The organism is Sulfurospirillum diekertiae, assembly GCF_002309535.1.
GTDB lineage: Bacteria > Campylobacterota > Campylobacteria > Campylobacterales > Sulfurospirillaceae > Sulfurospirillum > Sulfurospirillum diekertiae.
Window position 1 is genome coordinate 1 of the sequence record NZ_CP023275.1, and the last position, 56586, is coordinate 56586.

The window sequence follows — 56586 nt, forward strand, 5'->3', positions numbered from 1 at the left end:
TTTTTTGTCCTTTATTCACAGCTTTGTTCACAGGGTGAATAACTTTTTTCACATTATACCCATACCCGCTTTAACATATAACTAATAATAGTTTAGATAAAATAAATCAAACTTATTCACATGATATTCACAGGGTGAAGACTTTTTTAAGGAGCGTTTTTGTTAGCAGATACCGTCATAGAACTTTTAAAAGGAGAAATCGCTTCTTTAGAATATGATCGCTATATTAAACAACTAAAATTCCATGAAAAGGCCTCTAATTCGGATCAAATGGTCTTTCTTGCCCCTAATATTTTGATTGCTAATTGGGTTAGAACCAAATATGCCGATAAAATTGCCCATCTCTTTGAACTCAAAACAGGTAAAAAGTCTGAAATCAAAATTGTTCTTAAAGAACATCTTAAAACAACAAAAGTAAAAACAACCCCTATCGAAATAATCGATGCCATTAAAAATACTAAAAACACCATTTTAAATCCATCCTACACCTTTGATAGCTTTGTGGTAGGAAGTTCAAACCAATATGCCTATACAGCTGCTAAATCCATTGCGGAAAAACCAGGTGTGATGTACAATCCTGTTTTTATTTATGGACCTACAGGACTTGGTAAAACACACCTTATTCATGCTATTGGTAATTATGCTCAAGCAAAAGGTAAAATTGTCATTTACGCTACGATTGAACAGTTCATGAATGACTTTACCTACAATCTTCGAAACCAATCCATGGACAGATTTCGTGAAAAATACCGTAATTGCGATGTTTTACTCATTGATGATACCCAATTTTTATCCAATAAAATTCAAACACAAGAAGAGTTTTTTCACACCTTTAATGAACTTCACTCTGCGGGTAAACAAATTGTTTTAACATCCGATAAACCACCTAAAATGATTAATGGCTTAGAAGATCGTTTAAAAAGCCGTTTTGAATGGGGTTTGATTGCCGATATTGGTTTGCCAGAATTGGAAACCAAAATTGCCATTATCAAAAAGAAATGTGAACTAGATGGTATTAATCTTAACAGTGATATTGTTAATTACATTGCAGCCAACATGGGCGATAATATTCGTGAAATTGAAAGCGCTATTATTAACCTCAATGCTTATGCATCACTGATGCGTCAAGAAATTACCCTTGATTTTGCAAAAAATGTTATGCGCGAACAGATTAAAGAGCGTCGTGAAAATATTAGCCTTGAAGATATTATTCAAATTATTGCAAAAGATCTCAATATTAAGCCTAGCGAAATTAAATCAACCAAACGTAGTAAAAACATTGTAGAAGCTAGACGTATTGGTATCTATTTGGCACGGACACTCACACCAAACTCAATGCCATCTTTAGCAACCTATTTTGGAATGAAAGATCATACAGCGGTTTCACACAATATTAAAAAGATTAATGAACTGATTGAAACGAATGAGTCCTTCAAACTCAAAGTTGAAGATCTTAAAAATAAGATTTTAACAAAGCAGATATAAAAAGTTTTGATGGTAAACGTGACGAGATGTGAAAAACTCACACCAAATCTTTCACGCAAATAGTCCCTAGTTTGAGATATAATGTGGATGTTTTCACAAATTCATCCCAATCTACTACTTCAGCTATTTTAAATTAAATAATAAAAGGAGAGTCTATGAAAGTTTCGATCAAAAAAAGTATTTTAGAAAACATGCTACTTAACATACAACCCTATTTAGAAAAAAAAGATTTAAGTCAAATAACATCACATGTTTTACTTATGGCTGAAGAAACTCAATTTACACTAAAAGCAACTGATTATGAAATCGGTCTTAGTTACCATACTCCTGAAATAAAAATTAGTGTTGCAGGTAATGCAACCGCTAATGGTAAAAAACTTTTGGATATCATCAAAGGTTTAAAAGATGACGAAGTTATTTTAGAAACAATCAATGATTACCTCTACATCAAACAGAATAGCTCCAAATTTAAACTTCCAATGCTAAGCCCTAGTGATTTTCCTCCTTTCCCTGAAATTGATTCTAAACCTAAATTTGACATCAATAGCAATACGCTTGTTCGCTCTATCAAAAAGATAGCTCCTGCTATTGATAGTAACAATCCTAAATTTGAACTCAACGGATCATTAATTGATATTAAAGACAATAGCATCAGTTTAGTTGCAACCGATACGAAACGTCTTGCTATTATGAAAATCGAACAACCAACAGAACATGATTTTTCATTGATTATTCCTAAAAAAGCTATCAGTGAAATTCAAAAACTTTTTTTTGATAATATTGAAATTTTTTATGATGAAAATACACTCATTGCAAGTTCAGCCCATTTTACATTTTTTACAAAACTCATCAACGGAAAATTTCCTGATTATCAACGCATTATTCCAAAAAATAAAAACTATCGAATTTTACTTAACCGTGAATCTATGGTGGAATCTATTAAACAAATTTCTATTATTTCCCCTGAAATTAAAATCACTTTTAAACCTGATAAAATCGTCTTTGAAAGTTTAAATGATGATAACATTGAAGCAAAAACAGAAATTGATTTTAAAACAGGACTTGAGAGTGATATTTACCTTGCAGTTAACAGTCGTTATATTTTAGATTTTTTATCTAATATCGAAAATAGTAACTTTACCCTAGGTTTCAATGACAGTGGTCTTCCATTCACTTTAGAAAGTGATAATTTTACGACCATTGTTATGCCAATTATGATTTAAAAAATTAAGCACACAGTGCGTGAGCTTACGCTTTTGTAAACTCAGCGCTAGCGTAGCTTTTAGAGCTTTGCTTTAAAAGCGTATCAAAGAATTAAAAATAGGAAGTGGAGAAAATATGAGTACTTACGGTGCAGACAATATTAAAGTTTTAAAAGGCCTTGAAGCAGTACGAAAGCGTCCAGGTATGTATATTGGTGATACCAACATTAATGGTCTTCATCACCTTATTTATGAAGTGGTTGATAACTCTATTGATGAAGCAATGGCAGGCTATTGTGATCTGATTAAAGTGGAACTTACACGTGAAGGTTCATGTATCGTTATTGATAATGGTCGTGGTATTCCCGTTGGTTGGCATGAGGGTGAAAATATGTCAGCGGCGACGGTTGTTTTAACCGTACTTCATGCAGGTGGAAAGTTTGATAAAGATACCTATAAAGTGAGTGGTGGTTTACACGGTGTTGGTGTTTCGGTTGTAAATGCCCTCTCATCTAAACTTATTGCTACGATTAAACGTGAAGGAAATGAGCATCGTCAAGAATTTGCATGTGGTATTCCTCAAACACCATTAGGTGTGGTTAAAACAACCAATCGTACGGGTACAATGATTGAGTTTTGGCCTGATGGTACTATTTTTGAAACAACAGAATTTCAATTTGAAATTTTGGCAACACGTTTCCGAGAGCTTGCTTATCTTAACCCAAAAATTCGAATTGAACTTAAAGATCAAAGAGATGGACGTGCTGAAGTGTACCACTTTGAAGGTGGTATTAAACAGTTTGTAATGGATCTCAATAAAAAAGAAAAAGTAGCAGAAGCTGTTCATTATACTGCTAGCATTGATGATGTTGAAGTTGATGTTGCGATGATGTATAACTCAACCTACAGTGAAATTTTCTACTCTTTTGTTAATAACATTAAAACCATTGATGGTGGAACCCATGAGAGCGGTTTTAGAGCAGGACTGACACGTGCTATTACCAACTATATCTCTTTAAATGCAGGAGCACGTGAAAAAGATGCCAAAATAACGGGTGATGATGTTCGCGAGGGTTTGATTGCTATTGTCAGTGTTAAAGTACCTGAACCTCAATTTGAGGGTCAAACCAAAGGAAAATTGGGTAGTTCTTACGTTAAACCCATTGTTCAAAAATTGGTCTATGAACAACTGGTTAAATATTTTGAAGAAAACCCTATTGAAGCCAAAGCGATTATGAACAAAGCGCTTGCAGCAGCACGTGGTCGTGAAGCGGCTAAAAACGCACGTGATCTAACACGAAGAAAAGATGCCATGAGCATTGGTACACTTCCTGGAAAATTGGCAGATTGTCAAAGTAAAGATCCAAGTATTTGTGAACTTTACCTCGTAGAGGGCGATAGTGCGGGCGGTTCTGCAAAACAGGGACGTGACAGGGTTTTTCAAGCTATTTTGCCACTTAAAGGTAAAATTCTTAACGTTGAAAAAAGCCGTTTAGACAAAATTTTAAAATCCGATGAAATTAAAAATATGATTACTGCCTTAGGATGCGGTATTGGTGATGAATTTAACGAAGAAAAACTTCGTTACCACAAACTAATTATTATGACCGATGCGGACGTCGATGGTAGCCATATTCAAACCCTTCTTTTAACATTCCTTTTCCGCTTTTTGCGTCCTATTGTAGATAATGGTTATGTCTATTTAGCGCAGCCACCACTTTACCGTTATAAAAAAGGTAAAAAAGAGATTTATCTCAAAGATGATCATGAAATGAATGCTTTTTTAATTGAATCAGGTATGGATAGTATTGCGATTGAAGGTGTTGGAACTCCTGATTTAGTGGATTACTTTAAAATTATTTCTGCGTATAGAGGTATTTTAAAAGAGCTTGAAAAACGTTTTGCTATGATCGAAGTAATTCGTTATTTAATTGAAAATCCAGATTTGATTGTACTTCCTACGGAAGGATTATTTGTTGAAATTCAAAAATTTATTACAAACCTTGGTTACAATATTTTAAATCATTACATCAATGATGAAGGAATTCATCTCTTTATTCAAACCAAAGATGGTTTAGAAGAACTTCTTTTAGATGAAACGTTCTATACCAATCCTCTTTATGAAGAAGCACGTTACATTTATACAAAAATACAAGAACGTGACTTTGATGTGTTTGACGGCAAAGATCCTGTTGAAGTGTTAGATGAAATCGAAAAAAGTGCTAAAAAAGGTGCTTATATCCAACGCTACAAAGGTCTTGGTGAAATGAATCCAGAACAACTTTGGGAAACAACTATGAATCCTGAAAACAGACGCCTTTTACAAGTTAAGGTTGAAGATGCAGAAGCAGCCAGTGACACCTTTACCCTCTTTATGGGTGATGAAGTTGAACCTCGCCGACAGTACATTCAAGATCATGCCAAAGATGTAAAACACTTGGACGTTTAATGCTCTATTCTGAGATTAAGGAGAGAGAAAATCGATTTATTACAGCTCTTAAAATCGCTTTTCCTTTTCTTCTTCTCATCGGCATTTTTTTTCACGCATTTCAACTTTTTCCTTATACTTCAGTCAATTTTATTCTTCTTATTTTGTTAATTCCCATTTATGTTTATTATACGGTCTATTTGATTTATCATGGATTTCAAACAACGTTGATTGATCCTACGACTAAAACATTTACCAGAATGGAAATAATGACTAAAATCGAAAACATAAAAGATCGAGAAAACACGACAATTATCTTTTTACATGTAAATAATTTTAGTGATATTAATGAGCGTTATGGTATCCATAATGGAGATATTCTGCTCTTTCATTTTATACAAAAATTAGAGTTTTTTTTACGAGAACATCATTTTAAAAATGTTTCCATTGGGCGCTATAGCAATGATAGTTTTTTGTTTTACATTAAAAATCCAAGTAAAGAACTTCGTCATCTTTTAACTATTTTTACGAAGAGTGTTCAAAATGTAGGAATTTCGAATATCGAAATAAAAGTTGATTTTTCACTTTTAAGTGCTGCCTATGACAGTGATACAAAAAATATCATAGAACATCTTTTAATGCTCATAGAAGAACAAAAAAAGAGTGAAGAAATAATGCCAAATATCAAGCTCAATCAATTTCAAATGATTATAGATGAAGCAATTAAATACCATCAACTTTTTTTTAAATATCAACCCTCTTTAAGCCTTGAAACGGAAAAAATCGAAATAGTAGAAGTCTTAACCCGTATGGAATCTCAAACCTATGGACTGCTTTCCAAACAACAGATTCAGCGTATTGTTAACCACACAGGGTATGAAAAAATATTTGATGAAAAAGTTTTTGAACTTCTAGTGGAGGAAATTTTACCTTTACTGGAAAAAGAAGTTCTTTTGAGTATTGAAATTTCACCTGTAACACTACGAAATCTCAGTTTTAAGCACTATCTTATAACACTTTTTGAAAAAAAGAATATTGCACCAAATCGCTTTATTCTTGAATTTACAGAAAAAAAGAGTTATGAAAATATGCACCGGTTTAGAGAAATTATAGAGAGTTATCAAGAAGTCGGGTTTAAAATAGCCCTAGGTAATTTTGGGGGTAATAACTGTAGTTTTGAGTATCTTAAACATTTACCCATTGATTTAGTGAAGTTTGACATTGAATTTACTAAAAAAATAGATGATTCCAAATACCAACAACTTCTTTTACATTATGTAGAACTCATCCAAACACTTCATATACAAAGTATGGTAAAATTTGTCGATAAAGAGGCATATTTTCAAAAGATGAAAGAGATGAAACCTGATTATATACAAGGGTTTTGTATTTCAAAGCCTAAAAATTTAGAACAAATAGTAGGAGATATTTTATGAAATACGGTGAACAAATTATTAAAGAATTTGATGTTGAAAAAGACTTAGAAATTTGGCCTAATCAACATAAAAAAAATTATGTGATTAAGCTTACATTGCCAGAGTTTTGTTGTTTGTGCCCACGCAGTGGTTATCCCGATTTTGCAACCATTTACATTGACTATACTCCTGATGAACTTGTTGTTGAGCTCAAAGCAATCAAGCTTTACATTAACAGTTTTATGAACCGAAACATTAGCCATGAAAATAGTGCTAATGAAATTTATGATTTACTAGATCGTAAACTCAAGCCAAAATGGCTCAAAGTTGTTGCTGATTTTAATCCAAGAGGTAACGTTCATACGGTCATTGAAATCGATTCAAAACAAGTACGAAATGAGAGTTCATGTTAAGTCCAAAACTCATTGAGCAGTTTTTTGGGGCTGCATCGATTCAGCGTTGGAATGATTATCCACGCATGGTTGAACTCGTGGAACTTGATAAACAAGCGCATAAATTTATCATAGCTTATTTGATCGCAAAAATGGAACCCAAAGAGAGCATTAATATGCGCTCTTTAATTGAAGCGGGCATTTTTGAATTTTTGCGTCGCGTGGTTGTCACCGATATTCGCCCCGATGTTTTTCGCAAAGCACTTCAAAAAAAAGAGAAAGAGATCAATACTTGGGTTTTAGAACAGCTCTATGATTCACTCAGCGATATTGAAGAGGGTGCTTTTTACGAGCGTTTTAAAACCTATCTAAATGATAGTTCCATGTATAAAAAAGAGCGTTTTATCCTTAAAGCCGCTTCGTATATGGCAACGCGTTGGGAATTTTCCATTGTCTATCAAACCAGTCAATTTTTAAACAATATTGATCGCGTGAAAGAGGCGGTTGAAGAAGAAATTGAGGATTATTACGAACTCATAAGTGTTCGCAAAATGGCAATGAATAAAAAAATCTCTAAAATTGTTGATTTAAGCGGACGACTTCGTTTTCAAAAGCGTTGGGCACAAACGCCTCGTATTCCTGAAACTTCTGTATTGGGTCATATGCTGATTGTCGCCATTTTGGGCTATTTTTACTCTCTTTCAGCCAAAGCGTGTGACGGGCGTCTGGTCAATAACTTCTTTTGTGCTCTTTTTCATGATTTTCCTGAAGCCCTCACCCGTGACATCATCTCTCCCGTTAAATATTCTGTCAGTGGATTGGATGATATTATCAGTGAGTTTGAAATTAAGATGATTGAAGAAGAGATATTGCCCTACCTTCCAGAGGGGCTCACTAAAGAGTTTAAATACCTTCTTGGACTTTACGGGGACAATCAAAAAGATGAATTTATGAACCGAATCAATGAGCATGAAATCAAAATGGTTGAAGATGTTTCAGCCTACAATGAGGAAAAATACAATGCCATTGATGGAAAAGCACTTAAAAATTGCGATAATTTAGCTGCATTTATTGAAGCGACACTTTCTATTTCGCATGGTGTTAGATCCAAAGAACTAATACAAGGCAAAGAGCATATTCGCGGTAAATTGAAAGAAAAAGGAAAAATAGGAAATGTTGATTTTTATGAATTAGCATTGGAAATTGAAACGTATTTGGGAGTTTAGAAAAAAGGTATAAAAAAACCCTCTCCCAGATGACTGCGGCACACACCTAAAAAAAGCGCTCTGCTGTGTTCCCACCCTGAAGCGTTACTCTTAAAAGACATTGCACAGGTCTAGAAGAAGGCGAAGCGTATTTTACCCAAAAATTCTTAAAATATACAGAGGATAGTCATGGTAGACCCAAAAATTGAAGAGAGTTGGAAAAATGTTTTACGTGAAGAGTTTCAAAAGCCCTATTTTGAAGCTTTAAAAAGCTTTTTAGTGGAAGAAAAAACACACTATACTGTTTATCCTAGTGGTGCAAACATCTTTGCGGCATTTGATAACACACCCTTTGAGAGCGTTGAAGTGGTCATTTTAGGGCAAGATCCTTATCATGGAGCGAGCCAGGCACATGGGCTCTCTTTCTCTGTACAAGACGGCATCCAGCATCCGCCATCCCTTCAAAATATTTTTAAAGAGCTTAAAGATGATTTGGGTTGTACCATTCCTAAAAATGGTAATTTAACTGCGTGGGCAAAGCAAGGTGTCTTTTTACTCAACACCGTTTTAACCGTGCGTGCTAGCGAAGCTAATTCACACCGCGGACAAGGTTGGGAAAACTTTACAGATGCTGTGATTAAGACGTTAAGCACTGAAAAAGAGCATTTGGTATTTATTCTTTGGGGCAGTCCAGCAGGTGCAAAAGCGAGCCTCATTGATGGTAAAAAACACCTGATTTTACGTGCTCCTCACCCTTCTCCTCTTTCCTCATACCGTGGATTTTTTGGCTCGAAGCCCTTTTCAAAAAGCAATGAATATCTTACATGTAACGGCAAAAAACCGATTAATTGGTGCTTAGCTTGAATGTAAAAGAGGCGATTTACGCGTGGTATCAAAAAAATGGTCGTCATGATCTTCCCTGGCGCCAAACTACTGATGCCTACAAAATTTATCTCAGTGAAATTATGCTGCAACAAACCCAAGTCAAAACGGTTCTTGAGCGGTTTTACTTTCCCTTTTTAGAGCGCTTTCCAACGTTAAAAAGCGTGGCAGAGGCTCCGCTTGATGATGTTTTAAAAATGTGGGAAGGGCTTGGCTACTACACGCGTGCTCGTAATCTTCATCACACGGCCATTACATGTAAAGGGGTTTTACCCAAAAGACCCGAAGAATTAGGCGGGCTTAAAGGCATTGGAAAAAGTACGGCACATGCCATTTGCTCGTTTGCGTATCATCAAGCACTCCCAATCTTGGATGCCAATGTGAAGCGCGTTTTGTGTCGTTATTTTGCACTCAGCGTCAAAGATGAAAAAGTGCTTTGGAAAAAGGCGTGGGAACTGTTACATGTAAAGCAGCCCTATGAACATAACCAAGCAATGATGGACATTGGAGCACTCGTGTGTACGCCCAAAAATCCAAACTGTTTAGAGTGTCCACTAAACTTTACATGTAAAGGTAAAGATACGCCTGAAAACTATCCACAATCCCTTAAAAAAGCGAAAGTTCCTATCAAGCGACGTTTTGCCTTGGTTGCACTCAAAGAGGGCAAATTGGGGCTCATTCAACGTAAAGAAAGACTTCTTCATGGCCTTTGGGGATTTATTCAAGTGGATGAGTGCCCAGAAAATGCAGAAATTTTAGGAAAAGTAACGCACACCTACAGCCATTTTAAGCTGGAGTTAGAAGTCGTGAAATGCGATTTACATGTAAAAGTTGATGATTATTTTACGCCAGAGCAGATTGCAACACTGGCTCTATCAACGGTTGATAAAAAGATTTTATATCTACCCGCCATGATGGGGAATGTAACCCCTGCTACCCCAAAGTAAAAGTGTCGCACCACACAAACTGACCACCATCATAACGCCCATGATAGGCAAGAGTGTATCATCGTGTAAAGAGCTTGCAATAAAGCCCATGAGTGCTCCCACGCTGTACTGTAAAACACCAATAATGGCATTGGCTGATGCACTAATACTTGGGAAAAATTCCAATGTCAATGAGACAGAATTTCCGAAAACAAACCCTAAAATACCAACATAGAGTCCTACTAAGGGAAAAATAACAAAGAGGCCTGCGTCACGTAATACAAATAACATAATACCGACAATGGCTTGTACGATAACTCCAAAACGTAAGAGTTGTAAAGGGTCTTTTCGCTTCACAACCCAAACATTAAGCCTTCCAAAGATCATCATCATTAAAACATTAACACCGAAAAAAAGTGAAAATCGGCTTGCGCTGACATGAAAATGCTCCATGTAAACGAATGAGGAAGAGGTAATAAAGGTATACATACCAGAGGTACAAAGAATTTGTGAAACAATGAAAACCATTGCAAGTTTGTGGCTTAAAACGGTTTTATAGTTTTGAATGGGGGTAATTTTAGTGCGTATTTGCTTTATGGCAGGAAAGCGAAATAGATAAAAAATTAGGGCAAAAAGGGTGTAAAATCCAAGGATTAAAAAGATGGCTTCCCACTCAAAAAATTTAAGAACCAATGCGCCAAGCGTTGGTGCTAACAGTGGTGCCATGAGCATGACCATCGCAATTAATGAAAAAATACGTGCACTCTCTTTCCCATTAAACATGTCGCGTACGGTGGCAGAGACATTGACAGTGGCAACACCTCCTCCAAAAGATTGAAGAGCTCGAAGAATCCAAAAAATTTCGATTTGATTGGTAATGGAGAGCAATAAACTGCTCATTCCAAAAACAATCAATCCTATCATAACCATAGGGCGTCTGCCGTAAGCATCGGAAATGGGCCCACCCAAAAGCTGTCCCATTGCCATACCAAAAAAGTAAAGGCTAAGGCTAAATTCAACATTGGGGATACTTGTGTGAAGGTCTGTTGCAATGGCTGGGAATGAAGGTAAATACATATCAATCGCCAAAGGAGTAATTGCCGATAAAGACGCAAGGACTAAGACGATTTGGCGCTCTGTAAGGGCTTTAGACATGCGTTTTTTTCTTTCGTGTAGATAGTTTTATAGAAATTATAGGGTAAAAATTTAAATTTTATGTTAATAGTTAAGAGAATATTTTGAAACGGTTAATATTATAATCCTTTTGATCACCATACATTAATAGTTTTTTAAGCGGACTCTATCTACAATCTTGTAATAAATGATATGTGATAAAGTATTACATATGTTGGAACAAACTTTTTTTGCTAACGGTAAGTGCCAGACATTGAACGATTAAGGTTACTCACAATGATTTATTTCCTATTTTTTAGATAATAAAGTCTTTGATGAATGTTAAAAATTTATCATATGGAGGTTTTGCAATGTCGAAACGGATCATTTCGATACTAGTTCCTGTCTTGGTTTTACTGATCGTTTGGTTTTCTCCTATTCCCTCAGGGCTTACTATTCAAGCGTGGCATTATATGGCAATCTTTTTAGCTGTGATTGTTGGACTTGTTATTGAGCCTGTTCCTGCCGCATTGGTAGGACTAATAGGTGTTTCACTAATGGCTTTAATAGGACTTGCGGGCAAAACACCCGCAGCCAATGTCAAATGGGCACTTTCGGGGTTTTCCAATTCCACGATTTGGCTTATTTTTGCAGCATTTATGTTTGCAATGGGTTACCAAAAAACGGGTTTAGGAAAAAGAATATCGCTTATCATGATTCGCTACATGGGTAAAAGTTCACTCGGTCTTGGCTATGCGGTGGCGTTTGCCGACCTTGTATTAGCACCCTTTATGCCTTCGAATACGGCGCGAGGAGGAGGAACCATTTTCCCTATTGCGATTAACATCCCCATTATTTTCAATTCAACACCTGAGCATGAACCTCGTAAAATGGGTGCATACATCACATGGATAGCGATGAGCGCAACCTGTGTGACAAGCTCCATGTTTCTAACGGCACTTGCCCCCAATCTTCTTGCCATTGATCTCATCGCAAAAGGTGCAAATATTTTCATAACATGGGGTGCGTGGGCAAAAATCATGGTACCTCTTATGTTGCCACTTTTCCTTGTAACGCCACTTTTGGTTTATTGGATTTATCCACCTACTCAAAAACAGTCTCCTGAAGCGCCTGCATGGGCAAAAGATGAGTTAAAAAAGATGGGCACTATCGCGTTAAAAGAAATTTTGATGGGATCATTCGCATTTTTAGCGCTCATCCTTTGGATCTTTGGTAAAGAGCTCAATGTTGATGCAACAATAGCCGCGATTTCTATCACCGTACTGATGGTCTTAACCAATGTTGTCTCTTGGGATGATGTCATTGGTAATAAGCCTGCATGGAATATTTTAGTCTGGTTTGCAACACTCGTGGCATTAGCCTCAGGGCTTAAAGATGTCGGTATTTTGGCATGGATGGGCAAAGGGACTGAAGTTTATCTCTCAGGACTAAGCCCCACAATGTTGATGATCTTGATGATAGTGCTCTTCTTTCTTTTGCACTACTTTTTTGCCAGTTTAACGGCGCACACGACAGCATTATTGCCTATTTTTATTGTGATTGCGTCAAAACTGATTGCTCCTGATCAGTTGATGACTTTTATGATTTTACTCACCAGTACGATTGGTTTGATGGGAATTATCACTCCTTATGGTACAGGACCTTCGCCTATTTGGTATGGCGCTGGTTATATTTCACAAGGAAAATGGTGGGCATTAGGCGCTATTTTTGCAACTATTTTCATGGCGGTACTTTTAGTCGGTGCTTTGATTTTTCTCTAAATATGATTTACATGTAAAGGATATAACGATGTTTGTACTCGATCAAAAAGAGATGATGACTCAAACGTTAGGAAAGTTTGTGGATTTAGTTTCCAAAGAGCTCCCTGATGATGTGATGGCAAAGCTTAAGGAACTCAGAGTTCAGGAAGAACAACCTTTGGCTAAAGCCATTTATGATGTGATGTTTGAAAATATGGATAAAGCGAAAAAGCTCAGTCGCCCCACCTGTCAAGATACGGGAGTCATTCAATATTTTGTCAGAACAGGTGCTAAATTTCCCTATTTGGGACAATTACGTGAGATCTTAAAAGAGGCTACGATTCTTGCTACCAAAAGTGCTCCACTGCGCTTGAATGCTGTTGAAGTCTTTGATGAAGTCAATACAGGAACCAATGTTGGTACGGATGTTCCTTATATTACGTGGGAAATCGTTGATGATAGTACCAACGTAGAGATAGAAGTTTATCAAGCGGGCGGCGGTTGTTCGCTTCCTGGACGAAGTATCGTTTTACCACCACTTGCAGGTTATGAGGGAGCGATGCAATTTGTTTTCGATACGGTTGTTAACTGGGGCATCAATGCGTGTCCTCCCTTGATTGTTGGTATCGGTATCGGAACTTGTTCTAATTCATCGGCACTACTTTCTAAAAAAGCGATGCTCCGCCCTGTCGGTACACATAATCCTCATCCTAAAGCGGCAGAAATGGAAAGGACGGTTGAAAAAGGGCTCAATGACATAGGACTAGGACCTCAAGGTATTTCGGGAAAAAACAGCGTCATGGCTGTTCATATTGAAGGTATGGCACATCATCCTTCCGTTCTTGGTGTTGGTGTAACCATAGGCTGTTGGGCAAATCGCCATGGCGTGATTCGTTTTGATGAACACATGAACTATGAAATTGTTTCGCACAAAGGAGCTACATTATGAAAAAAATTTTAACAACCCCCATTTCAGATGAAGCCATCAAATCACTCAAAGTCGGTGACATTGTTTATTTAAGTGGAACGCTTGTTACGTGTAGAGATGAAGGGCATAGACGCATTATTGCTGAGGGGATCATGCCCAAACTTCCGATGGATCGCATTGCTATTTTTCATGCAGGGCCTATTGTCAAAGATGTTGAAGGTGGCTGGGAGATGGTTTCCATTGGACCAACCACCAGTATGCGCATGGAGCGCTACGAAAAGGAGTTTTTAGCCAAAACGGGTGTGAAACTTGTCATTGGAAAAGGCGGAATGGGAGCAAAAACGGCGGAAGGGTGTAAAGAGAGCACGGCGGTTCATGCGGTTTTCCCAGGAGGGTGTGGTGTGGTCGCTGCCGAACAAGTGGAAAAAATAGAAGGCAAAGAGTGGCCAGAATTTGGAATGCCTGAGGCGTTTTGGATCCTCAAAGTTAAAGAGTTTGGACCGTTGATTATTTCAATTGATGCGGAGGGAAATAACCTTTTTGAAGCCAATAAAGTAACATTTCATGAGCGAAAAGACGAAGCACTTGCGAAGACTTCAAAGCATATTGTTTCGATGATTGCAAAGAGTTAGAAAAAGTAAGGCGCATATAGAGCGCCTTTTTGTTATTTAAAATTAGAAAGAGTGCTGTTCATGCTGTAGATGATATGTTGACGCATCGTTTCGCAAGCTCCAGCATAATCTTTTGCCGTTAGTTGCTCAACAATTTTGTTATGGTCTGCGAGTGAAATACCCGCATACTCTTGCGCCGTTACCAAGCGGTTCATGGAGAGACCATTCCAGAGTAGAGAGAGAAACGATTTGAGTTTTTCACTGTCAGCGGCTTCCCAGATGGTCATATGAAATGCCTGATTTGCGAGGTTATAGGCTTCTGTATCGCCCGCTTGTTCGGCACGTTGACCTTGTTTGTTGACATTTTGGATCGCTTTGAGTGTTTCGTCATTCATGTGTTCACATGCTCTACGAAGTGCTTCTGTTTCAAGCAAGATGCGCATCTCGTAGTGGTCTTTAATAGCTTCTTCGGAGATGCCTTTTACGATGGCGCAACGGTTCTGACGAAGCTCTAAGAGTCCTTCATTCGCAAGGATTTGAAACGCTTCGCGCACGGGTGTACGAGACATTCCGACTTGTTCACCAACGCTATCCAGCGTGATAGACTGACCTTTGCTAATACCACCAGAAAGGATTGAAGAGCGTAGTATGGAGGCTACCTGTTCACGCGCGGGTAACATTTGTATTTTTTTAAGATTGATCATAGGATGCTCTTTAATAGACTGTTTTATTTAGTATAGCATGACAAGGCTATCTTTTCAAGAAAGTGGTTAATTTTACTGGTATCAAAGTGTTTGAAGATGTTACAAGTTTTCTTTACATGTAAAGGTTTGAAGAGTGATTAAAGTAAAGCATTGCTTTTGTTTGGATGCAACAGTAAAATTGGAGAAAAAAGACGCGCTCACCTTTACATGTAAAGAAAAAAAGAAAGGATAAAGAATGCATGCGATTGAAAAGTTATTAGCCAAAAAAGCAGGCAAAGCGAGTGTTAAAACAGGTGAGATTATCAACTGTGAAGTCGATATGGCAGGCATCAATGATCTCTACTTGCAAACGCTTCGCTCTTTTTTTGAGATGGGTGGTACAAAGGTGTATGATCCCAGTCGGGTGATTATGTTTTTAGACCATTATGCCCCTGCTTCCACGATTACTCAGGCTGCAAATCAGAAGCAGTTTCGGGAGTTTTGTTGGGATCAAGGCATAGATCTTCTCATGGACATTGACCAAGGGGTATGTCACCAAGTTTTGGCAGACAAAGGTTTGGCGTATCCGGGAGAAATTGTGGTTATCACGGACTCTCACACGACAACACATGGTGCGTTTGGAGCGTTTGGAACGGGTGTGGGAGCGACCGATTTGGCGATCATTTTAGCGACAGGAAAATTGTGGTTTAGGGTACCTGAAATTATTAAGATCAATTTTGAGGGGAAATTACCCAAAGGTGTCTATGCCAAAGATGCTATCTTGCACGCGATTGGCGCACTTGGAGCGGATTATGCCGTGTATAAAGCGGTTGAATTTGGTGGCTCTATGTTGGAGCATCTGAGCATCTCAGAACGTATGGCACTGTGCAATATGAGCACGGAGATGGGCGCCAAAGCCAGCTACATACAGCCTGACGCGATTACAATGGCGTTTTTGAAAGAGAGAGTGACACGCCCGTATGAGATTTACCATACCGACGCTGATTTTAAATATGCCGATGAAGTAAGCTTTGATGTGCGTGAGCTTAAACCTCAACTTGCCGCACCTTCGAGTGTCGATAATGTCTATGATCTGAGCCAATTTATCGGTCGCCACATCGATCAAGCCTATTTGGGCTCATGTACGGGTGGCAGGGCGGATGACATCGGTATTGCGGCGCATATTCTCAAAGGCAAAAAAGTGGCTTCTCGCACACGATTTGTCATTGTTCCTGCCTCCAAAGGCGTTTTGCTTGAGGCGATGGAAAAGGGGTATGTGAAAACATTGATCGAAGCGGGAGCGACCTTTGTCACGCCCGGATGTGCCGCCTGTTTGGGAACGCATGAGGGAATGATCGCCTCAGGTGAGACCTGCATCACAACCACCAATCGCAATTTTCCAGGACGCATGGGCGACACCAAAGCGGAGATTTTTCTAGGTTCACCCGCAGCCGTTGCTGCAGCGGCTTTGATGGGCGAAATCGTCGATCCTACGCTTTACATGTAAAGGAGAAAAGATGCAAAAATTATTGAGTGGCAATGCCTTCGTTTTTGGCAAAAATGTTGATACCGACCAGATTTATCCGGGGCGTTTTGTGGAGTTCACCGATGTGGAAGATGTCGCTAAATACGCGATGTTTGGGGCTGACCCTGACTTTACCAAAAAAGTGAAAAAAGGCGATTTTATCGTTGCGGGTACCAATTTTGGCTGTGGCAGTAGTCGTGAACATGCCGCCATTACCCTTAAAGCGGTGGGTGTGGGTGCGATCATCGCAGAGTCTTTTGCGCGCATTTTTTACCGCAATGCGATTAATCTTGGTGTTCCTCTTTTGGTTTGTCCGAATATCTCAAAACTGATCCACATGAATGATGCTTTGAGTATTAATCTACAAAGTGGCACGATTCGCTCTGAAAAAGGCTTGATTGCAACCGCAGAACCTCTATCTGAATATGTGTTACACATCTTGGAAAGCGGTGGGATTAAGCCATTGATTAAAAACCAATTAGAGGCGCAAAAGCACGCTTGAAACGAAGGAGCAGGTTCTTCTGCTCCCTTTACATGTAAAGATTTGAATATCTAACTTTTTTGGTTTTTAATGCTTTAAGTTAAGCCGTTATACAATGAAGAAAAGACGAGCTTAAAGGAGTCAGTTGATGCTAAAAGATATCATGACATGTTTAATCGTTTTATGCTTCCTTAGCGGATGCGGTGACACAAAAAAGAACGATAACAATCAAGTGATAGGTGAAAATAGCGTTGAAAAAATCTATCAAGATGCAATCAAAGAAACTATTTTAAAAACGACCAAAGATCCGAAGGCTTATCAAGCACTTTCATGGAAACTGTTGAAAAGCAGCGAGGCTGTGACGAAGCGCCTTGGTAAAAGAGCAGTTTTTATTGACCATGCGTATAAAGAGAAAAATATTTACGGTGGCGAGATTAAACGTGATAATATCTATTTTATCGGTGATTCTAAACCAAGCCTTATTATTGATTTTGATATGAAACTGGTGTTTGAGGAGTTTCTTGCCAGTCAAAGCATGCGCGATATTTTCTCCCAAACTATTTGGAATTTAGAAACCCTACAATCAGAGTACCAAAAACGCTCAAACGACCTTGTTGCTAAAGAGCATATCAAAGACTTTATGTATTCTATTCACCATTACAGCAAAGCCGATCAAGAATCCCTCATTCAAGCTATTACGAATGCCAATAACCCAATGTTTATTGCGAAAAATATGGCCATTTTTTTAACAATGCGATCGTTCCCTGAGCTGATGGAAGAGTTACTGTTTGATGAAATCACCTATAAAGGAAAATACAAATAAGGAGTTACCATGAAAAAATTTTTATACCTTTTATCTTTTTTAACACTTTGTACATCTCTTTCGTATGCAGATGATCTCATGAATGGATTAAACGCATACGAGAAAAGTGACTACGATAGTGCAGTTACATTTTTTCAAAGTGGTTGCGATGCAGATAATGCCGAAGCGTGTTATAACCTTGGCAATATGTACGACTCAGGGCTTGGCGTTTACAAAGATAAAGATGATGCAAAAGCTGTTTCACTCTTTACAAAGTCATGTGATGGCGGTTTTTCAGATGGTTGTTACAATCTTGGCATCATGTATGACACAGGAGAAGGTGTCGCCAAAGATGCCATCAAAGCGTTTACCCTTTTTTATAAATCGTGCGAAAGTGGTCATACGAGAGGCTGTTACAGCGTTGCGCTGATGTACTACAAAGGGCAAGGTGTCCAAAAAGATTACAGTAAAGCTCTTTCATTGTTCCAAAAAACCTGTGATGAAGGCTATGAAAAGAGCTGTTATAATTTGGGTGTGATGTACCGCAATGGTGAAGGAGTAGCCAAAAATTTGGATAAAGCACTCGAACTTTACAAACGTGCCTGTGAACAAAATCTCTCAATCGCATGTGATAAATATGGAAAACTTAGAAATGAGATGCAGTAAAAAGTAGGTAATGGCAGAGAGGAAGGGATTCGAACCCTCGGTGAGTTGCCCCACACACGCGTTCCAGGCGTGCTCCTTCAACCGCTCGGACACCTCTCTATGATCGGAAGAGTGGAAGTATAACGATTTTGTGCTTATTTGAGGATTAATGACATCAAGTGAGTTGATGCCATTAATCCTTCTTCTAGGCACATATTACGTTTTACTCTTTACGAATGCTTTTAAAAGCTTCAATCAATTTTTCAAAACCAATTTTACTTGATTTTTCGACAGAGCGAAATAGCTCAATTCCTTCTCGTGAGTCTGAATGTGTCGCAAATGCGTCAATCGCTTTTTTCAAGCCATCATGAACACCAATGTGGTGGTTACTAACCTCTTGTACAATGGCGTTATTAAGTTTAGCGCTAATATTGCCAAACCACTTACCAAAGCGACATGATGTATGTCCCAAGATATCAATTTTTTTCTGTGAGAGGGCTGCATTGTAGCCTTGGAGTTTGAGGAGAATATGATCAATTTTACCATTGCTGACAGAAATTTCATTGGTTACATTGTCACATTTATTGGTAATACTTTGTGAATTTGAAAGCATTGTTGTAATCTCGCCACTAAACGCTTCTAATATTTTCATAGAGGCGCGTGATTCCGTTTGGAATGTTTCACTAGTATCGGCCATAGAGTTAGTGTTCTGTTTGAGAATGCTAATGTTTGATTCGACTTCGAGGGTTGCTTTTTGGGTGCGTTCAGCAAGTTTACGCACCTCATCGGCGACAACAGCAAAACCACGCCCATGTTCTCCTGCACGTGCAGCTTCAATAGCGGCATTGAGTGCTAAAAGATTGGTTTGGTCTGAAATATCTTTAATAAGGTTGATAATGTCACTGATGGCAGAAACACTGCTTGAGAGGTTTTCAACATCATGTGTAAATTTTTGCGTGAGTTCTTGCACTTTTTCAAGAGATTGGGCAATATCTTTGGTTTGTATTCCGATACTTTCTCCCCCTTTAAGTGAAGCATTATTGAGTGTGTTAATCTCATTGAGCATCGTTAAGCTTTCTTCAATGGTATTTTGAAGGAAGTTCATACCATCTTCATAGCTTCCAAGTAGAATTGTTAAAAGCTCATCTTTAGTTTGATTGATAGGTGTTGCATTCTGAGTTTCTTCTAAAGATTTTTGTTGAGATTGTTCATGTCGTATGACTTCGCTCTTGAGTGTTTCAAGTTCGTTTTTAAGTGTCTGATTTTCAGTTTCTAATTCTGCTATACGTCGTCCGCCAAACATTATTTTCTCCTTTGGTTTAAGTACAAAGCATTATAACGAAGAAGCGTGACTTTTGTGTTGTAATCCAATAACGTTTTAGGTTAATAATACCCCACGCAGATCCCACTCGAAAGCGTGATTTTTTTTTCAAAAGGAGAAGGACCAAAATACTTACATTTTTCAATGTAGATATGGTAGTTGTAGTCTAATTTCAAATCATCGTAAAATTTTTGGAGATTGACCAATTTGATATCACATACATCAATAATCTCTAATGCTTTGTAGATGCAAGAGTTGTTGTGTTCTATGAGATGGGAAGGCGCAAGTCCTGTATATTTGCAAAAGGCTTGAGATTGTACCATTCCTGTAAGATTTGTGCACTGTTTAACAATCTCTTTGTATTTAGGAATGATGCTCTCTTTTCGCAGGAATACTACCCTTGCATCATCAAATTTCGCGGCTTCAACATCTTTCCAGTAACGATAGGCATTGGATGAAATTCCTGCAAGGAGGCTAAATTCTTTGTTTAAAACATAATTATTGAGCCAATGATTGTGCGTCAGGATGTCCATCTGCATGTTACATAATCTTCATACCCAGTTGCGCAAGGACAATAACCAGTACCAAACCAAGAGGATAAACCGCTGCATAAGCGATGGAAGGGTAGTCTGTTTTGGTCATGTTGTTTGCCATCGTTAATGAAGGGGTAGAGGTCATAGCGCCTGAGAGTAGACCTAAAATATCTAAGAAATTCATCTTGAAAATTTTTCGACATATAAACGTTATAAGACCCAAAGAGAGAATAAGCGCACCAAGGGCGAGTATGATGGGTAAAATGCCATTGTTTTCTAGTGACTCAACGAGGTATTTGCCTGCATTCGTGCCCAGTGTTGCGATAAAAATGAGTTGACCAAGCGTTTTTAAAAGTGTCGTTGAATGGGGTGAAAGATTCCATACGATTGGTCCAACACGTCCAAGACGCCCAAGGATTAAGGCGGTAATTAAGATACCACCAACAAAGCTGAGTTTGATGTCGCCTACACCTGGGATATAAAGAGGAATGCTTCCTAATAAAATACCAAACACAACTCCCAAAGAAATAGGTAAAAAATCTGCAGCGGGATATTTTAAAAGATCATTACCAATGAGTTTTGTCACTTTTTCACCATACGCATTAGGTGCAACAACGTAGAGTTTATCACCAAGACGCAAGGTAAGGCTTGGGTATGCAGGAATATCAATACCTGCACGTCTTACTTTTGTAATCACCGCACGAAGAGATTTCAGCTCTTTGATCATACCGATTTTTTTACCCACGATCTCTTTTGAAGTGGTGAGGAGTCTAAGAACGATCATATTGTCTTGGAATTCATGCTCTTCTCCAATCTCTTGACCCAAAACGATGCTGAGATTTGCCAGTTGTTCTTCCGTTCCTGCAACTCTAATAACATCTCCAAAACTCAAAGAAACGTCTTCCGTGGTATGGTCAATCGCGCCATCTGAGGTCATACGTTCAATGACCGTAGAGGTCATGCTCTCTATTTTGGATTTTTTGATTTCGATATTTCTGAAGTTTTCATTGGTAATGCGAAAGTTACGAGTCAAAATGTCAGGAAAGCGTACTTTTTGACTTGACTCGTACTCTTCAACCTCTTTTTGTAAATCAACACGAAAAAGCACTGGAAGTAGACGAATAAAAAGTACTGTTGCCACAATTCCAAAAGGATAAACTAGGCCGAAAATAACAGAAGTCGTTGGTGTATGCTTAATCTCAAGAGCTGCCGCAAGTGCTGGAACGCTGGTAAGGGCTCCTGTAAAAATACCATCGATGATGGTTTTAGGCATCTCAAAAAAGTAACCAAAACCAAAAATAATGACAAAGAGCAAGACTAAAAGTGCCGTAGCAATTAAATTGAGCTTGAGTCCTTCATGCTTGATGGTATCGAAGAAACCAGGACCAGATTGAAGCCCTACTGCATAGATAAAAATCGCCAATCCAAAGTATTGAAATGCATCAGAGATTACCATACCAAAATGCCCTGCGATGAGTGCTACGATAAGCATGGCGGTCACATCCAGAGAAAAGCCTCTGACTTTGATATTACCTAAGATATAACCGACAGAAATGATGGAAAAAAGATAGAAAATTTCATTATTAATCATAAAAAAGTGTGCCTTAAAAGAATTAGACGAATTATACCTTAATTAGCCGTTACTTTTAAGGCAAATGTGACTAAAAATCTTTCTCGATTTTAAACGCATCAAAGATGATGTCAACAGCAGTCATACGTGCACCATGATTGGTTGCGTCGAGTATTTCACCATCGGTATAACCAAGATCACGAAGTATTTGAACATCTTTGGCTTCAACGTCGTGTGGTGTTCGCACCGCTTTGAGAACAAAGAGAAGCATTGCTTTTTCTTTCTCCTCAAGTTTTGCACTTTTTGGGTCAGCACGCATTGCTTCCACTTCTTTAGGGGTCCAGCCCAGCATGTTGATGAGGATAGAAGCATTCATATCGACACAATAGCTACAGCTGTTTTTATCGGAAATAAGCATACGAATAGAGGCAAGCAAAGGCATCGAAAGGCTTTTTTGTTTAACCATGTAATATTCGATGAAACTCATTTGCTGTTTGATCAGCTCTGGACTTGCACTAAAGATTTGCGCTGAGTTACTCACTCGTCCGCGCATTGCAGTGATTTTTCCATAAAGCTCTGCGAGCTCACCTGTGGCATTTTCGGGTTTGACGGTATTGATTAATGGCATGATGTTTCCTTTTTAAGTAATGGTATCCATTCGTTAAGCGTTAAAACGCGACTAAATCCAAATGCTTGCGCGACTAAAAAAGCTTGGTGCAACTCTTGTGCACTCACCTCCCCTGCTTCATTGGAAAATGCCAGCGTGCCATTGGCATCGCTTAAAAACTCGACGTTAAAACCAAGTTGTGAGGCATCACGCGCCGTGGCGTCGCAACAGTTTTGCGTCATATAGCCTATGATGGCAACAGTGTCGACACCAAGAGTTCGCAATCTGTAGTTTAAGTCTGTTCCTGCAAAAGAGCTCGCATGGTTTTTCTCAATATAAAGGCCAGGCTTTAGTTTCTTGAGCTCATCGTGAAATTCCCATAGGTAGCTTCCTCGTACAAAGGCTCCTGCATCTTTTTGAAGGCTGGTATGTTGCACAAAAACGATCAAAATTTCCGCTTTTTGCGCTTCGGAAATGGCTGTTTTGATCCGCTCAAAACTATGGGGTGGATAGCTAATCGGTAAAGCACCGCCATCAAAATACTCATTTTGAACATCCACAACAATAAGAGCACGTTTCATAAAACCTCCTTGACTGTTTGGTCAAGTGAAGTTTAACAAAAATTGACCATTTAGTCAAGTAATGTAAAAATATGCTATAATCAACTCAATTACACAAGGAAAAAGAGATGGAAACGACACGAGATAAGCTTATTAATGCCACCTTTGACGAAGTTTTTTCGCACGGCTATCAAGGTGCATCACTCTGCGATATCTTAGCTAAAGCAGGCGTTCACAAAGGTTCTATGTACCACTTCTTCGCCAATAAAAAAGAGATGGCACTTGCTGCGATCGAAGAAGTGATACTCAAAAAAAATCTAGAAAAATACAGCTATGTCGAAACCTACACCAGCGGCTTTTTGGAAGAGTTTTACACACGCCTGCGCGACACATCAGTGCGTGACTTTCAACGTGGCTGCCCCATTGCCAATGTCGTGCAAGAGATGTCTAACATCGATGAAGATTTTAACACCTTGATGAAGTCCATCTACGGTGCATTTCGCACCAACGTCAAAGCCATTTTCGACAAAGCGGTGACCGTAGGAGAGATGAAACCCTGCGATACAACCAAACTGGCTCTTTTTACCACTTCAACCATTGAGGGCGCTATACTTTCGGCAAAAGCGACACAGAACGTTCAGGATTACGTCGATGTGATAGAGGAGTTGATTGAGCATATTGAGGGGAAGCGATGAAAATAGTGAGAATTACAAAAAATGATTTACCAAAACTATCAACGCTTTTTACGGAGTTTATAGGAACCAAAAGCAATCTTGGCAAAATGTCTTCCAGTTTGGACTCTATAATGGCAAATCCAAATTATAGTGTATTGGGCGCAAAAATAGAGGATGATTTAATCGGCTCAGCTATGGGAATTATTTGCTTTGACTTAGTGGGAGAATGCCAATCTTTCATGGTGATAGAAAATGTTGTCGTCGCAACACATGCGAGGAGTAAAGGTGTTGGAAGGGCACTTATGAGTGCTTTGGAAGCTGAAGCATTAAAAGCTAATTGCCGTTACATAATGCTCGTATCTTCAATAAGTAGAGTAGATGCTCATGAGTTTTATAAATCACTTGGATATGAAACTGATGGATTTAAGGGATTTAAAAAGTATATGGTGTAAAATTTAGCGATATTGGAGTAGTTTTGAATACGCAATTATTCTATATTTTTATCTATTAAGGAAAAAAATGAACATTATCACGATAGTTGCTATTGTCTCTTTGATAGGCATTGGAGTATTACATTTTTATTGGGCATTGGGTGGCAAGGTTTGGCTTAATAAGTCAATACCGACCATCAATGGAAAACCTTTGTTGCACCCTGGAAAAATTGCGACCATTGTTGTAGGTATAGTTTTAATTGGATTTGCTTGGATTGCATCTGCGCTTTCTTTTGGCGATTTATATTCAACTTTATACGGTAAGTATATAGTATATTTTGGATGGATTGTATCAGGGATATTTATTGTGCGTGCTATTGGGGATTTTAATACTGTTGGTTTTTTCAAAAAAATAAAAACTTCGGATTTTGCATTGTATGATACAAAATTTTATTCGCCCTATGCCCTATTTATCGGGATTGTATTTGCACTTTTATCTTATCAAGTGTAAAGAGCTATACGTTATACAGTCTTGAAAACTTAGCAATATCGGAGTAGTTTTATTTTTCCGCTTTTTCTACAATACTCCAAACGCAAAGCAAAAGAGGTGCGATGAAAGCAAGTACCAGGGAAGATTATGTTCGCTTGGTGTATAAGGTCGTTTTTTACATCGAGCAAAACGCAGACAAAGAGCTAAGCCTTGAAGAATTAGCCAAAGTGGCGGGCTTTTCAAAGTACCATTTTCATCGCATTTTCAAAGCCGTGACGGGAGAAAATATCGGCGATTTTATCGCTCGGGTGAGGTTGGTGTATTCGGCGTGGAAGCTAAAAACCGAACCTAAGATCACCGATGTAGCGCTCTCCTGCGGGTTTGAAACTAACGCCTCGTTTAGCAAAGCGTTCAAAAACCGCTTCGGCGTGAGTCCGCGTACCTACGCAACTCAGCTGAAAGCAAAAAAAGGAGTTGTGATGCTAAAACCTACTATGGTCGAGTTTAAACCTTTGAGTGTTTTTTACGTGCGAAAAACGGGTGCTTACGAAACCTCTTCGTGTGAAGCGTGGAATGTCTTGATGGCGTTTGCTTACGAGCAGAGAATGAAGTTTCATAAAAATATTATGGGTAAAGCGACGATGCACTTTGGCATCGGACACGATAATCCCAGTTTGGTCGAGCAAAATTTACTGCGTTACGATGCGTGCATTACCTGCGAGGATGAAAGCATTGAGGTCAAAGGTGAAGTCTTTAAAAAGGTGCTTGATGGTGGAAAATGTGCAGTGTTTTTGCACAAAGGGCCGTATGAAAACCTCACAGCGACTTACGCGCAGATTATGGATTGGGTGGTGAGTGAAGGCGTTGGGCTTCGTGATGCACCTGTGTTTGAGAAGTACCTCAACCGAGACCCAAGACGCACGAAACCTGAGAACTTGCGAACGGAGATTTACGTGCCGATTGTTTAGAAAAACATTTTACATGTAAAGATTTTCCTAGGAAAATCCTAGTGTTTGCGCCCTGTCAATAAAAAGATGGGGTAATCGCCATACGGCTTTTTCGCCACACTAACAATTTCAATGTTCACATCGTCAAAGCCTGCTTTTTGCGCCCACGTGGCAAACTCTTCTTGGTCAAATCCAAAGTGAAACACGCCCATGTCTTCGGTGTGAAATGTACCATCTTCTTTGTCCAAATCCGCTAAAGCGATGGTTCCGCCATGATTGAGCAAACGGTAAAATGTGTGAAAAAGCGCTTGCACATCTTCGACGTGATGAATGGTCATGGAAGAGATGATACCATCAAAGGTTGCATCAACCTCCGTACTGACCAAGTCGATTTCAAGCATCTCAAGTTCACACGGCAGTTGCTCTTTTTTGGCACGGAGCGCCTCGTTCATCGAGGGCGAGATGTCGATGGTCGTCATTTTGCGCACAAACGGTGCGATCTGTTCTGTCAAAAGCCCTGTACCTGAGCCAAAGTCCATCATATGGGTTGTTGCTTTATCGTAAGTAAGCCTCTCTAAAATAGCTTCACCGATGTTTTTGACGTTGTTGGTTCGTGTAACTTCTTTTTCATATGTTTTTGATTTTTCATGAAAATAATCTTTGGAGGGTTGCATAGGTAGCCTTTTGAATAGATGAGAAAGTATAGCACACCCCTAACAGCAAAAAAATTAACCTAAGCAATTAGCATCTACTTTTTAACCAATTACAAATGACGTGTATCCCACCACACGACTTGCGTCTTTACTGTGCGCATAACTGGTTCGGTAGTCTAAAAAATGGGCTTGAAAGTTGTGTGAAAGTGCGCTTTGAACCATCGCTTTAACACCGGTTATACCGCACGCTTCACAGCCATGAGAGAGCGCATGAAGGTCAAGATGCGAAATCGCTTCTATGCATGTATGATCGAGCTTATTGGCTTCCTCTTCCGTGTAAAAATGGCTGAGATCGGTGCTGATAACCACCAGTGTTTTTTCATCGCTTAGCACTTCGTCGATGAGTGTTGAGAGCTCACTGTGAGAGATGTCTCCATAGACGATTTCAACGACTTTGGCGTGTTTGAAATACTGTCGAATAAAAGGCATTTGCACTTCGGTGGAGTGTTCCTCATGCGCCATAGGGTGAAAGTCTAAAAAGGCAAATTTTCGCTTAAGGGCATAACTGAATGCTAAGTCGATTTCTATTTCGCCACACGGTGTATGGTATGCCTCTAAAAGGGCAATGGAAGCCCCTGCTACGTAGATGCGGTGACTAGGACCAATGACAACCACACGTTCAACATCGGAGCATTTGGATGCGGTATAGTGGTAAGCAAGATTGGCGGTATAGCCACTGTAGATGTAGCCCGCATGAGGGACAATGAGCGCACGGGGTATAACATCGAGTGCTATGTTGGGCATCGCTTTATCAAAATGATCGAACATGTGTTTTATTTCACTGCAGACGTCAGGGTAAAACATCCCAGCTACAGCAGCTTTGCGGTGTTTATTCATCAAAAACTCCTGTGAGTTTGGTATTGCATTTTGGACAGCATCCATCCACGAGATAGTTTTCCATCACTTCAAAGCGTTTTCGTGTGATCAAAACAGCATTACATGTAACGCATCTTGTAGGGTTTTCAAGTCCGACATTGCCAATGTAAATGTGTTTAAGTCCAGCTTTTCGGCCGATGGCTTCAGCACGTTTAAGTGTTTCAACAGAGGTCGAAGGGAGCCCTTGCTCATGGTAGTCAGGATGAAAAGCACTGATATGCCATGGTGTCTCAACACCAAGCTCTTTGGCAATGAAGGAAGCAATAGAATTCAATTCTTCATCGGAGTCATTTTTGGTGGGGACGATAAGTGTGGTAACCTCGATCCAGATGCCATTACGCTTGAAATGCTTGAGATTTTCCAAGATGGTTTCAAGCCCTCCTCCGAGCTCTTTTTTGTAGTAGTCATGGTTGAAGGATTTGAGATCAATATTTGCCGCATCAATGATGCCTACCATATCATCAATCACTTCGCTGGATTCAAAACCATTGGTAACGAAGATATTTTTCATTCCTTTTTCATGAGCCAAAATCGCGATATCTTTAGCATAGGGATAGAAGATGGTGGGTTCGTTATACGTGTAGGCGATGGAGGCACATTCGTATTTGAGTGCCATTTCGATAATCTGTTGAGGGGCAAAATACTCTTTTACATGTAAAGATTTTTCTTGCGAAATACTCCAGTTTTGACAAAAAGGACATTTGAAATTACAACCAATCGTTCCGATCGAAAAGGCTCTGGTGTCGGGCAAAAAGTGGTAGAGCGGTTTTTTCTCCACAGGGTCAATGTGCATGGCTACGGGATGTCCATACACCAGATTTTTGATAGTTCCATCGACATGTTGATTGACACCGCAGATGCCTATTTGTCCCTCTTTAAGATGACAGTAGTGCGCACAGAGTAAGCAAACCAGACGTGAACCTTCAGTCTTAAAATAGTGCATTATTTCACCTTCTCAACCCTGTAATACCAAATCTCAGGATGGCTTTCCAAGCAATCAGGTGCTAACCCCGCTTTTTGGCATAGATGTGAAAAAAAGAGTTCAAAGGTTGGCAGTTGTTCCCAAACTTGGGGTAAAAAGGTTGCTTTTCGAGACCCTTTTTGAAGAATAATACCATCCATTCCCACCGTAACTTTGCTTTTGAGGTCATTGGTATTTTCATATAGGATGGGTTGGGGTTCACTCAAAAGAGAGATTTCAATCTTTACATGTAAAAACTCTTCGGGGCTGAGCGGATAGAAACGTGGATCATCAAAAGCAGCTGCTTTGGCGTTATGTATGAGGTCATCTAGAAGAGGTCTATGGGCTATGAGTGAGCCGATACAGCCACGCAGTTGACCATCAAGGGTGAGTGTGACAAACGTAGCTTTAGGAGTTGAAAATTCAGGATGTGCTTGTACTAAAGCTTTTGGATTCAAAGTGGATGTATGGTTAAAGCTGTCACTGATCGCCTGTTTGGCAATTTCTAAGAGTACGTTTTGCACGGCGCCTCCTTTACGAAAGTGTATTATATGATAAAATGGCTGATAGGTTATACAAAAAGGAATCGTCATGGTACTGGCAATTTTAGCGCATACTCCCGTATGGGTTTTTCTGCTCTTTGGTGTGTTACTCATATTAGGCTGGATGCAAAGTCGTGATCGTAAGGTTTCTTATGTGCGTGCGTTTATATTGCCTTGCATGATGATAATTTTCTCCATATACGGCGTTGCCTCCGCATTTGGCATGAGTCTTGGGATTGTGGCGTGGAGTGTAGGAATGATGGTGATGATGGCACTGGGAATTCGTATAAGAGCTTTTTACAATGTGGTTTTTATGGCAGAATATAACGCTTTTGCGATCAAAGGAAGTTGGCTTTGGTTGACTCTGATGATGGTCATTTTTTGGCTTAAATTTGCAGTAGGTGTAGCACTTGCCAGAGAATTAGCCATTGTCACTGAGCCATGGTTTATTTTGAGTGTTAGTTTGTGCTTTGGGCTACTCAGCGGTATTTTCTTAGTGCGCATGGTTATTTTGTGGAAGATTAAAAGCTTACATGTAAAAACGATCTAATCTTTTTTTATGGTAAACTTTGTCTAATTTTTAAGGAGTGAACGATGAAACAATGGGTAGCAATGTTAATATGTTTAGGCTTTTTTTCAGGATGTTCTACCATCGGTTTGAACTTCAATTTTTGGAGTCAAAAAGCACCTGAAACGCCTGCTCCTGTCACGTCAGAGGTTAAAATCACGCTACCTACACAAGTGCTTCTCTATGATCTTGACATTACCGATCGACCCTATGCCGGACTTGGTGAAGTGAGTGTAACGCTGAGCAAACTCAATCCATGGGGTGAAGAGCCAACCCAAGAGCAAGTCGAGGCAAAACTGAAAGAAGAAGCTGCCAAAAAAGGAGCTGACGCACTGATCTACGTACGTTACACGAAACTGGGTGCTTCATGGAATCGCGTGAGCGGCATCGAAGGCAAAGCGCAAGCGGTCAAATTTACACGCTACTAATCTTCTACCATCAAACTTTACTAAAAGGAGTAAGAATGTCTTTCAGATTTGTAGTGGGCAGTATGGTTGTGAGTTTTTTATTATCGGGATGTGCTACGTGGTCTCAAACCCAAGTGACCAATCCCAATACAGCGATTAAAGAAATCAAACAGGTTTCTCCTGATCAGGTTCAATTAACAGAAGGAGATATGACAAATCGTCCGTATGTTTCACTGGGTGATCTTGCGGTCACTGTCAACAAAACAACTATTTTTCATCCAGAACCCACCAAAGAGATGATTGATGCGAAGCTCAAAGAGGAAGCAGCAAAACTCGGTGCAGATGCTGTCATTTATGTCCGTTACGGAACGGTTGGTATTTCAGCACTTAGTTGGGGAAGTTTGGATGGCAAAGGTCGAGCAATTCAATTTACAAGTAATTAGTCTTGTTTGTATAGGGTTGTTGTGTGTTGGGTGTGCACATTCTGCGAGGGATTTACCGCCTGATATGAGTCATTTGCCACCGTCCATGAGGTTGTTACCAAGCGATATGGAATCTGCGGAGTATCAACTAGATTGCAAAGATCTGACACTAGCGTTGACGCATACACGTGAACATCTTAAAGAGCTTGAAAAAGATGTGATGAGCATGCAAGCTGATAATCAATCCAAAGGATTGACGGGCATTACTGTTTTCTCACCGGCAATGTTTTTGATTAGCGATAATCCAGCTTCGAGCAAAGATTATCAAGAAAGTGATCAGGCAAGAGAGCGTTTACTTCGCATAGCGCAAGCGCGCCAATGTGAGTTGCCTTCATACTAAAAAAATATGCGCAATTTTGTTCTATTATGACGTGCAAAATTGCGTTATACTTTTGCCATGAAACCTTCTTTATTGAATGATACTGCGTTTGAAAATATCGCTCATTCGACCAATACCTTTTCATCTCATTTTCACGACACCTACGCGATTGGAATCACGCATGAGGGCATGTTTAAGTCGCATCATGAGCGTCAAATAATTTCCGCATATGAACGCACTACTCGGATTATCAATCCGGGTGAAATTCATGGCGGCGATTCGTATGCATGGAAATACACCAATTTCTATCCCAGTGTGGAGCTTTTAAGTACGCTTTATGAGCAGATGTACGGCGAGAAGAAGATACCGATTTTTGAGCAACATATCATTGAAGATGCTGAACTCTATACGAAGTTAGCCGCTTTTTTTCACACTATTTATGCCAATGAAGAGCCGATGCATTCGGAGTCTAAGCTCATTGATGCCCTCTCTTATCTTATAGCGCATTACGCGCAAAAAGCCACGTCGTATCTGTTTACATGTAAAGATCCTAAAGCGATGTCTGTGGTTATAGATTACATTCATGACAACCTTGGATCAGACATCACTTTAGACGCCCTCGCCTCAACGGCGCATGTGAGTAAATATCATTTTTTAAGGCTTTTTAAAAACCATACAGGATTGACACCGCATCAATACATCATCGCTGGGCGCGTATGCAAAGCTAAAACACTTGTGATTAAAGGTGAGTCACTTTCTCAAGTTGCATTGCAGGCAGGTTTTAGCGATCAGTCGCATTTTATCCGCTCCTTTCGTAAAATTTACGGTTACTCTCCCAAGACACTGCTTCAAAAAAGCAATTTTATTCTATATAAATAATCTGAAATTGTGTAAACTTCGCGACAAGGAGTTTTTATGGGAAACAAAAATATTTTCTTTTTTTTACTTTTTCTTGCAATGGTCGCATGGGGTGGTTCGTGGGTCAATGTCAAAGTTTTAGGACACTATGTGAGCGCTTTTGAGATGATCTTTTTGCGCTTTGGCATCACGGCGATTACGATGGTTCCCATCATTGTGTGGCTGAAACACTCGTTCAAAATCGACCTTAAGAGCTTTGGTTTGGTCGTATTGGCGGCGTTAGCGTTGATTTTTTACAACAAATACTACTATCTTGGCACTAAGTTTGGTACCGCTTCTTTGGGTGGGGCGATGGTAACGACGATGATTCCTATTTTAACGTTTATTTTTTTAGCGTTATTGGGCACCAAAAAAGTGAGTTCTAAAGACCTGTTTGCATTGGGTTTGGGTGCGGTGGGTGTTTTAACGATGCTGCATATTTGGACGTTTGATTTAGCGCATATTTTAGTGATTCACAATCTATACTTTTTATTAGCCGCCATTTTATGGGCAGTTTTGACGATTGTCAGCTCGAAGTCAACAAAGATCTCACCGATTGTTTTTACCTTTTACATGTATATTGTCACGGTTGTTCTGGATTGGGTTTTGTTTGTGGATGTGAGCACGATACCGTTTGGCTCATTTGATGGTATTTTTTGGCTGAATACGCTGTTGATCTCCCTCGCAGCCTCCACTTTTGCCAATACGATCTTTTTCTTAGGTATTGAAAAATTAGGCGCTGCCGAGGTGAGCTCGTTCGTCTTTTTGGTACCGTTTTCGGCGATCATTTTAAGTGCCGTTTTCTTAGGTGAAAAAGTCGATCTCTTCATTATTATTGGAACAGTTTTAACACTTTATGCGGTCAAGTTACTCAACAATATTACAATTTTAAAGCGACGCCGAAAAAGCGTTTAATGCTCTCCAAGTGGCGATCCAGTCCTTCAAAACTGTGATTGCCACCCTCTTCTACGACCATCTTCGCGCCCTCTAAAAAGTCACATGCTTCTTCATAGTCCAACACCTCATCGCTTTTTTGAAGCAATACAAGCAGGTTTTCAAGATTAGGTTCTTCGATCTCATAGCTTTCCAACATTTCAAGGTGCGACTCGTTCCATTCATACGTTGAGTTGTCATAATAATTCACCCCCTGTCCAATGGCGCGCTCTAATGTTTCGGGAGCATTAACCGCAGGATTGATGAGCACGGCTTTAAGGTTGTACTTGTCGCTGAGATAAAGCGCATAATAGCCGCCCAAAGATGAACCCATTAGATACACAGGCTCTTGATACGACTCGATCAATTCGCTGAGTGTTTTAATCGCAAGATCGGGAATGGTAGGCAGGGATGGTGCAATAAAACGGATACCTTCTTTTTGGCAATACGCACGAAGCAGTTTCGCTTTACTGGCTTCTCCGCTAGAGCCAAATCCGTGAATGTAAATAATCATGGTGAACCTTTATGTAACAAATAAATTGAGCACAAAAAGTGCGAGGGCTTTGTGCCGAACAAAACCAAGTGTTAACGTAGTTTTCGAAGCTTTGCTTTGAAAACGTGTGTAGAGTTCTACGAAGAACTCTCCTAAATGGAGTATAGCAAAAGTTTCGTTAGGCTATAATACGCGCAATTATTAAAAGAGGGTATGATGAAATTACAAGAATTAGAGGCTCGAAAAATCATTGTGATGGTCATGGGCGAGACGCGTACACTTACGAAAAGTGATGAAGAACTCGCCCTTCTGCTTAAGAAACGATTGACCAAAAAAGAGTGTGAAGTCTTAAATGCAGAAGTCCTAGGCAAAGACAAAGAAACGTTGATGAGCGAGCAAAAAATAGACACGGTACGTTACGATGCGCTCAAAGCAAGTGCCATTAAAAAAATCAAAAATGAATCCGTTCACGGAGACTTTTTCTATACTAAAGGTGAATAAAACATGGAGCAGATGGAAGTCATAGACAGCGTTTGTACCTATTGTGGAGTGGGATGTGATATCGCCGCCAATGTTAAAGACAATACGATTCAAAGCATTTTTGCTCATCCCGATGGTGTGGTGTCTGAGGGAAAATTGTGCATCAAAGGCAAATACGGTTTTGAGTTTGTGAATGCTCCCGATCGTCTTCGAATTCCACGTATTCGTAAAAGTTTTCTAGCGAAAAATCCTGCCATTTACGAAGCAATCGCTTTACATGTAAAAGAGTTGGATGAAGAATGGGTTGAAACCACACTGGACGCAGCAACGACTGCAGCAGCAATGAAACTTCACGAGATTCAAAAAAAATACGGTCAAAAAAGTGTCTGTTCCATCGGAGGGGCGCGAACCTCGTGTGAAAGCTCTTACCTGCTTCAAAAATTTACTCGCCATACACTGAACTCTCCCCATGTCGATAACTGTGCGCGTATTTGCCACTCTCCAAGCCTCAAAGGGATGCGCACGACCATCGGTGAAGGTGCGGCGACCAATCCGTACAACGATATTTATCAAACAGAATTTATGATTGTGATTGGCTCCAATACCACTGAAGCGCATCCCATTATCTCCAACCGCATCGTCGATATGGCGACCAAGCACGATAATTTGGCAGTATTTGATGTTCGCGAAATTACCCTGCACCGCTTTGCAAAGTACAAAGGCATTATTCCTCATGAAGCAAATTTACTCGTTTTAAACATGATGGCCTATGTGATTATTTCTGAAGAGCTTTATGATGAGGATTTTTTGAAAGATCGTACGCTTGGATTTGACGCTTTTAAAGAGAAAATATTGAGTGACCCTTTTGCCAATCCAAAGTATTTTGAAAATATTGAGGGTTATGAACACTTAAGTAAATTGATTCCAAAAGTCGCACGTGAATATGCTCTGAAAAAGTCGATGATTTTCTGGGGACTTGGCATTACCGAGCACATTGATGGCTCGTATGCGGTCACGGCAATCACACACCTTGCATTAATGACAGGCAACATCGGAAAAGTGGGTGCAGGCTTGATGCCGCTTCGCGGACAAAACAATGTCCAAGGGGCGTGCGATATGGGAATGTTACCTTACTACGACCCTGATTATCAAGAGCCTAAAGAGATCGGATTGATGACACCACAACTCGTGGAAGCAATGTTTGAAGGACGCATTAAAGCGGTGATCAACATGGGTGAAGACCTAACGCATGTACATCCTAATAGCAATAAAATTAATGCCGCACTCGATACTCTGGATTTTATTTTCGTCCAAGAGCTGTTTATGACAGAAATTGCAAAGCGTGCAGACATTGTCGTGGGAGTAAAATCAGCGTATGAAAAAACAGGTGTTTATGTCAATGCGATGCGACGGCTACATCTTTCGCAACCTCTCGTGAAATCGGACTTGCCCGATGATTGGGAAGTGATTCAGATGATCGACAATAAGCTAGGTGGAAGTTACAGGTACGAAGATTCTAAGCAGATTTGGGATGAAGTGCGTGAAGTAGCGTATAGACGTTTTTCAGGGGCAAGCTACAACCGACTTGAACGTCACCGTGTTCGTGGACTCCAATGGCCTGTGCATACCGAGGATACCCCCGTATTGCATCAACTGGACTTTCGAACAGAAGATGGGTATGGCAGATTTCATTACCACCAATACGAACTCAGAGGAATGGTTCAAGAACTGAGTGAAAAGCGACTTTTAGGATACCACCTGACTACAGGAAGAACACTTGCCCAATACAATAATGCTTCTCAAACCAGTCGTTGTGAAAAACTCAACAAACGTTACGATGAAACCATTTTATGGGTCAATGAAAACGATGCGGCTGATTTTAGCAGTGAAAAAGTGATTTTAAAAACGCCATACGGGCAAAGCGCGCCACTGACAGTCAAATTGACAGACAAAGTTCAACCCAAAACGCTTTTCTGCACGTTTCATCATGCAAGTTCACGTATCAATAACCTCTTTGGCGACAGATGTGATGAACTGATTTTAACGGCAGCATTTAAATCCATCAAAGTGGAAGTAGTAAACGTTTAGGGAGTCAGGCTTTTGTTTAAACTAATGTGTTAAAATAGTGTCATATTAATATAAAGGTATTATTTGATGAAAAAGATACTCTTTGGGGTAGTAGGAATATTGATGGTTATTCAATTTATGAGACCAAATTTTAACAACCCAAAAGTGGATGAAAAGATTGCACTTCAAGCGGATGAAAAGGTCATGGTCGTTCTCAAAAATGCATGTTTTGATTGTCATTCCAATGAGGTTCAGTACCCATGGTACCATAACGTCGCCCCTGTCTCTTGGGTGATGGCCGCACATATTGACAATGGACGAAGAGCGCTCAATTTTTCCACATGGGCAGATACAAATGCTGATACAAGAATAACAAGAATCAAACGCGCAAAACAGCTGATTTCTAATGGTTTAATGCCAAAGGGAAGCTATGAGCTCATGCACCCCAAAGCACATTTAGATGCAAAAGATAAAAAAATACTCGAAGAGTTTTTTGATCAGCAACTAGAACAACTCAAAAAATCATAATTTACAAAGAATATTTTAATAGTATAGATGATAAAAACAGGAAGAAAACAACCTTTCTCTTCGATCCAAATTGAACTGTTGGACATAATTTGGTCACAGTAGAAAAAATTAGGCTTTGAGAATCTCATAATTTAGGAATTTTTAAAGAAGTGGCCGGGAGAGAGGGATTTAAAAGGCATAAATTTTCTATATTATACATTTTGTAAAATAATCATCAAAATAGCCTATTTTAGGCTTTAAGATAACTTTCTCAATTTCCAATAATATGTTATTATTCCAATAAAATATAAATTTATGTTGGAAATAGGTTGGAATAATGAGCCGCATTAAAACTAAATATCAAGGTGTTTTTTATCGTGAAGCTGTCACGAATGGTAAGCCTGATAAGACATATTATATCGTTTTTAAAGACACTCATAATAAAACCGTTGAGACAAAGATCGGCAAAGAAAGCGAAGGCGTACGTGCAAACTACTGTAATCAAAAGCGTAATGAGATTATTACAAAGCAACGTTTAGGCGAAGATCTTCCAGCAATAGCCATTAAAAAGAAAAAGCACATCATCACGTTAGATATTGCGGCCGAAAAGTTTTTCAAAGAACGTGAGATGCAAAATAAAGATAATGCTCATACGCAATCAAAATATAATAATTGGATCGCTCCCGTCCTGGGGAAGATGGAGATTGATTTAATTGGGCTTGAGGAAGTAAGAGGACTGCAAGAGAGCCTGGTGAAAAAAGAGTATGCAGCAGCCACGATTAATTTCACGATCAACCTTTTACATGCCATTGTCAATTACGCAATCGAAAATAAACTATCAACGGCTGTTCATAATCCCACAAAAAAGCTCAAGCAATTAAAAGTCGATAATGCTCGAGATCGATATTTAACAAAAGAAGAGTGCCAGAGGCTCTTAGAGGCCGTTGAAGATGAACCCTTACTAAGATTATTCGTGCGTTTGAGTTTGAGTACTGGAGGGCGATTAGAGACGATTCTGAGTATATGCAAAAAAGATATCGACTTCACCAATAAAATAATTGCGCTAAAGGATCATAAAAACGCCTCTTCATATCGTGGATTTATCAATGACGATCTCACAAGTTATGTAAATGAATACTGTAAGGATCTAAAACCAAACGATAAGTTGATCACAATGCCGGTACGTACACTCAGAAGACAATTATCAAATATTTTTGCAGATCTTTTTAATGCAGATTTAGACAAAAATGATAGAAAAAATCGAGTCGTTATCCATACCTTGAGACATACGTTTGCAAGCTTACTAGCCATTCAAGGAACACCAATATTTACGATTCAAAAGCTTATGAATCACCAGGATATAAAGACAACACTTCGTTATGCTAAATTAAGTCCAGAGAGTGGAAAAGAATTTGTCTTAAAATTACTTGCATAAAAACATTTAAGATATTAAATTACCAAGGTATGCAATGAAGATCTATATAGAAAATATTCTCAATAAAATACAATATAGAATTAATTTAATATATTTTATCAATATTTGTATTATTTAATCTCTGAATTATTGTAGAATTTCTCTCTATAGGTCTGAATGTCAATTCGAGGGTACTACAATAAGTTATGAAGATGTAACTCCTAATCCTGAATTTTTAATAAAATCTATTGCAGAGCAAGGCTATAGTTTAGAGTCAGCACTCGCTGATTTGATTGATAATTCTATATCTGCTGATGCACAGAGAATAGAAATATTAATTAAAACTGATCGAGAGCCATTTACCTTATTCCTCGCAGATGATGGAAATGGAATGGATGAAGAAACTTTAAAAGCTTGTATGCACTTTCCCAGCAATTCACCGGATGAAATTCGCCAGAAATCTGATTTAGGACGTTTTGGCCTAGGTATGAAAACAGCTTCTTTCTCACAAACAAGAAAATTTACAGTTATTTCTAGACTGAAAGGCACGGAGAAGTTTTCAGGAAGAACGTGGGATTTGAATGAACTGAAAAACAATAAATGGCGGATTGTAGTTAATTCAGAAAAAGAGATAGAAAATATTCTTTATGATTATAAAATTCAAAGTAATGAACATTATAATGCCTTTGAAGACTATATTCCAAACGTAATAGTCGTCTGGTATGGCTTATATAAGTTTGAAGAGTATTTGGAAGAGGAAAATAGACGAAAAGCTCTAAATCGGGAGATAACGGAAGTAGCTACAGATCATTTGTCACTTGTTTTTCATCGCTTTATGGAAAGAAAAAGCAAAAAACTTCAAATTCGTGTAAATAATGCTCTTCTTAAGCCATTTAATCCATTTCCAATCGATGAAAATGATTTTAGAGCAGTCGAATTCAAACAAAAGAAATTTGGTTCTGATGCAATTAAATTGGAAGGTTTTGTATTGCCTTCTAGAAGTATTGAAGAAACAAAAGAGAGCAATCAATCTCTATGGACTACAAAACATAGAAGCTTGCAAGATATGGAAGGAATCTATATTTATAGGGCTAATAGAATTATTCTATTTGGTGGATGGAATGGTTTAATAAAGAAAGCTTCGAGACTTCAACTAGCGAGGCTAAGAGTAGAAATTGGAAATAGTGTCGATCATTTACTTCATTTAAATGTTGCGAAATCGCAAGTCATTGTACCCCATGAGTTGAAAGATGCATTTGAAAATTATATAAATGATTTAACACAAGAAGCCATCAAAGAATTTTATAATCGTACAACAAAAACATATCCAAAACAAACAGAGAAATCAGCAAGTCCATTTATAAGAAGACCATCTAACAAAGGCATACTTCTTGAGATAAATGATGAATTTCCTATATGTCAAATGTTAAATGATGAACTCACAATATCTGGCAAAGCACACTTAAAAGCATTTGTCAAAATAATTAATACGCAAATTAATCAGATAAGACAAACTCATGAAGATAAAGTTTTCTTAAGTCTAGAAAATGAAAACAACTTTTCAGAAGAAGACCTGTTCGAAACCATAAAAAATTTAAAGGCACATGGTATTAAATCATCAATAATTAAAAAAGATATTTTACCAACTTTAGGCTATCAAATTAATTCTTATCCGGATCATATACTAAAGGCATTAGATGACTAACAGAACTTATATTGACTTACTTAATACATTTATTGATATAGAAGTAGATAAAAAATTAAAAGAAAACAAGGTTTTGACATTTCAATTTTTTAGCTCTGAAGAGCTCAAAGCACAAGTTAGGCAAAGCACTCCTTTTTTTAATGATGAAAAGTTCGATGATTTATATGCAATAGCAATAAAAGAAGCAAAACATCGTAACAAACAGGGAATGACCCCGAGTATTTCGATTAGTACACAAGAAACAAGAAACAAAAAATGGTTAACAGATGAGCGTATCAAAAGTCTTGGGTGGAATAATGATGAAATCATTACTTACAGAGCTAGGTATTTAAAATATTTGAAAAATTTAGAGAGATCAGAATTATATATTCAAGAAACAGCTAGATCAAGTCAGGAAATAATTAAAAAATTAGGTGATCCACATTCAGAAAATCCATATTTTACAAGAGGATTGGTCGTTGGCAGTGTACAATCTGGTAAAACAGCGAATTTTAATGCAGTTATAAATAGTGCTTTAGATGTGGGATATGATTTAATAATTGTTTTATCAGGAATTATGGAAGATTTACGGGAACAAACCCAAAAGAGAATTGAAAAAGAAGTAGTTGGAACTAATATAGGTGGAGAATGGAATGGCGTAGGTAAAGTGTCTTCCTTTGGAACAAGGGGAAGTCATCCAGAGGTAAATCAAGTTTGCATTCCTACATCAGCCAAAACTGATTTTAAGAAAAATATGAAAGAAGCAGATTTCGATTTAAATCATAAAAATATTTTAGTATGTAAAAAAAATACTGGAGTACTTAAAAATCTCTTACTCTGGCTAGATAAATATTTAAATGAGAACAAAGATAAAATCGATATTCCCTTTTTGATTATTGATGATGAAGCAGATAATGCTTCTTTGAATAACCTAGGACATAAAGGTATTGAGTATGCTTCTATTATCAATGGTCAAATACGAGCATTACTTGCATTATTTAATAAAAAAACGTATTTAGGCTATACAGCTACTCCTTTTGCAAATGTATTACAAGATAGAAATGAGAAGCCAAAAGAAAAACTGGAAATAAAAGAGAATGGTGAAATTAAATCATTTGAACAAGAAGGAAGCTTATTCCCAAAAGATTTTATAGAGCTACTTTTTCCTCCAGATAATTACATTGGAGCAAAGCACTTTTTTGAAACACGCTTAAATAAGATTAAAAAAATTGATCCACTAATTCCTTCCGCTATTAATGATTATTTGGATTATTTCCCGGATCGCATAACAATTAATGATATGCAGCCCACAAAAAAAATAGGCAAAGGTACTAGAGCAACAAAAAGAGATGATGGCTTTCCAAAAAGAGATCAACTTCCAGATTCTTTAAAAGATGCAATAAAATGTTTTGTAATATCTACTGCCATTAGAACTAGCAGAGAAAAAGAAATGTTTCAATCAAAACTTTTTCAGCCGCATAATACCATGCTGATTCACATATCTAGATTTACACCATGGCAGACTCGTACAAAAGAAAATGTAGATAAATATGTTAATGAACTTACAAGTGCTTTGGAAAATGATTCTCCTTCTGATAAAAAAGGAATTTATGTAGATTTTGAAAAAATTTGGAATAAATATTATGCTTATATTATGGAAAATATTAGAACATATTTACCAGATGATTATGAGGATGATTTTTTAACTCCAAGAACATTTCATGATATTAAACCATTACTTTATAAAGCGATCAGTGATATTGAAGTAAAAGCTATCAATAGTGAAACAAAAGATAAATTGGATTATCCAGAAGATAAACCAAAAAAGTATATTGCTATAGGGGGAAATAGACTATCTAGAGGGTTTACACTTGAAGGTTTAACAATAAATTATTTCATACGAAATACAAACTTCGCTGATACATTACTTCAAATGGGAAGATGGTTTGGCTATCGTCCTGGCTACATAGATTGTTGTAAAGTGTTTGTAACTCAAGATGGAATAGAAAAATTTGATCAAACAACAGCTACTATTGAAGATCTTGAAGATAAATTTATTGAAATGAATCGAGATCCAAATAATACACCTGCAAATTTTGCGTTACGAGTATTAAGTCATCCTGGAGTGATTCAGATTACAAGAGGCGATATATTAAAAAATGCTAAAGAAATTAAATGGTCATATTCGGATCATCTGAAACAATTCACAAAATTTCATATTGATAACAAGAAAATCAATGAGGCTTGGGAAGCTTTTGTATCACATATTTCTTCGCCAGACATTCATTTTGAAATTAAATATAATGAAGAAAATAAGCCGGAATTTTTAGAATATCAACCTGAAACTATCGATAAACTATTCGATTTTTTAAATTTACCCAATAGTTTTTATGAAAGAAATAATGATTTATCTGGAATCAAAGAGTATATAAAACTTTGTTCAAAAGAGAATAAATTAAATAAATGGTCGATAGTTATTAAAGTCACAGGTCATGGAGGAGTTTTAAAAAGTAATGTATCAGGCTTACCAATTGAGATTCGTAAAGCAGAAAGAAAAAGTTCAACTTCTAAGAAATGGCACGATATGCTCAAGAATGAACATATATTTGCGGCTGGCGGTGGATCTTCTAACATTTTAGGTGGTGGTCAAGATATGCAGATACGCCTAAATGATGCTCAGATAAAACAAGCTAACAAAGAATTTAAAGACCAACTTCGGAAAGAGTTAAAGGAAAAATATCCAAATATTAGTGATATAACATTAGAAGAAAAAGTGAAACAAACGAGTGTTCCTGAAAAAGCATTTAGAAGAATGATGAGTGATGAAGAAGGTATTTTACTTATTTATCTAATGGATTTAGAATCAATTTTTTCAGATGAACATGGTCCGATTGTTGAATTGGATGAATTAAAAAAATCAATAGATACGAATATCCCTTTAATAGGATATGCTATTGGAATACCTAAAATTGATAGTAATATTGGTGGAACATATTTAGAAAGTTTATTTCATAAAGATATAAATGAAGAATATAATGAAGATGAAGAATATAATGAGATAAAAGAGGAACTTGAAGGATGATTCAATCTAGTGAATTGCAAAATAGATGGAAAAAGATTCAATACTCTGGGAAAAGTGAATTTGAATTTATTCGCATTGACAGTGGTATTTCAATTCCTGAAATGAGTATTGGATTAAACTCTTCGTTAAATAAATGTCTTTTATTGGAGTTACCTAAGAACTATAATGTAGATTTTCAAAAATCGATAAAACAAAACTTAACATTGTACTTTTTTAAGGATACAAATTTTATTGTTTTGGAATTAACTGACAAAGCATTTGAAGATTTATTTGATGACCTGATTATCTCAATTTATCAGCATATATATCAATTATCAGATGTAGACAAATATTCTAAAATTTTTATAGCGATGTTTTACAAATGGAGTGAATTTTTTGATGATAAGAAAGTAGAAAAACATTCCTTGGATATAATTAAAGGGCTTTATGGTGAGCTTTTTATTTTGTCTTTATTAATAAAAGAATGTGATTCTTCTCATTTAAATGATATATTGATGTCATGGAAAGGGCCATATGATTGCGGGCATGATTTTGTATTAGAAAATAAAAATATTGAAGTAAAAACAAAAGAAACCATAAAAAATTCTATAAAAATTTCGAGTGAATATCAGTTGGAAGATGAATTACAAAAAGGGTTAGAGTTGCACGTAATATCTGTTGAGACTAATTCTGAAAATGCCATATCTTTGCGCAGATTATTGGAGCTTGTCAAAGATATGGTAATCAACAAAATGGGAGATTTTTCAATTATTTTAACTGTGCTGTTGCAAAAAAATATTACCAGCCAAAATATACATATTTATGATAATTTTCAGTTTGAGGTAATGGAACTTGCAATATATGATTGCTTAGATGAATCGTTTCCAAAGCTTACGAAAAGTAATACGCCAAAGGCAATAGGGAGTATTCAATATACTTTATATTTAGACTATTTGAATGATTTTTTAGTTTCAAAAAGGACATTTTTGAATGAGTGATATTGAAGAACGTTTAAATTTTCGATTAGATTTGCTGGAAGATTCAAAAGACCAAGATGGCTTTATTGTTCAAAGCAATTTATTATCTCAAGTCCTACCTTCAATGTTGGATGCAAAATTAATTGATTCTGAAGATTTTAATGACTCTTACTTTCACGATCAATCAAATGGTCAAAAACTAAATGCGTATACTATAAGTAATTCTGGAGAGCGCTTACAATTATTTATTATTGATGAAAGTACTATTGATGAAACATCGAATCCGGACAAGTTACTGATTTTACAAAAGGCTGATTATGACCATCAATTCAAACGTGTTGAGAAGCTGATCAAAAAAGCTTTTAATAGTCAGTTGTTTAATTCCATTCAAGATTCTGATAGAGCAAAAGTATTAGCCTCAAAACTTGAGTCTATTGAAGGATTTGACGATTTTGATGTTATTGAAATTTTTCTTATATCTTTAACTGTGGCTGTTTCCAATCAAGGTAAAACTATACAACCAAGAAGTATTTATTTTCAAGAAGAAAAATGTATCAGAACTTTTAAGAGTAAAGAAGAGACAAAGAAAAAAGAGGTCTTAATACTCAAGAAACTTATAGATCTCAATTTTTTGTTCAATGTTATGGTTTCCAAAGGCTATAGAGAAGTATTGACCATTGATTTTGAAAAGACCTTTAACTATGGCCTTGAAGCTATTAAAGCCGCAGAAAACGAAAGTTTTGTTTCATATCTTTGTGTATTAAAAGCAGATATTATCGCAGATTTGTATAGACAGTATAGTAGTAGGCTTTTAGAAAAAAATGTTAGATCTTTTCTTGATTTTAGAGGTGTTAATAAGGGAATAAAAGAAACTATACGAAGAGAGCCTGAAAAGTTTATAGCATACAATAACGGTCTTACCATTACAGCAACAGCTGTCAAAACCTATGAAAAGAAACATAAATTATATATCGAATCATTAACAGATTTTCAAATTGTAAATGGTGGACAGACAACCGCAACTATTTATTTTTCAAAGAAAGAGAATTTGGATGTCAGCAAAGTCTATGTAATGGCAAAAATTAATGTTGCAAAACAGACAAATGATAAAGATCTTGAAAAACTTATTGATAATATTAGTAAATATTCAAATGCACAATCCAAAGTATCAAATGTTGATTTACGATCGCGTAATTCTCAGCTAATTAAAATTAAGATGTTTAGTGAAAGTGTATTGACTCCAGCAGGTAGAAAATGGTTTTTTGAAAGATCAAAGGGAGAATTTAATACTCTTTTGAGAAAGGAACGAAGCAATAAAAATAAGATTTTAAAAGATTTTCCTAGCGAAAGAAGATTTACTAAAGAACAACTTGGAAAATATTATTGTGCATGGGGTGAAGAGCCTTACTTAGTGAAGAAAGGCGGAGAACGAATTTTTAGAAACTTTATAGAGCACCTTAGTCCTGATGAAGATAATGGGAGAATGCCTCCAACAATAGATAGAGATTATTATGAAGCTTTAATAGCAAAGGTTATTCTATTTAAGGAAATGGAGCTAATTTATGGAACAAGAAATAACGCCATTGGTCAAATTAGATCAGCAGTAATTCCATATTCTTTATCTATTCTTTATCTCTATACTGATATCCAAAAAAATTACTTTAATTTTCAAAAAATATGGAAAGATGAAGGCGTGGATGAAAATTTATCAGTCTTTTTGTGGAATTTAATGAAATTAATGAATGACTTAATTAAAAAATATTCATTAAGTGACGACTTAGGCGAGTATTCAAAAAGAATAGAGTTATGGGATAGTATAAAACGTTGTCAAGAGATTGATTTCTTTATGTCAGAAGATAAAAATAAAATACTTATGTCGAAATATATAATACAAGCCAAGGTAAAATAGTGGATAATTGTATGAATTTGGAAACACTTACGCATTCGGAAATTATTGAGCTTTATAGCAAGTGTATACAAGAATTGAAAAAGAGAAATATCATTCGAACAAAGAATATCACTGGTGAAATAGGTGAATATATTGCCTTAGATTTTTATAATAACAACCCTAAGCTACCAAATCTTCAATTTGCACCACCTAGTACGGAAAATATTGATGCAATTAGTAGGAAAGGTGAGCGTTATTCTATTAAAACAGTGACCAATCATGGTTCAACGGGAGTTTTTTATGGATTACCATCTCAAGGATCTCTTGAAATACCAATGCAGAAATTTGAGCATGTCATTATTGTAAAATTAAACGATAATTTTGAATTAGAATGTATTTTGGAATTAACGTGGAATGATTTTTTGGAAAATAAAAAATGGCATAGCCGTATGCAAGCTTGGAATTTAACATACTCCAAAAAATTAAAAGAAAAAGCAAAATGTATTTATGAAAAAGTTTTATAAGTAATTTTGCATAAATACATTCTATAAATTATCAATTAACTTTTTTATTGTTTTTGCAATCTGTTCTCCCATCTTGGGAGGTACTGCATTGCCAATTTGTCTAAAAGCAGCTGTTCTAGGGCCTTCAAAATAGAAATCATCAGGAAAGCTTTGCAACCTAGCTGCTTCTCGTATGGATAATGAACGTAATTGTTGAATATCTGGATGAATATAATAGTGTCCATCCATGGCCATATGGGCAAGAATGGTATGTGATGCTCTTTCATCAGCTTTAATTACATTGAATCGATTTCTGAATGATTCCGTATTTTTATGGGTAATAAGCTCAGGTCTTTTACTAGCCAATTCTTTATAACAAAGCCTTTTTTTATAAAGATTCCAATCTAAAATTGCTTCTTTGTATATTTCCCTATCTCTCTCATTATGAGGTCTGGTTTCGTGTTGTGTTAATATATTGAAATTTTTTTCTCGTATATTGGCTTGTATTAAATAAGGATTTGTATTTTGAATATATTTATTTTTACCTTCTATCTTTGTGCCAGGTTCAAGTAAAGGTAAATCTTTGAGAAGATCATTGACTAAATATTTATTAGTATCTATTTTTTCAAAATCAGGATACTGATACTGCATGTTTTTCTTTTTTTTCCAACCTACAATAATGATTCTTCTGCGATTTTGTAATACCCCAAAGTCAGATGCAATGAGCTCTTTGGGTTCTTCAATATGATATCCAGCTTTATCAATAGCGGCTTTTAAATCTTTAAAATACTGTCCATTTCCAGCACTTTTTAAACCAGGAACATTTTCAAAAATAAACATTTTAGGTTTAAAGGTAGTTAGAAATTTGACATAATATTTATATAAAAAATTTCTTGGATCAGCATTAACAGATTCCTTCATTCTAGCTCTTCCTATGATAGAATATGCTTGGCATGGAGGACCTCCAATAATAACATCGACATGCTGCAAATTTTTATTTTTGAGATTTGCTTTAATGCGCGAAGTTATTTCAGGAAAAGTTGATTCTGAAATTTCTTTATTTATTACATCATCGGAATGTAAAACATTCGCTTTCTCCCAAAGCGTCTCTGTTGATATTTTTTTTAAAAGATAATCGTAATAGATATTGAGTTTTCCTTGCTGTTTTAGATTCCAATATGCAGTTCTAGTTTTCAATGTTTTACATGCATAAGGGTCCAATTCAACATGTCCTACGAAGGTAGCATTGGCTCGGGAAAAGCCTTCTGATAAGCCTCCAGCACCTGAAAATAAATCTAGAACAACCACTTTGACCTCTTATATTTAGTTAAGACTGGATTATAACAGGGCTAATCTTAAGTATTGCCATGGTAGCATCATTAAAACTACCTTAAGGGTTAATAAATGCTTGATTGTCCAATATGTGCATGGCCGTTAAAAGCCGGTAAAAAAATGGTTTATTGTTATGATGATAGTTGTGGATTTCATATTAATTACGCGCAAAAAGATTTATTAAGAGATATCACCAAAAAAGAGGTAGAAGATCTGCTCATGGGTAAAATGATCGAGGGGTTAATTCACCTGGATATTGATGCTCCCAATTTTATTGCCTCAAAGGTCACCAGTCTTGAATCCTACATGTAAAGATGATTGTATCAAACTCCTCAATAAATACCAGGACAAATTAACACCAGATCAGTATCGAAATATAGAAGCCACGATAGGTAATCATGCTCTCGAGGGAATGTTTGCAGATAAATATGATATTGATAGATTGGTACGTATGGCAAAAAATGATTTATCCTATGAAGAAGCACGTATTGAGGCTATCACAGAGATCAAAAGCATACGTGCACGGATCCAAGATAAGAATATCGATCTGCCACTCTTTGATCAAGAACTATTAGGCTCGAATAAAGTCGAGGCTATAAACTTAGAAGATTTATTTTTGAAAGAACAAAAACTAACCCTTATCGCAGAATTATCGATAAGACATATGCCGGTTACGGGGATCTTCGATTTTAACCACCTCCAGGCTATTCATAAACGCCTTTTTGATGATGTCTATACGTTTGCCGGAAAAGATCGTTTTGAGATGGGATATCCTGGTGTCTTTGTCAAAGGTGAGACACGCTTCACCCCAGGGATCAAATTACCAGAAGTATCCAAAGCTCTTTTTGATGCGCTGCAAGATGATAAGTTTTTTGTGAATTTGGATCATAAAGAATTTGCTCAAGAAATGGCGATCTTCTTTAATGGGTTAAACTTGCTGCATCCATTTCGTGAGGGAAATGGACGAACGCAGCGTTTATTCATGGAAGGCGTTGCTCAAAATGCCGGTTATGTTTTATCTCTCCATCAAGTCTCTCAAGAGGCAATGATCAGAGCGTGTCAAAACGCTGCTAAAGGGTTTATTAATAGCCTCGAGATACTTATAAGACATCATCTTGAGCCGATAGAAAACAAGCGATAGAAGCTCGCTCTCGAGGGAATAAGTGGAAATACCAAGAGCGTAGCCACAAAGGATCATTGTAATGATCAACCACCGCACCTCTTAAACCCACCGATGAAAAAACCGTGCCGGTATTTTTCACAGTGTGTGTAACCCGGTACTCTCTCCGGATCAGATCGATGATCACCTTAACCACCTCAAACAAAACCACTTTTAAAATCTTAAACAGCATAGTGTTGCGTATCATGCAACACTATGCTATAATTCTCTCATGATAAAGTCATTCAAGCATAAAGGTCTTCAACTCTTTTTTGAATCAGGCAACCTCAAGGGTATTCAAGCCGATCATGCGAAAAAGCTTCGTATGCGTTTAGCTGCACTTGATACCGCTATGATCATTGAAGATTTGAAGTTACTTGGATTTGATCTTCATGAGCTTGAAGGCAATAGAAAAGGTATATGGTCCATTAAAGTGAATGGTAATTACAGACTCACCTTTACGTTTGAAAATGGTGATGTCTATATTTTAAACTATGAGGACTACCACTAATGAGTATGTATAATCCGCCCCATCCTGGGCAATTTATTAAAGAGGTCTATTTAGACGAACTTGGGATCAGTGAGCGAGAAGTAGCGCATAAGCTCAAAGTCGCACCTTCGACTTTCCATCGTCTTGTGAGCACACAAACAAGCCTAACACCTGAAATGGCATTACGCCTTTCTAAAACTCTTGGAAGAACGCCTGAGAGTTGGTTGGCCATGCAAGATAAATACAGCCTTTGGATGCTTGGACAATCACTTAATCTTGATGCAGTTGAAAAACTAGTAATCTCCGCATAAGGAATGAGTCAAATGGAAGAAAACATTATCAAAGGTGAAGTCACAGACATAACTTACTTTGGCCTCAAAGTCTATGATGAGAAGTTTGTCAGAGATGAAGATATTAAGCAGTTACCCTTTTACGATTTTTGGGCAGAAAGCGCACAAAACTCAACGTGTTTTATGCACGATGATCAACGTTTGATCTACTTGCACGATTGGGAAAGGTTTTGTAAATTGTTCATTAAAACTGGTAAGCATCGATTTCAATTTTAAAGGCTACAAAATGCTCGATTGTCCTCTATGCTCATGGCCGCTAAAGGCTGGTGAAAAAATGGTTTATTGTTACGACGACAGTTGTGGATTTCATATCGATTACACTCAAGAGGATCTATTAAGAGATATTACAAAAAAAGAGGTAGAATATCTGCTCATAGGAAAAATGATCGATGGCTTAATAAGCCTCGATCTCGATGCACCTAATTTCATTGCTTCAAAGGTCACTAAACTTGAATCCTACATGTAAAAACAGTTACTAAAGCTTACCGCAATCTCTTTAACTTTGTTTTGTATTGTTGTAAAAAGCGGATAATTTCATCAATATCATCTTCGCCTAATGGTAATGTCAAATATTCTCCATTTTCGGGGTAGCCTTTCTCTTGCTCTTCTTTGTCCTGAGTTGGATCAATTGTCCATCTTAAACCGAAGCAAGGGTATGTTTTTTCTTTAAGAGTGTAATTGCCATAAGCAATCACAAATTCCCCACCGGATATTTTACTTTTGATAGGAGGTGTTATATCAACAACGCTACTAAACGTATCTTCCATCTCAATTCTCCAAATAGTTTGTATGCAATATTTTAACATATACACACCTCTTAAATCCACCGATGAAAAAACCGTGCTGGTATTTTTCACAGAGTGTGTAACCCAGTGCTATCTCCGGATCAGATTGATGATCATTTAAAAAATCTTTTTTTTGAGAGAAAAAGACTTATACAATTTTGTATATTATGCAGATTTGTATAGTAATGAGTTTGTATAAGTCATGATGAATAGATAGACTTAATATATATTAATACCAAGGAGCATAAACTATTAATAGCCAGATTAATAGTCGTCAAACAATTAATGGCTACATTAACTGTTTAATAGACTCTTGTTTTAAAAATCAGCTAACAAACAACAATACACTACACACAATATCGAATCTATGGTGCTTTTAGAACAATCAGACCATTAATATATATTTACTGTATTATCAAAGTGCTAATGGAGGCATTAATAGTTTGATATAAAATTACAGTAAAAATTTTCAAACCATTAATGTGGCTATTAACTGTTTGATGCATATTTTGAGAAAATTCAATAGTGTATGAAAACATGAAGCAGAAAAAATTAATTTAAGATTTGCTGCTACTCTCATGATCTTTCATAATCTGACTCAACTCATTTTTAAATTTTACGAAATCCTGCTGCATATCTTCTAGTACTTTACCCTTCTCATTCCAAGGTATTTTAGTTTTCAATTTTTCAGATATTTCTTTATAGCTATATGAGCTTTTGTACTTGTAAAGATTGAACCTAATGCATAACTCTATTGTTAAATGCATATTTTGTGGATAATCATACATACACGCTTTTACCAATGGAAAAAAATCTGCTTCAATAAAGTACGCAACAATACTAGAATAGCCTTCTTCTTTTGGAAAATAGTGTTCGGATATTTGCATTAACAGCTTTAAGTCATTAGAAAAAAAGTTTGCTAATTCAGGGGAATGATGCTCTATATAATCATCATAAGCATCTATAAGTGCAAGTGGAAAAACATCTTTTTCATAGCTAAATTTTCTTTTATAATGCATAGCTTTAGCATTAAGTGTATTAAATGCAAAAGCTAAATAATCAATGTAATGATGAATTGTTTCAGGATCATTATCGTTTTCTAAAAACGAATTTAATTCAGCTAGTAGCAAAGTAAATTGAGATTGCTTATGTACAAAATTTTGAAAATTAGCAAATTCTAATTTTTCGATTCTTCCAGTTTGTTCTAATTCTAACAAATCATCTTTTTCAAAAGAATGCAAAAAATTGATAATAGGGTAGTTCTCTTTTTTATATTTATAGTACGTAGATTTACCTATATGCAATAGCCGACATATAGTATTGACCATTATACCCTCCCCTGATAATTAATGATGGGAGTATACCATAATTTCCATAATAGATAATATATATAATGAGTTATAAGTAAAATATTACCTTATATAGATTATTAAGTAAATTTTTATATTATGAGTGCCATAATGCCAATTATCTTTAATAGGTAATATTTTTATGGTTTTAACTATTAAAAAAGTTCTATTATAGAATATTTGGAGGTGTCTAAAAATATAGAATATAGTTAAAAAGAATAAAAAACTCTTCTCTCTTTTGTCCTGAGAAACTTCGAGAAAGAAGAGTAACACCGTTCTGAGTTGAGGGTGTGGTCTGCAATTCTACCACAAATCCCTCTGATTGTTAAAAATTCAAAATTTGAAAAATACATAAGGATATTTATGTCCAAAAAAATTGAAGAGCAATATTGGTTTAGTCATGATGTGAATGCTAAAGATGACCCAAAATGCTTGATGTTAATTGATGAACTGGGGCTTGAGGGTTATGGTATATATTGGGTATTGATTGAAACGTTAAGAGCACAACCCGATTATAGATACCCTTTAAAATTAATCTCTTCTCTCGCGAGAAAATACGCAACTACGTCACCAAAAATGCAAACTGTAATTACACAGTATGGCTTATTTGAAGTTGAAAATGAAGAATTTTTTCTTTCCAAATCTCTTCTTAGGCGTATGCAAAAGTATGAATTGAAAGTTGAGCAGTTAAGGCAGAATGCTCTTAAAGGCGTACAAAAGCGTAAAGATGAATTTGAAAAACAAATGCAAACATTGAGTCTACCATACTCAACTGAGCAAATGCTCAACAATTGCTCGGCAATTGCTGAGCTAGAATACTCTAGTATAGAACACTCTAGTTTATTAAAAGATAACTCTCTCTTAGGTATTGAAAGAGTTGATTTTAAAACTTTTAAAAAACGACTAATCGAATCTTGTCCTAGTTTCAAATTTGCCTTATGTGGCAACTTGGGCTACTCCATTGAACATAAAGGATTTCAGCTCAAAAATGATCTTATTTTTAGTCTTCAAAATCAAAGTTTTCTTGAAAAAGAGGAAGCTTTTAAAATTTGGGGATATCTATACAGCATACCCGATAAAGTCTTCGAACTCGCAAATACACAAATCCAAAACCAACACAAGGAAGAAAACTATGCAAACAACAATTAGTGAAAACGCGGCAAAAATCCTGGAAGAAATCAATAACAATCCAATGTTTAAAAAGTTAATTTGCCTAAATCAAAAGCAAGCGGCTGAGGCCATTGGTGTTAGTTCGACTACGTTGATCTTGTGGCGCAAAGATGGTTTCGGCCCTCAGTACATCAAGGTAGAGAGAGGTAAGCGAGGACGAGTGCTTTATCCAAAGACTGAGATCGCTGAATGGCTTTCTCGCAGCACCATTAAAACCATGTAAGAGGTGCGTGATGAAACATGAAAATACAGATATTTTAAAACGGCTAAAAACTCTTGAAAGTAAACTTGAGAGGTTGACGAGAGAGGAAATGTCCTCAGATCTCTTTATCGAGTTTCGTTTTCTTTTTCAGGGAAATCAAATTCTTACGGGCATTGTTGATTTAACGCCAAATAATGGAATTATCAAGAGGAAATTTAAGCTTCTAAAGGCTCAGTATGCAATTTGCAAAGAGCGTGCTGAGTTTGCCGTGTGTTTAGTAAGTAAAAATGATCGCATTTCCACAATCAGCGAGTTTTATGTCACAGGCGAAAGCTTTATGAAAATCACCAGTTTTATGCCAAATGTTGAAGAGTTTTTTGAATTTGATAAATCGTTTAAAGCGCATTGTGCATCGCTTGATCAAAGTGAGAAAAGGAGTTCACAATGCGCTTCTTAGTATTGTTTTTATTTCCTTTATTCCTTTTTGCTGATGTCGCAAGCGAAAAAGATACGTTAGCGGATTCGCTCTTCACTCATGATGATGCTATCGTCGCACCGGGAGCGTGTTCATTTTCATGTCGTGCCGTTGCTGATGGTTATATAACACAGATCATCGATATCGATGCGAAGAGCGGTACAACGCATTGTGAAGTGTATAGTCGTAATAATACAAGTAAAGCTTTAGGTGTAAATGCCAATCAACAAAACCTTACATGTAAAGCGCAAGCGAATAAAAGCCCTGGTGATTATGCCGGGCAATTGAAGTCGAATTCGGATACGAATTATCAGTTAAGCGGAGCAAAATACGAAACTGATACGATGACGTTTTCACGCTTTCTCACCGGTATGGCAACGTTGGATCCGTCTATCGTCGACGTTAGTGCGACCAATAGTACTGGCATGCTTCAAGTCAAAAACTCAAATATGCTTTACGGTACAAATATCTCAACCACAAGGCAAGAAACATTTCTATCGTTCTTTGGTGTAGAGGATGCAACGACGAGTTCAGAGATTGTCTCGAGTGTTGATAGTCTCAATAAAGCGAATCTAGGGTATTTTTATAATCTCTTTTCTAATATGTCCTCAATTTATAGCTATCTGCAAAATCTTCTTTTTGCCTTTGTATCTGCATTCTTTATTGTGATTCTTGGATCTAAAAAGCTGCAAGCCTACTTAGCCAAAGAAAATGACACTACGAATTATCTTAGCAAATTGTATATCCCTCTTATTGCGGTCACGTTGTTTTATATCCCCGTGCCATCAGAAAACAATATAAAAAGTTCGTTAATGCAATCGATGATTCGCACTTTTATGATTACAAGCACGAAGATTGCCGATAAAGCCGCTGTTATCGCGGCTAATACCTATTTGCAAAAGCTATATGCAAGTGTAGGCGCAAATACAATGCAAGGTGAAGCGACGATCTATTCGTTACGGGATAGCGCGAAAGCGCAAAAAGAGCTTTATGCCAATGTAATGCAAGAGTGCAAAGTTCGTTTTCCAGATGCAATGACGTTTCAGGTAGACGATGCTGATCTAGCACAAAAAAGTATCTACAATCTAAACCAAACCAAAGAGGGAGTTACTGCTAAAGCGTGCAGATCCATTGAACGTAAGTGGCTTATTGCTTCAAAGACCTTCGCACAACAAAGCAAATACGCAGATCAAATTGCGCAGAGTTTTGGTAATAACGCATTGCAAAGCAAGCTCAATAGCATCAATACATTCCTCAATAATCGTCAAAACGAGCTCGGGTGGATTAACAGCGCGTTTATCCCATCGGCCGCTATTTTGGTCGAAATGATGCCACTTGTCGAAGTTGCTAAAAATGGCATTACACAAGATCAAGAAAGCAATCAAGAGAAGATCCGCAACGCTTATGCAAGCGGAGATGAGGAGAAAAGTTTACTCGAGAAGATTAAAACCGAAGGCGGTAGCCTCTTCGGTGCGGTTATGGCGAAGATGACCTATATGATTCTACCTGGTGTGAATACGGTGTTTCAAGTTTTCAATTCCGTGATTTCAGGCGGCGTTGAGATGCTCACATTCATTGCAACGTTTTTTAGTCCACTTGGTGGCAAAGCATTTTCATTTATCTCTAAAGGTGGCGGTGGTGCAACGATTCAACTAGCGAGTCTTGTTTTGGCGGCTATGTTCGTAGGACTCATCCTCAAGTACATTCCATTGATAACATCGATGATTGCCGGAATTTTGGCAGTTGTGGGATGGTTATTTGAATTAACGCAATACTTCTTTATCACGCCGTTTGTCGTTGCTTATGCTGTAACGATGCGCAAGACGGACAAAATTAGTGAGTACCTCGTCACCGGTATTGTGATCTTTTTTAAGCCGGTACTTCTTGTTATCTTTATTTACTTAGGGCTCTTTTTGTACTACCTCTGCATGGATGTGTTCCTTCAATTTGCAGAAGAACAATTTTATCTCCTCGACGCGATCAATCAGAGCTTTTTTGTGGCAATGGTGTTGCAACTTTCGCTAGGACTTATCAAGATAACTTCATCATTTATGGCCGTGTATCTGATGTGGAAGGTAATCCTATCTGCACCAGGTCATGTGATAAAAATGATCGGATTGCATAATGTAGGTGACTTCCTCGAGCCAATTTCCAATAAGCTCGAGAGACAATCTCTCGTATAAAAAATAAGGAGTGAGCAATGAAAAAACTACAAGGCAATAAAGTCATTGAAACTTTTTTAAAGTCAGCGACCTGGGTGATTCCCGTCTTTGCTTTTTTGGCCTGGTATCCAAAAAAACTCATTGATGTACCTCATTTAATCGTGTCAAATGACGTAGGCGCATTAATTTTGATGTACGGCTATTGGATCATACTTGCGTTTACCGTGATGATCCTAGCGCATATCTTTGATGCCGGTGTGAAAGATTTTGATGAGATCAAAGGCTATATGGTTACCAAACATTGGTTTTGGTTATTGAGTGGCATCGGCCATATTCTAGGGTTTTTCGCATGGAAGATCTTTTGGCCTGGTGGCTTGTATTAAGGAGAAATGATGAAACCAGAAACAGCAGAACAAACATATCAATTTTTCGAGGAGGCTCAGATCGTTTTAAAAACGTTGGAAGAGCATATTTCGTCGTTTAATCAAGCTTCTAAAGTCTTCGAAAAAACGAATAACGATTTTGAAAAAATCGAAAAAAGTATCGATGGAATCGGTGTAAAGATCGCAGAAAAAATTCAAGTCAACACTATTCAGGCGTATCTCGTGGATGCCGTAAAGGAGCTTGAGAATGTCACCAAGGATCTAAAAAAACGCAAGCATGAAGAACGTTCCACGTTGAAGATCGTTTTTGCTTCAACGTGCCTTTCCGCGCTTTTAACAAGCATCGTTTTTATAGCGTTTGAAGCGGCCAATAAACCGCTTCTCAATCTTATCTATCAATTCGTTCATTAAGGAGAACACCATGAAAAATATCGCAATTATTAATACTAAAGGCGGCGTAGGTAAAAGCACCCTCGCCTTTCATGTTTTACCGGCTATTTTAGCGGATAGAAATTTTGAGATCATCGAGATCGATAATAACAATAAAACGACGACGACGTTTTTAAATACACAGATTCTCAAAGGGAAAATCACCTCGTTAAATATTGCAGAAGGTACGCAAAAGCTTGAGGAACTCGTCGTTACCAATATGCTTGATGAAGATAAGATCAGCGTGATTGATGCCGGTGGTGGTGATGATTCGCTCAAAGTGATCCATTCGTTTATCGATCAAGATTTGATCGCAGATACGCTGTTTATCATCCCCTTTATGCCCGATTTCGTACAGCTTAAAAACTTAGTCGATACGTATAACGTTTTACCAGATACAGCAAAGATTCTCGTTGTGTTAAATAATGCGGATCTTAGTGATCCAGATCATCTTATGTTTATCAAGGGTCATGAAGATTATGAGATCCCGGATATGGAATCTACGTTTACGCACTTTGCTGTTTGCCCTAAAAGCCCACTTTTTTCGTATGCTGCTTCACGCAATAAAGAGACGATCAAAGATCTTGCCCTACTCGCAAGCCAATATAACAAAAACGAAATACTTGAGTATGCAAAGGTGAAAACCAAAGCAAATAGAGACTCCATGACGAAAATTTACCGCAATTGGAAAATTTCACGTAACGCAAAAGATTATATCGAGAGTGAAGCGATCACGCAGCTTAAAAGTATCATCCTGGGAGAGCAAGCATGAAGTTTCAAAATTGGGTTGAACAGAATACGCCTTTAAAGCGTGTCTCTTCTCTGGAGCCATACAGAGATGAAATTCAAAAGCTCGTGAGTTTGAATTACACACATAATCAGATCGCTGATTATTTACGAGAAGTGAGAGGC

62 protein-coding genes, 1 tRNA gene and 1 other RNA gene (1 of these 64 only partly in view) are annotated in these 56586 nt (G+C 37.3%); 47 read left to right on the top strand and 17 right to left on the bottom strand.

Annotated features, from left to right (window positions below; genetic code table 11):
• Positions 1-159 precede the first annotated feature (159 nt).
• The 6 genes from dnaA (at position 160) to SJPD1_RS00030 (ending at position 8148) form a co-directional block, all read left to right on the top strand.
• Positions 160-1485 (top strand): chromosomal replication initiator protein DnaA, encoded by a 1326-nt coding sequence (dnaA, locus tag SJPD1_RS00005; RefSeq protein ID WP_096045403.1) that lies wholly within the window; start codon positions 160-162, stop codon positions 1483-1485.
• A 155-nt stretch (positions 1486-1640) separates the two neighbouring features.
• Complete coding sequence (dnaN, locus tag SJPD1_RS00010; protein ID WP_096045404.1) at positions 1641-2708, top strand: DNA polymerase III subunit beta; 1068 nt, start codon at positions 1641-1643, stop codon at positions 2706-2708.
• A 115-nt stretch (positions 2709-2823) separates the two neighbouring features.
• Positions 2824-5136, top strand: a complete 2313-nt coding sequence (gene gyrB, locus SJPD1_RS00015) for a DNA topoisomerase (ATP-hydrolyzing) subunit B (protein ID WP_096045405.1) — start codon at positions 2824-2826, stop codon at positions 5134-5136.
• On the top strand, positions 5136-6551 hold the full coding sequence (locus tag SJPD1_RS00020; protein WP_096045406.1) for a bifunctional diguanylate cyclase/phosphodiesterase: 1416 nt from the start codon (positions 5136-5138) through the stop codon (positions 6549-6551). Before gyrB ends, SJPD1_RS00020 begins: the two co-directional genes overlap by 1 nt.
• Complete coding sequence (queF, locus tag SJPD1_RS00025) at positions 6548-6943, top strand: preQ(1) synthase (RefSeq protein ID WP_096045407.1); 396 nt, start codon at positions 6548-6550, stop codon at positions 6941-6943. The genes SJPD1_RS00020 and queF overlap by 4 nt, the downstream gene beginning before the upstream one ends.
• Entirely contained in the window at positions 6937-8148 is a 1212-nt protein-coding gene (locus SJPD1_RS00030; RefSeq protein ID WP_096045408.1) for an HD domain-containing protein, read from the top strand. The genes queF and SJPD1_RS00030 overlap by 7 nt, the downstream gene beginning before the upstream one ends.
• Before the next feature lie 19 nt (positions 8149-8167).
• On the opposite strand, the gene ffs is transcribed toward SJPD1_RS00030, so the two are convergent.
• An RNA gene (ffs, locus tag SJPD1_RS00035) (signal recognition particle sRNA small type) lies at positions 8168-8265 on the bottom strand.
• A gap of 51 nt (positions 8266-8316) precedes the next feature.
• Between ffs and SJPD1_RS00040 the strand changes: the two genes are divergently transcribed.
• Both SJPD1_RS00040 and mutY read left to right on the top strand, forming a co-directional pair.
• A complete protein-coding gene (locus SJPD1_RS00040) occupies positions 8317-8991 on the top strand; it encodes a uracil-DNA glycosylase (RefSeq protein ID WP_096047754.1) in 675 nt (224 codons plus the stop codon).
• The gene (mutY, locus tag SJPD1_RS00045) at positions 8979-9956 is read left to right on the top strand and encodes an A/G-specific adenine glycosylase (protein WP_226372212.1); all 978 of its coding nucleotides are present in this window, start codon (positions 8979-8981) and stop codon (positions 9954-9956) included. Before SJPD1_RS00040 ends, mutY begins: the two co-directional genes overlap by 13 nt.
• On the opposite strand, the gene SJPD1_RS00050 is transcribed toward mutY, so the two are convergent.
• Positions 9912-11090, bottom strand: a complete 1179-nt coding sequence (locus tag SJPD1_RS00050; RefSeq protein WP_096045410.1) for a multidrug effflux MFS transporter — start codon at positions 11088-11090, stop codon at positions 9912-9914. The genes mutY and SJPD1_RS00050 overlap by 45 nt on opposite strands.
• 329 nt (positions 11091-11419) lie before the next feature.
• Between SJPD1_RS00050 and SJPD1_RS00055 the strand changes: the two genes are divergently transcribed.
• The 3 genes from SJPD1_RS00055 to ttdB are packed head-to-tail and all read left to right on the top strand — an operon-like array spanning position 11420 to position 14368.
• The gene (locus SJPD1_RS00055; RefSeq protein WP_096045411.1) at positions 11420-12829 is read left to right on the top strand and encodes a DASS family sodium-coupled anion symporter; all 1410 of its coding nucleotides are present in this window, start codon (positions 11420-11422) and stop codon (positions 12827-12829) included.
• 28 nt (positions 12830-12857) lie between these two features.
• Entirely contained in the window at positions 12858-13757 is a 900-nt protein-coding gene (gene ttdA, locus SJPD1_RS00060) for a L(+)-tartrate dehydratase subunit alpha (protein ID WP_096045412.1), read from the top strand.
• Positions 13751-14368, top strand: a complete 618-nt coding sequence (gene ttdB, locus SJPD1_RS00065; RefSeq protein ID WP_210394423.1) for a L(+)-tartrate dehydratase subunit beta — start codon at positions 13751-13753, stop codon at positions 14366-14368. The genes ttdA and ttdB overlap by 7 nt, the downstream gene beginning before the upstream one ends.
• Before the next feature lie 32 nt (positions 14369-14400).
• Here ttdB and SJPD1_RS00070 read toward each other — a convergent pair whose 3' ends face one another.
• Positions 14401-15051: a GntR family transcriptional regulator gene (locus SJPD1_RS00070; RefSeq protein ID WP_096045414.1), complete on the bottom strand. Its 651-nt coding sequence runs from the start codon at positions 15049-15051 to the stop codon at positions 14401-14403.
• 235 nt (positions 15052-15286) lie between these two features.
• On the opposite strand from SJPD1_RS00070, the gene SJPD1_RS00075 reads away from it, so the two are divergent.
• The 4 genes from SJPD1_RS00075 (at position 15287) to SJPD1_RS15005 (ending at position 18504) form a co-directional block, all read left to right on the top strand.
• Complete coding sequence (locus tag SJPD1_RS00075; RefSeq protein WP_096045415.1) at positions 15287-16537, top strand: 3-isopropylmalate dehydratase large subunit; 1251 nt, start codon at positions 15287-15289, stop codon at positions 16535-16537.
• Between the two features lie 10 nt (positions 16538-16547).
• On the top strand, positions 16548-17057 hold the full coding sequence (locus tag SJPD1_RS00080) for a LeuD/DmdB family oxidoreductase small subunit (RefSeq protein ID WP_096045416.1): 510 nt from the start codon (positions 16548-16550) through the stop codon (positions 17055-17057).
• 127 nt (positions 17058-17184) lie between these two features.
• Positions 17185-17859 (top strand): hypothetical protein, encoded by a 675-nt coding sequence (locus SJPD1_RS00085; RefSeq protein WP_096045417.1) that lies wholly within the window; start codon positions 17185-17187, stop codon positions 17857-17859.
• A 9-nt stretch (positions 17860-17868) separates the two neighbouring features.
• Entirely contained in the window at positions 17869-18504 is a 636-nt protein-coding gene (locus SJPD1_RS15005; protein ID WP_096045418.1) for a tetratricopeptide repeat protein, read from the top strand.
• 11 nt (positions 18505-18515) lie between these two features.
• On the opposite strand, the gene SJPD1_RS00095 is transcribed toward SJPD1_RS15005, so the two are convergent.
• From SJPD1_RS00095 to SJPD1_RS00120, 6 genes are all read right to left on the bottom strand, one after another.
• A tRNA-Ser gene (locus SJPD1_RS00095) sits at positions 18516-18603 on the bottom strand.
• A 103-nt stretch (positions 18604-18706) separates the two neighbouring features.
• Positions 18707-19786, bottom strand: a complete 1080-nt coding sequence (locus SJPD1_RS14865; RefSeq protein ID WP_096045419.1) for a methyl-accepting chemotaxis protein — start codon at positions 19784-19786, stop codon at positions 18707-18709.
• Between the two features lie 80 nt (positions 19787-19866).
• Positions 19867-20343: a cheVAW transcriptional regulator CheQ gene (cheQ, locus tag SJPD1_RS00105; protein WP_096045420.1), complete on the bottom strand. Its 477-nt coding sequence runs from the start codon at positions 20341-20343 to the stop codon at positions 19867-19869.
• Between the two features lies 1 nt (position 20344).
• Entirely contained in the window at positions 20345-21928 is a 1584-nt protein-coding gene (locus tag SJPD1_RS00110) for an aspartate:alanine exchanger family transporter (RefSeq protein WP_096045421.1), read from the bottom strand.
• Between the two features lie 70 nt (positions 21929-21998).
• On the bottom strand, positions 21999-22535 hold the full coding sequence (locus tag SJPD1_RS00115) for a carboxymuconolactone decarboxylase family protein (protein WP_096045422.1): 537 nt from the start codon (positions 22533-22535) through the stop codon (positions 21999-22001).
• A complete protein-coding gene (locus SJPD1_RS00120; RefSeq protein WP_096045423.1) occupies positions 22526-23095 on the bottom strand; it encodes a cysteine hydrolase family protein in 570 nt (189 codons plus the stop codon). The genes SJPD1_RS00115 and SJPD1_RS00120 overlap by 10 nt, the downstream gene beginning before the upstream one ends.
• A gap of 107 nt (positions 23096-23202) precedes the next feature.
• Here SJPD1_RS00120 and SJPD1_RS00125 point away from each other — a divergent pair, with 107 nt between their 5' ends.
• The 4 genes from SJPD1_RS00125 (at position 23203) to SJPD1_RS00140 (ending at position 25637) form a co-directional block, all read left to right on the top strand.
• Positions 23203-23769: a TetR/AcrR family transcriptional regulator gene (locus SJPD1_RS00125; protein ID WP_096045424.1), complete on the top strand. Its 567-nt coding sequence runs from the start codon at positions 23203-23205 to the stop codon at positions 23767-23769.
• Complete coding sequence (locus SJPD1_RS00130; protein ID WP_096045425.1) at positions 23766-24200, top strand: GNAT family N-acetyltransferase; 435 nt, start codon at positions 23766-23768, stop codon at positions 24198-24200. The genes SJPD1_RS00125 and SJPD1_RS00130 overlap by 4 nt, the downstream gene beginning before the upstream one ends.
• A gap of 67 nt (positions 24201-24267) precedes the next feature.
• A complete protein-coding gene (locus SJPD1_RS00135) occupies positions 24268-24690 on the top strand; it encodes a DUF3995 domain-containing protein (RefSeq protein ID WP_096045426.1) in 423 nt (140 codons plus the stop codon).
• 101 nt (positions 24691-24791) lie between these two features.
• On the top strand, positions 24792-25637 hold the full coding sequence (locus SJPD1_RS00140) for an AraC family transcriptional regulator (protein WP_096045427.1): 846 nt from the start codon (positions 24792-24794) through the stop codon (positions 25635-25637).
• A 38-nt stretch (positions 25638-25675) separates the two neighbouring features.
• On the opposite strand, the gene SJPD1_RS00145 is transcribed toward SJPD1_RS00140, so the two are convergent.
• The 4 genes from SJPD1_RS00145 to amrA form a co-directional block, all read right to left on the bottom strand.
• Entirely contained in the window at positions 25676-26290 is a 615-nt protein-coding gene (locus SJPD1_RS00145; protein ID WP_096045428.1) for a class I SAM-dependent DNA methyltransferase, read from the bottom strand.
• 81 nt (positions 26291-26371) lie between these two features.
• Entirely contained in the window at positions 26372-27166 is a 795-nt protein-coding gene (amrB, locus tag SJPD1_RS00150) for an AmmeMemoRadiSam system protein B (protein WP_096045429.1), read from the bottom strand.
• Positions 27159-28148 (bottom strand): AmmeMemoRadiSam system radical SAM enzyme, encoded by a 990-nt coding sequence (amrS, locus tag SJPD1_RS00155; protein WP_096045430.1) that lies wholly within the window; start codon positions 28146-28148, stop codon positions 27159-27161. Before amrS ends, amrB begins: the two co-directional genes overlap by 8 nt.
• Entirely contained in the window at positions 28148-28690 is a 543-nt protein-coding gene (gene amrA, locus SJPD1_RS00160) for an AmmeMemoRadiSam system protein A (RefSeq protein WP_096045431.1), read from the bottom strand. The genes amrS and amrA overlap by 1 nt, the downstream gene beginning before the upstream one ends.
• Positions 28691-28757: 67 nt before the next feature.
• Here amrA and SJPD1_RS00165 point away from each other — a divergent pair, with 67 nt between their 5' ends.
• The 6 genes from SJPD1_RS00165 to SJPD1_RS00190 are packed head-to-tail and all read left to right on the top strand — an operon-like array spanning position 28758 to position 32296.
• Positions 28758-29258 (top strand): DUF6622 family protein, encoded by a 501-nt coding sequence (locus tag SJPD1_RS00165; protein WP_096045432.1) that lies wholly within the window; start codon positions 28758-28760, stop codon positions 29256-29258.
• A gap of 44 nt (positions 29259-29302) precedes the next feature.
• Positions 29303-29704: a YbjQ family protein gene (locus tag SJPD1_RS00170; RefSeq protein ID WP_096045433.1), complete on the top strand. Its 402-nt coding sequence runs from the start codon at positions 29303-29305 to the stop codon at positions 29702-29704.
• A gap of 35 nt (positions 29705-29739) precedes the next feature.
• The gene (locus tag SJPD1_RS00175; RefSeq protein WP_096045434.1) at positions 29740-30126 is read left to right on the top strand and encodes a YbjQ family protein; all 387 of its coding nucleotides are present in this window, start codon (positions 29740-29742) and stop codon (positions 30124-30126) included.
• The gene (locus SJPD1_RS00180) at positions 30089-30505 is read left to right on the top strand and encodes a hypothetical protein (RefSeq protein ID WP_138070091.1); all 417 of its coding nucleotides are present in this window, start codon (positions 30089-30091) and stop codon (positions 30503-30505) included. The genes SJPD1_RS00175 and SJPD1_RS00180 overlap by 38 nt, the downstream gene beginning before the upstream one ends.
• A gap of 39 nt (positions 30506-30544) precedes the next feature.
• Positions 30545-31363, top strand: coding sequence for an AraC family transcriptional regulator (locus SJPD1_RS00185; protein WP_226372213.1), 819 nt, complete (start codon positions 30545-30547; stop codon positions 31361-31363).
• A 36-nt stretch (positions 31364-31399) separates the two neighbouring features.
• Positions 31400-32296 (top strand): DMT family transporter, encoded by an 897-nt coding sequence (locus SJPD1_RS00190; protein WP_096045436.1) that lies wholly within the window; start codon positions 31400-31402, stop codon positions 32294-32296.
• Here the strand turns inward: SJPD1_RS00190 and SJPD1_RS00195 are convergent.
• Complete coding sequence (locus tag SJPD1_RS00195; RefSeq protein ID WP_096045437.1) at positions 32262-32828, bottom strand: YqiA/YcfP family alpha/beta fold hydrolase; 567 nt, start codon at positions 32826-32828, stop codon at positions 32262-32264. The two genes, SJPD1_RS00190 and SJPD1_RS00195, sit on opposite strands and share 35 nt — an antisense overlap.
• A gap of 195 nt (positions 32829-33023) precedes the next feature.
• On the opposite strand from SJPD1_RS00195, the gene SJPD1_RS00200 reads away from it, so the two are divergent.
• From SJPD1_RS00200 to SJPD1_RS00240, 9 genes are all read left to right on the top strand, one after another.
• Positions 33024-33308 carry a hypothetical protein gene (locus SJPD1_RS00200; RefSeq protein ID WP_096045438.1) on the top strand — a complete coding sequence of 95 codons (285 nt, stop codon included), beginning with the start codon at positions 33024-33026 and terminating at the stop codon, positions 33306-33308.
• Between the two features lie 3 nt (positions 33309-33311).
• On the top strand, positions 33312-35375 hold the full coding sequence (locus tag SJPD1_RS00205; RefSeq protein ID WP_096045439.1) for a molybdopterin oxidoreductase family protein: 2064 nt from the start codon (positions 33312-33314) through the stop codon (positions 35373-35375).
• 66 nt (positions 35376-35441) lie between these two features.
• On the top strand, positions 35442-35882 hold the full coding sequence (locus SJPD1_RS00210) for a heme-binding domain-containing protein (protein WP_096045440.1): 441 nt from the start codon (positions 35442-35444) through the stop codon (positions 35880-35882).
• A gap of 316 nt (positions 35883-36198) precedes the next feature.
• Positions 36199-37296 (top strand): tyrosine-type recombinase/integrase, encoded by a 1098-nt coding sequence (locus SJPD1_RS00215; RefSeq protein ID WP_096045441.1) that lies wholly within the window; start codon positions 36199-36201, stop codon positions 37294-37296.
• Between the two features lie 268 nt (positions 37297-37564).
• A complete protein-coding gene (locus tag SJPD1_RS00220) occupies positions 37565-38980 on the top strand; it encodes an ATP-binding protein (RefSeq protein WP_210394387.1) in 1416 nt (471 codons plus the stop codon).
• Positions 38973-42041, top strand: coding sequence for a Z1 domain-containing protein (locus tag SJPD1_RS00225; protein WP_096045443.1), 3069 nt, complete (start codon positions 38973-38975; stop codon positions 42039-42041). Before SJPD1_RS00220 ends, SJPD1_RS00225 begins: the two co-directional genes overlap by 8 nt.
• Complete coding sequence (locus tag SJPD1_RS00230) at positions 42038-43018, top strand: PD-(D/E)XK motif protein (protein WP_096045444.1); 981 nt, start codon at positions 42038-42040, stop codon at positions 43016-43018. The genes SJPD1_RS00225 and SJPD1_RS00230 overlap by 4 nt, the downstream gene beginning before the upstream one ends.
• Positions 43011-44906, top strand: coding sequence for an AIPR family protein (locus SJPD1_RS00235; RefSeq protein ID WP_096045445.1), 1896 nt, complete (start codon positions 43011-43013; stop codon positions 44904-44906). The genes SJPD1_RS00230 and SJPD1_RS00235 overlap by 8 nt, the downstream gene beginning before the upstream one ends.
• 11 nt (positions 44907-44917) lie before the next feature.
• On the top strand, positions 44918-45409 hold the full coding sequence (locus tag SJPD1_RS00240) for a hypothetical protein (RefSeq protein WP_096047756.1): 492 nt from the start codon (positions 44918-44920) through the stop codon (positions 45407-45409).
• 21 nt (positions 45410-45430) lie between these two features.
• On the opposite strand, the gene SJPD1_RS00245 is transcribed toward SJPD1_RS00240, so the two are convergent.
• Entirely contained in the window at positions 45431-46696 is a 1266-nt protein-coding gene (locus SJPD1_RS00245) for a DNA cytosine methyltransferase (RefSeq protein ID WP_096045446.1), read from the bottom strand.
• A 96-nt stretch (positions 46697-46792) separates the two neighbouring features.
• Between SJPD1_RS00245 and SJPD1_RS00250 the strand changes: the two genes are divergently transcribed.
• The 5 genes from SJPD1_RS00250 (at position 46793) to SJPD1_RS00270 (ending at position 48935) form a co-directional block, all read left to right on the top strand.
• Positions 46793-47032 (top strand): hypothetical protein, encoded by a 240-nt coding sequence (locus SJPD1_RS00250; RefSeq protein WP_096045447.1) that lies wholly within the window; start codon positions 46793-46795, stop codon positions 47030-47032.
• Positions 47016-47861, top strand: a complete 846-nt coding sequence (locus tag SJPD1_RS00255; protein WP_168171300.1) for a Fic family protein — start codon at positions 47016-47018, stop codon at positions 47859-47861. Before SJPD1_RS00250 ends, SJPD1_RS00255 begins: the two co-directional genes overlap by 17 nt.
• A 250-nt stretch (positions 47862-48111) precedes the next feature.
• Entirely contained in the window at positions 48112-48390 is a 279-nt protein-coding gene (locus tag SJPD1_RS00260) for a type II toxin-antitoxin system RelE/ParE family toxin (protein WP_096045449.1), read from the top strand.
• Positions 48390-48680, top strand: coding sequence for a HigA family addiction module antitoxin (locus SJPD1_RS00265; RefSeq protein ID WP_096045450.1), 291 nt, complete (start codon positions 48390-48392; stop codon positions 48678-48680). Before SJPD1_RS00260 ends, SJPD1_RS00265 begins: the two co-directional genes overlap by 1 nt.
• 12 nt (positions 48681-48692) lie before the next feature.
• A complete protein-coding gene (locus tag SJPD1_RS00270) occupies positions 48693-48935 on the top strand; it encodes a hypothetical protein (protein WP_096045451.1) in 243 nt (80 codons plus the stop codon).
• A 266-nt stretch (positions 48936-49201) separates the two neighbouring features.
• On the opposite strand, the gene SJPD1_RS00280 is transcribed toward SJPD1_RS00270, so the two are convergent.
• On the bottom strand, positions 49202-49486 hold the full coding sequence (locus SJPD1_RS00280) for a hypothetical protein (RefSeq protein ID WP_138070092.1): 285 nt from the start codon (positions 49484-49486) through the stop codon (positions 49202-49204).
• Positions 49487-50061: 575 nt separating this feature from the next.
• A complete protein-coding gene (locus SJPD1_RS00285; protein ID WP_138070093.1) occupies positions 50062-50832 on the bottom strand; it encodes a hypothetical protein in 771 nt (256 codons plus the stop codon).
• 384 nt (positions 50833-51216) lie between these two features.
• On the opposite strand from SJPD1_RS00285, the gene SJPD1_RS00290 reads away from it, so the two are divergent.
• The 8 genes in view from SJPD1_RS00290 to SJPD1_RS00325 are tightly spaced (at most 17 nt apart) and all read left to right on the top strand, a layout consistent with a single transcriptional unit that may run on beyond the window.
• Positions 51217-52002 (top strand): Lin1244/Lin1753 domain-containing protein, encoded by a 786-nt coding sequence (locus SJPD1_RS00290; RefSeq protein WP_096045455.1) that lies wholly within the window; start codon positions 51217-51219, stop codon positions 52000-52002.
• Positions 51986-52246 carry a helix-turn-helix transcriptional regulator gene (locus tag SJPD1_RS00295; RefSeq protein WP_226372214.1) on the top strand — a complete coding sequence of 87 codons (261 nt, stop codon included), beginning with the start codon at positions 51986-51988 and terminating at the stop codon, positions 52244-52246. Before SJPD1_RS00290 ends, SJPD1_RS00295 begins: the two co-directional genes overlap by 17 nt.
• 10 nt (positions 52247-52256) lie before the next feature.
• Entirely contained in the window at positions 52257-52682 is a 426-nt protein-coding gene (locus SJPD1_RS00300; RefSeq protein ID WP_096045456.1) for a hypothetical protein, read from the top strand.
• Positions 52670-54883 (top strand): hypothetical protein, encoded by a 2214-nt coding sequence (locus SJPD1_RS00305; RefSeq protein WP_096045457.1) that lies wholly within the window; start codon positions 52670-52672, stop codon positions 54881-54883. Before SJPD1_RS00300 ends, SJPD1_RS00305 begins: the two co-directional genes overlap by 13 nt.
• A 17-nt stretch (positions 54884-54900) precedes the next feature.
• Complete coding sequence (locus SJPD1_RS00310) at positions 54901-55245, top strand: hypothetical protein (protein WP_096045458.1); 345 nt, start codon at positions 54901-54903, stop codon at positions 55243-55245.
• 9 nt (positions 55246-55254) lie between these two features.
• Complete coding sequence (locus tag SJPD1_RS00315; RefSeq protein WP_096045459.1) at positions 55255-55656, top strand: hypothetical protein; 402 nt, start codon at positions 55255-55257, stop codon at positions 55654-55656.
• Positions 55657-55666: 10 nt separating this feature from the next.
• Positions 55667-56446 carry a nucleotide-binding protein gene (locus SJPD1_RS00320; RefSeq protein WP_096045460.1) on the top strand — a complete coding sequence of 260 codons (780 nt, stop codon included), beginning with the start codon at positions 55667-55669 and terminating at the stop codon, positions 56444-56446.
• Positions 56443-56586: the 5' portion of a hypothetical protein gene (locus SJPD1_RS00325; protein ID WP_096045461.1), read on the top strand. The gene runs 129 nt beyond the window's last position; the window shows 144 of its 273 coding nt (coding positions 1-144); it begins with the start codon at positions 56443-56445; its stop codon lies beyond the right edge, outside the window. The genes SJPD1_RS00320 and SJPD1_RS00325 overlap by 4 nt, the downstream gene beginning before the upstream one ends.

Coding starts and splice junctions, on each gene's coding strand:
- SJPD1_RS00170 (WP_096045433.1), top strand. CDS start 29,303: ATGAAACAATGGGTAGCAATGTTAATATGTTTAGGCTTTTTTTCAGGA.
- SJPD1_RS00295 (WP_226372214.1), top strand. CDS start 51,986: ATGCAAACAACAATTAGTGAAAACGCGGCAAAAATCCTGGAAGAAATC.
- SJPD1_RS00165 (WP_096045432.1), top strand. CDS start 28,758: ATGGTACTGGCAATTTTAGCGCATACTCCCGTATGGGTTTTTCTGCTC.
- SJPD1_RS00040 (WP_096047754.1), top strand. CDS start 8,317: ATGGTAGACCCAAAAATTGAAGAGAGTTGGAAAAATGTTTTACGTGAA.
- amrS (WP_096045430.1), bottom strand. CDS start 28,148: ATGCACTATTTTAAGACTGAAGGTTCACGTCTGGTTTGCTTACTCTGT.
- SJPD1_RS00070 (WP_096045414.1), bottom strand. CDS start 15,051: ATGATCAATCTTAAAAAAATACAAATGTTACCCGCGCGTGAACAGGTA.
- SJPD1_RS00230 (WP_096045444.1), top strand. CDS start 42,038: ATGATTCAATCTAGTGAATTGCAAAATAGATGGAAAAAGATTCAATAC.
- SJPD1_RS00085 (WP_096045417.1), top strand. CDS start 17,185: ATGCTAAAAGATATCATGACATGTTTAATCGTTTTATGCTTCCTTAGC.
- SJPD1_RS00235 (WP_096045445.1), top strand. CDS start 43,011: ATGAGTGATATTGAAGAACGTTTAAATTTTCGATTAGATTTGCTGGAA.
- SJPD1_RS00240 (WP_096047756.1), top strand. CDS start 44,918: ATGAATTTGGAAACACTTACGCATTCGGAAATTATTGAGCTTTATAGC.
- SJPD1_RS00250 (WP_096045447.1), top strand. CDS start 46,793: ATGCTTGATTGTCCAATATGTGCATGGCCGTTAAAAGCCGGTAAAAAA.
- SJPD1_RS00260 (WP_096045449.1), top strand. CDS start 48,112: ATGATAAAGTCATTCAAGCATAAAGGTCTTCAACTCTTTTTTGAATCA.
- SJPD1_RS00030 (WP_096045408.1), top strand. CDS start 6,937: ATGTTAAGTCCAAAACTCATTGAGCAGTTTTTTGGGGCTGCATCGATT.
- SJPD1_RS00175 (WP_096045434.1), top strand. CDS start 29,740: ATGTCTTTCAGATTTGTAGTGGGCAGTATGGTTGTGAGTTTTTTATTA.
- SJPD1_RS00300 (WP_096045456.1), top strand. CDS start 52,257: ATGAAACATGAAAATACAGATATTTTAAAACGGCTAAAAACTCTTGAA.
- SJPD1_RS00125 (WP_096045424.1), top strand. CDS start 23,203: ATGGAAACGACACGAGATAAGCTTATTAATGCCACCTTTGACGAAGTT.
- SJPD1_RS00190 (WP_096045436.1), top strand. CDS start 31,400: ATGGGAAACAAAAATATTTTCTTTTTTTTACTTTTTCTTGCAATGGTC.
- SJPD1_RS00280 (WP_138070092.1), bottom strand. CDS start 49,486: ATGGAAGATACGTTTAGTAGCGTTGTTGATATAACACCTCCTATCAAA.
- cheQ (WP_096045420.1), bottom strand. CDS start 20,343: ATGCAGATGGACATCCTGACGCACAATCATTGGCTCAATAATTATGTT.
- SJPD1_RS00320 (WP_096045460.1), top strand. CDS start 55,667: ATGAAAAATATCGCAATTATTAATACTAAAGGCGGCGTAGGTAAAAGC.
- amrB (WP_096045429.1), bottom strand. CDS start 27,166: ATGAATAAACACCGCAAAGCTGCTGTAGCTGGGATGTTTTACCCTGAC.
- dnaN (WP_096045404.1), top strand. CDS start 1,641: ATGAAAGTTTCGATCAAAAAAAGTATTTTAGAAAACATGCTACTTAAC.
- SJPD1_RS00200 (WP_096045438.1), top strand. CDS start 33,024: ATGAAATTACAAGAATTAGAGGCTCGAAAAATCATTGTGATGGTCATG.
- SJPD1_RS00195 (WP_096045437.1), bottom strand. CDS start 32,828: ATGATTATTTACATTCACGGATTTGGCTCTAGCGGAGAAGCCAGTAAA.
- SJPD1_RS00205 (WP_096045439.1), top strand. CDS start 33,312: ATGGAGCAGATGGAAGTCATAGACAGCGTTTGTACCTATTGTGGAGTG.
- SJPD1_RS00270 (WP_096045451.1), top strand. CDS start 48,693: ATGGAAGAAAACATTATCAAAGGTGAAGTCACAGACATAACTTACTTT.
- SJPD1_RS15005 (WP_096045418.1), top strand. CDS start 17,869: ATGAAAAAATTTTTATACCTTTTATCTTTTTTAACACTTTGTACATCT.
- SJPD1_RS00315 (WP_096045459.1), top strand. CDS start 55,255: ATGAAACCAGAAACAGCAGAACAAACATATCAATTTTTCGAGGAGGCT.
- SJPD1_RS00120 (WP_096045423.1), bottom strand. CDS start 23,095: ATGAAACGTGCTCTTATTGTTGTGGATGTTCAAAATGAGTATTTTGAT.
- SJPD1_RS00305 (WP_096045457.1), top strand. CDS start 52,670: ATGCGCTTCTTAGTATTGTTTTTATTTCCTTTATTCCTTTTTGCTGAT.
- SJPD1_RS00080 (WP_096045416.1), top strand. CDS start 16,548: ATGCAAAAATTATTGAGTGGCAATGCCTTCGTTTTTGGCAAAAATGTT.
- SJPD1_RS00075 (WP_096045415.1), top strand. CDS start 15,287: ATGCATGCGATTGAAAAGTTATTAGCCAAAAAAGCAGGCAAAGCGAGT.
- SJPD1_RS00225 (WP_096045443.1), top strand. CDS start 38,973: ATGACTAACAGAACTTATATTGACTTACTTAATACATTTATTGATATA.
- SJPD1_RS00140 (WP_096045427.1), top strand. CDS start 24,792: ATGAAAGCAAGTACCAGGGAAGATTATGTTCGCTTGGTGTATAAGGTC.
- SJPD1_RS00145 (WP_096045428.1), bottom strand. CDS start 26,290: ATGCAACCCTCCAAAGATTATTTTCATGAAAAATCAAAAACATATGAA.
- queF (WP_096045407.1), top strand. CDS start 6,548: ATGAAATACGGTGAACAAATTATTAAAGAATTTGATGTTGAAAAAGAC.
- SJPD1_RS00130 (WP_096045425.1), top strand. CDS start 23,766: ATGAAAATAGTGAGAATTACAAAAAATGATTTACCAAAACTATCAACG.
- SJPD1_RS00110 (WP_096045421.1), bottom strand. CDS start 21,928: ATGATTAATAATGAAATTTTCTATCTTTTTTCCATCATTTCTGTCGGT.
- SJPD1_RS00055 (WP_096045411.1), top strand. CDS start 11,420: ATGTCGAAACGGATCATTTCGATACTAGTTCCTGTCTTGGTTTTACTG.
- SJPD1_RS00290 (WP_096045455.1), top strand. CDS start 51,217: ATGTCCAAAAAAATTGAAGAGCAATATTGGTTTAGTCATGATGTGAAT.
- SJPD1_RS00115 (WP_096045422.1), bottom strand. CDS start 22,535: ATGCCATTAATCAATACCGTCAAACCCGAAAATGCCACAGGTGAGCTC.
- SJPD1_RS00135 (WP_096045426.1), top strand. CDS start 24,268: ATGAACATTATCACGATAGTTGCTATTGTCTCTTTGATAGGCATTGGA.
- SJPD1_RS00265 (WP_096045450.1), top strand. CDS start 48,390: ATGAGTATGTATAATCCGCCCCATCCTGGGCAATTTATTAAAGAGGTC.
- SJPD1_RS00020 (WP_096045406.1), top strand. CDS start 5,136: ATGCTCTATTCTGAGATTAAGGAGAGAGAAAATCGATTTATTACAGCT.
- gyrB (WP_096045405.1), top strand. CDS start 2,824: ATGAGTACTTACGGTGCAGACAATATTAAAGTTTTAAAAGGCCTTGAA.
- SJPD1_RS00285 (WP_138070093.1), bottom strand. CDS start 50,832: ATGGTCAATACTATATGTCGGCTATTGCATATAGGTAAATCTACGTAC.
- SJPD1_RS00310 (WP_096045458.1), top strand. CDS start 54,901: ATGAAAAAACTACAAGGCAATAAAGTCATTGAAACTTTTTTAAAGTCA.
- SJPD1_RS00050 (WP_096045410.1), bottom strand. CDS start 11,090: ATGTCTAAAGCCCTTACAGAGCGCCAAATCGTCTTAGTCCTTGCGTCT.
- SJPD1_RS00180 (WP_138070091.1), top strand. CDS start 30,089: ATGGCAAAGGTCGAGCAATTCAATTTACAAGTAATTAGTCTTGTTTGT.
- ttdA (WP_096045412.1), top strand. CDS start 12,858: ATGTTTGTACTCGATCAAAAAGAGATGATGACTCAAACGTTAGGAAAG.
- SJPD1_RS14865 (WP_096045419.1), bottom strand. CDS start 19,786: ATGTTTGGCGGACGACGTATAGCAGAATTAGAAACTGAAAATCAGACA.
- SJPD1_RS00210 (WP_096045440.1), top strand. CDS start 35,442: ATGAAAAAGATACTCTTTGGGGTAGTAGGAATATTGATGGTTATTCAA.
- SJPD1_RS00215 (WP_096045441.1), top strand. CDS start 36,199: ATGAGCCGCATTAAAACTAAATATCAAGGTGTTTTTTATCGTGAAGCT.